The organism is Shewanella zhangzhouensis (assembly GCF_019457615.1).
GTDB lineage: Bacteria > Pseudomonadota > Gammaproteobacteria > Enterobacterales > Shewanellaceae > Shewanella > Shewanella zhangzhouensis.
The window spans coordinates 2,277,990-2,334,724 of the sequence record NZ_CP080414.1 but is presented as its reverse complement, the minus strand read 5'-3'; the positions used below and the strand labels follow the sequence as shown (position 1 = coordinate 2,334,724).

Genomic DNA, 56,735 nt, shown 5'->3' with positions numbered 1-56,735 from the left:
CGCTTTGGCCAGATCACGGGCATAGTTGAGGTCCGCACCGCTGCGAGGGAAGGACACAGCAAGGTAATCAACGTTAATGCGGGCTGCAGTGATGATATCGGCTTTGTCTTTTTCGGTCAGAGCCGCGGCAGACAAGCCACCACCTTTCTTGTTGATGCCTTTGTTGTTGGACAATGGACCGGCAACAGTCACAGTGGTAAATACCTTGCGACCTTCAACGCGCTCAACTTTAAGTTGAACACGACCGTCATCAAGCATCAGGATATCGCCGATGCTAACGTCATCCGGCAGCTCTTTATAGTCGATACCTACCTGGGTTTCATCACCTTCGCCCTTGGCCAATTCCGCATCCAGGATAAATTCCTGACCTAAGGCCAACTGTACTTTACGGTTGTCTTTGAAGGTGGATACACGGATTTTTGGACCCTGAAGGTCGCCGAGGATAGCAACATGCACGCCGAGCTCTTTGGCGATGGCACGGGTACGAGTTGCGCGCTCGAGATGATCTTCTGGTGAACCATGGGAAAAGTTAAGTCTGACTACGTTAGCACCAGCCGCGATGATGCGGCGCAGGTTATCGTCACGGTCTGTGGCTGGGCCAAGGGTAGTAACGATTTTGGTTCTGCGGAACATGAGTTACTCCGTTAAGTTTCAAGTTAATCTGAAGACTATATTAACAGACATTGGCGCATTATGTAGGAAAGTTACAAACAAAATGATCTATCTCAAGCTTTTTATTTTTGTGAGAAACCGCCGGTTTTAGGCGGGTAAATGGTAGCCAGCGCTGTGTCTGACCACCAAATTTGGGTTGGAATCAACTTACAGGATCGGGTCTTTATTGATCCGGGATTCTTTCAATGCTTCTTTTACGCGCTTCAGGCTGTCCCTGAATCTTGGACCGCGTCTTAAGGTAAATCCAGTCGCGAGCACATCAATTACGACCAATTGTGCAAGGCGTGAAGCCATTGGCAGGTACATATCGGTATCTTCCGGCACTTCCATGGTGACCGACAAAGTACACTCAACTGATAGGGGTGAGTTTCTGGCGGTAATGCCTATCACAGCAGCACCATTCTCGCGAGCAAGTCTTGCTATATCAATCAGTGACTTGGTGCGTCCGGTGTGGGAGATAAGCACTACCACGTCACCTTCGTTACTGTTGATGCAACTCATGCGCTGCATCAACACATCATCGAAACAAATGACAGGTACATTGAAACGGAAAAATTTGTTTTGGGCATCGTGGGCCACAGCAGCCGACGCGCCGAGGCCGAAGAACGAAATGGTTTTGGCCTGTGTCAGAATATCTACTGCTTTATTGATGGCCTGCATATCGAGGCTTTGACGAGCAGTATCAAGGGAAGCCATTGAAGATTCGAAGATTTTAGTGGTGTAAGACTCGGGCGAGTCATCCTCTTCCACGTGTCTGCTGACATAGGGTGTGCCGTTGGCAAGACTTTGCGCCAGATGTAACTTAAAATCAGGAAAGCCCTTGGTATCAAGGCGACGGCAGAAACGGTTGACCGTAGGCTCACTCACATCGGCCATTTTGGCCAGGGTAGCGATACTTGAGTGAATCGCTGTTTGGGGAGAGGCCAGAATCACTTCGGCAACTTTGCGTTCTGACTTGCTGAATTGGTTTAGACTTTTCTGGACCTTTTCTAGGGTATTCATACGCGTACGTCCGCTATTGATGAAGGTGTTATTTTTTTATTTTCTGATCACAGCGTTTCAATTTGCTGCCTGGATCACAAAGTGGTTTGCCGCTTACAGTTTTCGCGGTGATTTCACACCAACTTATTACTGCCAACAGTAATTTAAGCACAAAAATAATAACAGAATTCATGTTTCACTGCCTAGTAAGACGGTGTAGACGATTTTGCAAAATATGGATGCATAAATCAGATTCTGTTGTTATATTACAACAAAAGGGCTTCTGGCCGTCCAGCATACGGCGAAGCCGATTACAAAGGAGAGCTTGCAGCAATGGGCAATACAACATCAGGGGCAAAGGCTTGTGATTTTGTCCTTTTCGGTACCAAAGGTGACTTGGCGAGGCGCAAACTGCTTCCCTCTTTATACCAATTGGATAAGGCAACACTGCTTCACAACGACACCAAGATCATCGGTGTTGCCAAAGATGCATTCTCTACTGAAGAATTTCGCGAGCTGGTTAAGACAGCACTGACCACCTTCGTTAAAGATCCCCTCTGCGAAACGACCATCGAAAGATTCGTCAGCCGTTGCCATTATGTCGGTACCAACTTCACCGAGTCAGAAGGTTACAGCGCCTTCCATGAGCTGCTTGAACCTGAAAAGCGGGTCATGGTGAACTACTTTGCCACTCCTCCTGCTATTTTCGGTGATATTTGCCGCTGTCTGCACGAACAAAACCTGATTTTCCCCGATACCCGCGTTGTCCTTGAAAAGCCCATCGGTTCCGATCTCGAATCTTCCCGCGTTATCAATAACCAGGTATCTCAATACTTCAATGAGAACCAGGTTTATCGCATCGACCATTATCTGGGTAAAGAAACGGTACAAAACCTGATTGCACTGCGTTTTGCAAACTCACTCTTCGCGTCCAAATGGGATAACCGCACAATCGATCATGTGCAGATTACAGTTGCAGAAGAAGTGGGTATTGAAGGTCGCTGGGGCTATTTTGACAAAGCCGGCCAGATGCGGGACATGATCCAAAACCACCTGTTACAGGTGCTCACACTGGTTGCCATGGACCCACCGGTAAACCTGGATGCCGATTCTATCCGTGATGAAAAGGTAAAGGTGCTTAAGTCACTGCGCCCAATCAACATGGATAACGTCAACGAAAACACAGTGCGTGGCCAATACTCTGCGGGCTTCCTGAAAGGCAGCCCAGTGCCGGGGTACCTTGAGGAAGAAGGCGCGAACGTTAATTCCAATACCGAGACCTTTGTAGCCTTGCGTGTGGATATCGACAACTGGCGCTGGGCCGGTGTGCCATTCTATCTTCGCAGTGGCAAACGTATGCCGTTCAAGAGTTCAGAAATTGTGGTGCATTTTAAAAACCCACCGCACAACCTGTATCGCTCCAGTTACCGCAATCTGCCACCGAACAAATTGACCATTCGTCTGCAACCACATGAAGGTGTGGAAATTCAGATGATGAACAAGGTGCCGGGCCTTGAACAAAAGACCCGTCTGCAAACCACCAAACTGGATCTCAGCTTCTCTGACACCTTTAAAAACGAGCGCATTGCCGATGCATACGAGCGTCTGTTGCTTGAAGCCATGCTCGGTAACCAGGCGCTGTTCGTTCGCCGCGACGAAGTTGAGCAGGCCTGGACCTGGGTTGATGGCATCATTCAGGCATGGGAAGCGGGTAACGAAAGACCCAAAGCCTATCCTGCCGGTACCTGGGGACCCGTGGCCTCGGTAGCACTCATTACCAAAGACGGGCGTTCCTGGGATGAATAAGGAGGCCAAGGTGCTCAAAGAAGCTGTATTTAAATCATTTGATAACACAGATTCGTTGGAAACTCAGTTGGCAGACCGCATCGCGCGCCAACTGCAGGATGCCGTGGATGCCCGTGGCAAGGCGAGTCTGGTGGTGAGTGGCGGCTCTACGCCGCTCAAACTGTTCAAGGCCTTGTCCCTTAAAGCCATCGACTGGAACGAAGTTTTTGTCACGCTCGCAGATGAGCGCTGGGTCGACAATGAGCATAAGGACTCCAACGAGCGTCTGGTCCGTGAAAATTTGCTGCAAAACCGTGCCGCATCAGCCAAATTTCGCGGTCTCAAGAATATGTTTGCCAGCGCAGAAGAGGGCGCAGCCATGACGTCTGAACATCTGGCTAACGTGCCACGCCCGTTCGATGTGGTTGTATTGGGGATGGGTAACGATGGACACACCTGTTCCTGGTTCCCTTGCTCTGAGGACCTGATGCGGGCACTTGATAGTGACGCTATGTGTGAAGCTGTGATACCAGCAACGGCTCCCCATGAGCGGATAACTCTGACCAAAAAAGCAATTCTCAACAGCCGCCAAATCTATTTGCATCTGGTGGGTGAACAAAAGCTCAGCGTCTACCGTCAGGCGCTCGAAAGCGACGATATTAAAGCGATGCCAATTCGAGTGGTATTGGGTCAACACAAAACCCCGGTCGACGTGTATTGGAGCGCTTAAGGAGGCAAGTTATGCACCCCGTAGTCAAATCGGTGACCGACAGGATCATCGAACGCAGTAAAGAAAGTCGCAGTGCTTATCTGGCCGCGCTGCAGGAAGCCCGTAGTGCCAAGGTTCATCGCTCCGCATTGAGTTGCGGTAACCTGGCACATGGTTTCGCCGCCTGTGGTGCAGAAGATAAACAGTCTCTGCGCCAACTCAACAAGGTCAACATTGGCATTGTGACTGCGTTTAACGACATGTTGTCTGCCCATCAGCCTTATGAACATTATCCGGAGCTGCTTAAAGCCGCCTGTAATGAAGTGGGCAGTGTTGCCCAGGTGGCCGGTGGCGTTCCTGCCATGTGTGACGGAGTAACTCAGGGCCAACCCGGGATGGAGCTGTCGCTGCTGTCCCGTGAGGTGATTGCCATGGCTACCGCCGTAGGCTTATCCCACAACATGTTTGATGGTGCGCTGCTGCTTGGGGTGTGTGACAAAATCGTGCCCGGATTGCTGATTGGTGCAATGAGTTTTGGCCACCTGCCAATGCTGTTTGTTCCTGCGGGGCCCATGCGCTCAGGCATTCCCAATAAAGAAAAGGCCCGTGTGCGGCAAAAATTCGCTGAAGGCAAGGTCGATCGTGAAGCCCTGCTCGAAGCCGAGGCAAGCTCTTATCACAGCGCCGGTACCTGTACCTTCTATGGTACCGCCAACTCCAATCAGCTGGTGCTTGAGGTGATGGGGCTGCAATTGCCTGGCTCGTCCTTTGTTAACCCGGACGACCCGCTGCGCACCGAGCTCAGCAAAATGGCCGCCAAGCAGGTGTGTCGCCTGACTGAAAACGGGCTGCAGTATTCACCCATAGGTGAGATAGTCAATGAAAAATCCGTGGTTAACGGCATAGTTGCACTGCTTGCCACGGGTGGTTCCACCAACCTAACCATGCACATAGTGGCAGCGGCCAGAGCCGCCGGTATCATCATCAACTGGGATGATTTCTCCGAGCTATCCGATGCCGTACCTCTGCTGGCACGGGTCTATCCCAATGGCCATGCGGATATCAATCACTTCCATGCGGCAGGCGGTATGGCATTCCTGATGAAAGAACTGCTGGATGCAGGTCTTATCCACGATGATGTCAATACAGTGGCGGGCTTCGGCCTGCGCCGTTACACCCAGGAGCCCAGACTGATAGCTGGTCAGCTCACCTGGGTTGATGGTCCTGTTACCAGTCTGGACCAAGAGGTACTGCGTGGTGTAGCAGAGCCATTCCAATCAAATGGCGGCCTTAAACTGATGAAAGGCAACCTTGGTCGTGCCGTTATCAAGGTCTCGGCAGTACAGGAGCAGCATCGTATCGTTGAAGCCCCAGCTGTGGTGATTGATGACCAGAACAAACTGGACGCGCTCTTTAAAGCCGGTGAGCTCGATAGAGATTGCGTGGTGGTGGTTAAAGGCCAGGGGCCTAAAGCCAATGGCATGCCTGAGCTGCACAAACTAACACCAATCCTGGGTACCTTGCAGGACCGAGGCTTTAAGGTTGCGCTGATGACCGATGGCCGTATGTCCGGCGCATCAGGTAAAGTGCCTGCGGCAATCCACCTCACGCCAGAAGCCCTGGATGGAGGCCTTATCGCCAAAGTTCAGGACGGCGACCTTATCCGTATCAATGCCATTACCGGTGAACTGTCCTTGCTGGTATCGGCGCCTGAGCTTGAAAGCCGCACTGCCGCACCGGTGGAATTAAGAAAGTCCCGTTTCGGCATGGGCAGGGAACTTTTCGGCGCGCTCAGACAAAATCTCAGCAGTCCCGAAACCGGTGCCCGCTGCACCGAAGCAATCGATGAACTTTATTGAGCCTGAAAGGATACAACCGATGTCTGAGAATAACTGGTCTTTACAACCACAAGATATTTTTAAGCGCAGTCCGATTGTGCCTGTCATGGTGATCAATAAGCTGGAGCATGCGGTACCGCTTGCGAAAGCACTGGTAGCCGGTGGTATAAGTGTGCTCGAAGTGACGCTGCGCACGTCCTGTGCACTGGAAGCTATCAGTAAAATCGCTGCTGAAGTGCCAGAAGCCCTCGTGGGTGCAGGAACCATACTAAACGAAGAGCAACTTCGCCAGGCCGTTGAAGCCGGCGCGCAGTTTATCATTACCCCGGGTGCGTATCCCGAACTGCTGAAAACTGCCATGCAGGGCACTGTGCCGCTTATTCCTGGTGTTGCCAGCATTTCTGAAGTGATGGCCGGGATGGCCCTTGGGTATCGCCACTTTAAGTTTTTCCCGGCTGAAGCCTCAGGTGGCGTTAATGCTCTCAAAGCTTTCCAGGGACCGCTGGCCGACATTCGCTTCTGCCCAACCGGCGGTATCACGCCGTCAAGCTACCGCGACTATCTGGCATTGAACAACGTGGATTGTATCGGTGGCAGCTGGATTGCCCCCACTGATGCGATGGAAGCAGGGGACTGGGGGCGGATCACCAGCCTGTGTAAAGAAGCGCTGGCCGGCCTTAACTAAGGTAAGCCACTCCAATAAAAAAGCCTCGCTTTTGCGGGGCTTTTTTTATCTGCCAATAGGGCGCCTGTAACTTAAAAACGATGACTGCACCAGAATGTACAATGCGGATAGGGAAGGGGAAGCAGGTGACCCATAACATCGTGAAATTTGCCTCCTTCAAGGTCATAAGTTGCCTGAGTGCACGCTAGGCCCACCTTCAGCAAGGCATCATTTAGGCCTCCATGGAATAAATTGTCGGAGGCTTTACGGCTGACGGCGTTACATGCATCAAGATATTCTGAAAACGTCGATAACAGGCTAATCGATGAGTTTACGGATAGCAGACAGTAAATAAACCACCTTCTGAAGAAGGTGGTTTAGGGCTAAAAACAAAAAAGGCCCCTAAGGGCCTTTTTTATTACCAGAGCGTCTTATTTGGCGTTCATCAGTGCAACGGCGTTGTCCAGCATACGGTTGCTGAAGCCCCACTCGTTGTCGTACCAAGCCATCACTTTCACCAGACGACCACTTACGCGGGTTTGGGTTGCATCAAAGTTGGAAGAGTAGGCGTTGTGGTTGAAGTCGATAGATACCAGCGGCTCTTTATTCACCGCCAAAACCTGGCTGAGTACTTCATCGGCCGCCAGGGCTTTTTCGATGATGTCATTTACTTCCGCTACAGTGGTGTCGCGCGAAGCAATGAATGACAGGTCAACCAGAGACACGTTAACGGTTGGCACGCGTACTGCAAGACCGTCGAACTTGCCTTGCAGTTCAGGAACTACCAGGCCGACAGCTGCCGCAGCACCTGTCTTGGTCGGGATCATGGACATGGCAGCAGCACGGGCGCGGCGCAGGTCGCTGTGATACACATCAGACAGACGCTGATCGTTGGTGTAGGCATGGATGGTGGTCATCAGGCCTGACTCAATACCGATGGCATCGTTAAGCGGCTTGGCAAAAGGTGCCAGGCAGTTGGTAGTACATGACGCGTTTGAGATAACAGTCATGTCACTGGTCAAGACCTGCTGGTTCACACCGTATACCACGGTGGCGTCCACGTTCTTGCCGGGGGCAGAGATAATGACTTTCTTGGCACCAGCATTCAGGTGTGGCTGTACGGCTTCTTTGGAAGTGAAGATACCGGTACATTCAAACACCACGTCAACCTTGAGATCGGCCCATGGCAGCTTGGCAGGGTCACGCTCGGAGAAGGTGAGGATTTTGTCGCCGTTGACGTAAATGGCTTCTGCATCGTTTTCAACTTTGGCGTTGAAACGACCGTGTACAGAGTCGTATTTAGTCAGGTGAGCGTTGATAGAAGCGTCGCCGAGATCGTTGATGGCAACGATTTCGATTGGGTAATCTTTGTCGCTTTCGTACAGTGCACGCAGTACATTGCGACCGATACGGCCATAGCCGTTAATTGCTACGCGGATAGTCATTTCATATCCCTCAGTGATTATAAACGATATCTGGTAGTAAAATTACCAAATTGTTCGATTTCGTCAAGTTAAATCCCAGTTTTAACCCGTTTTTCACCTCAAGAATCGTTATATTTTTACATTGGTCTCGCTTTTTGAAAAATCAAGACCACTAATCTTGTGCAGAAGGGGCGACTGGCTCGATTTTTGCCCGTTCTGTGTCTGTCTCGGCCCTCAGGCGTTTCTCAATCGCACTGCCGGCAAAGTTTCCTGAGCTCACCGCCTTGGCCAATTGCTCAGCCTCGCTATCCAGCATGGCTGCCTTGGTCTTATCGCCTGTCAACAACGCCAGCATTTGCGCTTCATTGACGCTCTGTTTGGTCAGCACTATGTTGGCCCTGGAATAAAGGTAACTGCCGTCTAAGTCGCCGAGGGTACGTGAGGCGGTGGCAAGCCCAAGTAACCAGTCCGGGTCAAGATGGTCTGAATCGACCATGCCCAGCACATCAAGGTACAGCTTTTTGGCTCTGGCGGCGTCAGTCTTCAGGTAGTAAATCGCCAGCTTGGATAAAAGCTCCGGATCAGAAATCTGCCCATCTTTTTCGGCTTTAATGAGCACGGCAAGACTTTTCGCGTCGTCGAGTCGGGACCAGTGGTAGTAAGCGAGGTAGGGGTCTTGGCTGCCCTTGGTCGATTCCTGTAATTCCTCCAGGTTCTGCACGCTGATACCAAAGGCGCGTAATCTGTCATTGGTGCGCTGAACGTTAACTTTGTGTTGTACCCCAGAGGCCAACTCAATGCATTTTGAATACACCTCAAGAAATCTGAGCTGGTCGTAGATTTGTTTACCTGTGGGGTTTGGGGTGGTTTTCAGGACGAAACGCTGCCGAATAAGGTCTCCTTTCTCATATCGGCACCAACTGTCTTTATGCAAATCTTCGCAAAGTTCAGGATTATTTTTACAGATCATGTCTGAGTTTCGGTCATTATCACAGCCAAAAAGCGCAAAAGCACCGGTAACAAATGCAAATGATGTAAACATTACAAAAAAAGGTCGCTGTTTATGACTTTTCACTGTGCTTTCTCTAATAAAATTACAAACTTAGCGAAAATATCTTTCTGGCAAGGCGGTGGAAGTTTCATTACAATAGCGCCGACCTGAAATGGGACCTGGGTCCCGGATAAAACTGATTATGGTCGTTTCTGTTTGTTACTCAAACCTTTCTGTAAATAAATATAGAAAAGTGAGATAAAGGACCTGTACATGAGTGCTGATAAACACCTGCAAAGCTGGCAAGAAAGATTTGAACTGGCCGAGGCTATGCAACCTCTGCTGGGTAAACTGTATCGCAACCAAGGTGTAGAAGTTGTTGTCTATGGCAAGCCTCTGCTGAACGCCTCTACCATTGATATCATCAAGGCTCACCGTCTGGTGCGTCGCCACGTGGGTGATAAACTGCGTCTGCGTGAAAGCTTCCCCTTTATTGAGGTGCTGAGCAAGCTGGCAGTGAAGCAGTGTAAAGTTGATATCGGCAAACTCGCCGTCAATTACTGGCGTAACCACAGCGACGCCAGCGAAATCGAAGCCTATATGGCCTCTGAACTTGCCAGCGCCATTGACCACGCTGACGAAGTAGAACCAAGAGATGTGGTTCTTTACGGTTTCGGTCGCATCGGCCGCCTGTTGGCCCGTCTGCTGATTGAACGTACAGGCCGCAGCAACAAACTGCGTCTGCGTGCCATCGTTATCCGTGGTGGCCGTGCCGGCGACCTTGAGAAGCGCGCCAGCCTGCTGCGCCGTGATTCAGTTCATGGTCCTTTCAACGGCTCTGTTGAAATCGATGAAGAAAACAACGCCTTGATTGCCAACGGTACCTACATCCAAATCATCTATGCCAATGGCCCGGAAGAAGTGGATTATACCAAGTACGGTATTAAAGATGCGTTGGTTGTTGATAACACTGGCGTGTGGAAAGACGAAGCTGGTCTGGGTCTGCACCTGAAGAGCCCCGGTGCTGCCAAGGTTCTGCTCACGGCACCCGCCAAAGGCAACATCAAGAACATCGTATTCGGTGTGAATGATAACGATATTCTCGATGAAGACACTATCGTTTCTGCCGCATCTTGCACCACCAATGCCATCACCCCGGTGCTCAAGGCCATCAACGACAAGTACGGTATTGAAAACGGTCATGTGGAAACCATCCACTCGTACACCAACGACCAGAATCTTATCGATAACTACCATAAGGCCGATCGCCGTGGTCGCAGCGCACCGCTGAACATGGTTATCACTGAAACCGGCGCTGCCAAGGCCGTTGCCAAGGCGCTGCCTGTTCTGGCTGGTCGCTTGACCGGTAACGCTATCCGTGTTCCGACGCCAAACGTGTCCATGGCTATTCTGAGCCTGAACCTTAACAGCGAAACCAGCAAAGACGATATCAATGACTATTTGCTGGACGTCGCGTTGCATTCACCACTGCAAAACCAGATTGACTTCACCAACTCCACTGAAATTGTGTCCAGTGACCTGGTGGGTTCTCGTTACGCCGGTGTAGTGGACTCTCAGGCCACTATCGCCGATGGTAAGCGCGCCATCCTGTACGTTTGGTATGACAACGAGTTCGGTTATAGCTGCCAGGTAGTGGGCGTGATGCAGAAAATGCTTGGTCTGAATCACCAGTCTCTGCCGCTGTCTGAATAACGACAAAGCGCAGTAAAAGCCCGGCAATGCCGGGCTTTTTTATGGTTCGCACAATAATGCAGCATACGGACTTCCAATAGTAAAAAAGCCATTGACTGAGAGGGGTAAAAAGGTAGAATGCAACTCGCTGACGGGAACACCGTCACCCCAAGAGACGCGACATTAGCTCAGTTGGTAGAGCGATACCTTGCCAAGGTATAGGTCATCGGTTCGAACCCGATATGTCGCTCCAGCTTCTCAAGGGACCAGTTTAGGCGCGATGGCAGAATGGCTATGCTGCGGATTGCAAATCCGTCGATCTCGGTTCGACTCCGGGTCGCGCCTCCACTTTTAATCTCCAAAAACCTCTTTTTCGCCAATCCGGTATCATCACACTTTTATCGCATTTTTTGATGAATGTTCATCTATTAAAGATTTTCATCGAGAATCTTTAGCCAGCGCTACATTACGATTTGCAGCAATGCTATAAATATGCGGTTTTCATTACTTCCATTCTAAAGGATAGATCCCATGATATTTTCCCAGGTTGTACCCGCACCCGCCGATCCGATTTTAGGTCTGACCGATGCCTTCAAGGCCGATCCTCGGACCGATAAAGTCAATCTTGGGGTTGGGATCTATAAAGACGAGGCAGGGCAGACCCCGGTACTGAAGTCGGTGAAGCAGGCCGAAGCTATCCTTTTGGCTGAAGAAAGCACCAAAAACTATCTGGGGATTGAGGGCGTAACTTTGTACAACAAGGTTGTGCAGGAGCTGCTGTTTGGTGCAACCCACACAGTCACCACAAAAGAACGGGCGGTGACGGCACAGGCTCCGGGTGGTACGGGCGCGCTGCGTGTTGCCGCAGAGTTTGTGGTACGAAACACCCCAAGCCGGGTGATCTGGGTGAGCAATCCAACCTGGGCAAACCATCAAAACATTTTTGAAACTGCAGGCCTCACCGTAAAAGAATACGGCTATTACGATGCAGCCAACCATGACATCGACTTTGATGCCATGCTTAACTCACTGGATGCAGCCAAGCAGGGTGATCTGGTCTTATTTCACGGCTGCTGTCACAACCCAACCGGAATTGATTTGACACTCACGCAGTGGCAAAAGGTAGGTGAGCTTTGTGCTGCAAAAGGTTTGGTTCCGCTGTTTGATTTTGCCTATCAGGGCTTCGGTCGTGGCATAGAAGAAGATGCTGAAGGTCTGCGTTTGGTCGCGTCTATGGTTCCAGAACTGGTTATCGCCAATTCCTTCTCCAAAAACTTTGGTCTCTACAACGAGCGCATTGGTGCCGTGACCCTGGTTGCCGCTACGGCAGAGGAAGCCAAGGTGGCATTCAGTCAGGTCAAACGTACTATTCGTGCGAACTATTCAAATCCACCGGCTCACGGTGCGCTGATTGTGAGTACGATTTTAAGTCGTCCAGAACTGAAAGCCGCCTGGGAGCAGGAACTGGCAGAAATGCGCGAACGTATTGCCGAAATGCGTACTTTGTTCGTCGAGAGTCTGGCAGCTGCCGGTGTAACACAGGACTTTTCATTTATCAGCTGTCAGATGGGGATGTTCAGCTTCTCCGGCCTGAATAAGGCGCAGGTGGAAGCCCTCAGAGCTGAACATGGTGTGTACATTGTTGGTTCAGGCAGAATAAGCGTTGCCGGCATGACCAAAACCAATATGCCGGTTATTTGCCGTGCCATTGCCGCAGTGCTCTAATTTCACAAAAAATTGATGTGAAAACAGAAAAGGCTGCCAAGTGCAGCCTTTTTTAATCCAGTGGCAGTCCGTGCTAGGCTATCAAACGTTTGCGGCCTAAAGGCGCCATAATGGCTTTTGCAAGCGCCTGAGTATCGTGCAAACCTTGATGATGCTTACTGCGAAGGGGCTGGTAATGACAGATGCCCTCGGTGTATTCGTGTTCAGCGTGACACAAAACCCGCTCAATAACCGGCTTACCTATCAATTGATGGCACCATTGGATACGCTCGTTGAGCGTTAAATGGTTTGCGGCAGAGGAAACCTCTGCCGTAAGGTTATCAATCAAAATCACTTTGGCTTTTGCACGGCGAATAGATGCTGCGACTTTGGGAAGGAGCAGTGCCGGTAGGGTAGACGTTAAAAAGCTTCCCGGGCCAAGCACTATCAAATCCGCTTCTTCGATGGCAAGGCACGCCTCGTGGGTAGGTTCAACCATGGGTTCAAGGGAAAGGGCTATCGGATGGCTCTCAAGCCTGTCCACATCCAATTCACCAAACACCTTATTGCCACAGGCCTCCAGCGCGACCAGGTGCGTCGGTTGTTCGGACATGGGAATAAGTTTGCATTCGATTTTCAGCATGCCCCGGATGAGATTCACAGCATCCAACGGACGAACACACAGCTCATCCAGGGCATAGAGAATCAGATTGCCGAGGTTATGGCCACCCAGCTCCGACTCACCTTCGAATCGATATTCAAAGAGCAGAGAGCCAACAGAGGGTCTATCAGCCAGCTGAGACAGGCAGTTACGAAGGTCGCCCCAGGCAATGCAGTCGTGCTGCGCCCGCAGGCGACCTGTGGAACCACCGTTATCAGTGGTCGCCACAATGCCTGTCAGTCTGGGACCAAGAAATGAAAGACTGGAAAGCACGCGTCCAAGGCCGTGTCCACCGCCGATTGCGACGACCTTACGATATTCATTGAATTGCAATATATCCATATCAGCTTCCTTGATGCACTTACAACACCGACACCCCTTGTCGGTTACATACGCCAACCAGTTTAGGCAAATCGTTCAGATTATACAGTCATAAATTTTGCGATGGGAACAGGATCACATATAATTTTGTCCGCGAACCGCTACTCGCTGCCACAATGAGAGTAACTATTTGAAAACCGGTAAAATATCAACACTTATTCTTGCCTTCGCGCTCTGCTTCATGGTGATTCTGCTTCTGAGAGTCAGCCTGATCCCGGACCTCGAAGAAAAAGGTAAGTCTTTGAGAGTATTACCAATGCTCTCACAGACGACGCGTTTGCCTGATTTCGACACCTACGCCGACGTGGGTGAGAAAAAGAGTGCATTTTTTGAATTTTTACGTCCGATAGTGCAGGACATCAATCGCGCTACGTTAAAGAAAAGGCGTTTTGTCAGTGAAATACTGCTGAAACTCGAGGCTGGAAAGCCCCTGTCCGCCAAGGATCAGCAACGTTTAGCTACGTTGGGTGTTGAGTACGGCGTGCTTGAATCAGAGCACGCATCTGAGTGGAACACCACTCAGACCAAACAACTGGTACAGAGCCTACTAAAACGCATCGATATCATTCCTGAGTCCTTGGTGCTGGTGCAGGCCGCGAATGAGAGCGGATGGGGCAGTTCGCGTTTTGCCCGTGAAGGGCTGAATCTTTTCGGTCAGTGGTGCTACACCAAGGGCTGCGGCATGGTGCCTTCGGCCAGAGCCCAGGACATGAGTCACGAAGTGACTGTGTTTAACACAGTGGAAGATGCCATTGCCTCTTATATCAATAACCTGAATACACATTCGGCTTATAAACTTTTCCGTGCCATTCGTGCAGAGCAGCGAGCCAAGGGCATCGAACCTGCGGCAGATGCACTGGTGTATGGCCTGGTCAATTATTCCGAGCGACGTGAAGCCTACGTCGATGAATTGCTGCAGATGCTGCGGCACAATAAAGCCTACCTGGAATCTCAAGATGAATCCGAGAATCAAACTCTGTCTGCTGTCCAGTCTGATGCTGTCGGTACCTGCATTTGCCACTACCGTTTCGCTGGAGTACAGCGGATTTCATGACAGATTGAAACTGGTTAAAAAGGGCGATTTCCCAAGAACCGAACTGACCTTTTCAGTACCCATGAAAGCGGGCTGCAAGATAGTAAAAGGCGAAATCACCACTGAGTCAAAACGCTTCCCCCTGACCATTACCGATGACCAGCGGTTGTTTGTGCCCTTCGACGATGATTTAAAGCTGGCAAGGGCGCTGGTTAACATAGAAACAGATGGAGATGCGTCAACCTGTGGCTTAAGCCTTCAAGTAAGAGAACGGGTTCCTCAAACCCAGTATTCCGGCGACACGCTGGCCGAACTTAAATCGGAAATGGACAGCTTACAGGCCTCTTTACAGGGCTTCCCAATGAAGTACTTTGCCCGCCCGTCAGACGGAATTCGGTTTGAGTTTACCCAGGAGGGACGGTTTGCCACGGTTGATGGCAGCGAAAAGAGACTGTCAAAAGAGTTGATACTGACAAGTGAAGAGCTGGACGGTATTTCTCAACTGAGTTTCTCAGACGCACCACAGATAGTCAGCCCTTGGTACGCGCAAACCAAATAGCGCCAATAGATTTTGCGAATGAAGGCCCATGAAAAAGCCCGCTTTAAGCGGGCTTTGTTATTTTTATCGCTCACATGTCCCGGTCTCCTTGGCCGGGATGTGAGCCATCAGGGCGTAAAGGTCGATACTACATCGATACGTGTGCCTTGACGTTTGCTGGCGTCGTCCAGATTAATGTGGCCACTGTTTGCTGTGTCCATAAAGTCAAACGCAGGCAAGTCCGCCTCTGCTACATCACCGCGAAACTCGGCGTTGGGATCCTGCTTAAGCGAGACGAAGTCGAACTGCTCGCGGTCGACGCCCTGGGAAGGCGCGGTGTTTTGCATGGCGGTAAAGATGGTTTCAATACGGCCAGGATGCTGGCGATCCCACTGCTTAAGCATGTCTTTTACTGCGGCACGCTTGAGGTTTTCCTGAGAGCCACAGAGGTTGCAGGGAATAATGGGGAACTGCTTCAGCTCGGCATATTCGGCAATGTCTTTTTCACGGCAATAGGCGAGGGGGCGGATAACCACGTTGGCACCGTCGTCGGACAAAAGCTTGGGCGGCATGGCTTTCATTTTGCCGCCATAGAACATGTTAAGGAACAATGTCTCAATAATGTCATCCCTGTGGTGACCCAGTGCGATTTTGGTGGCACCAATCCGCTGGGCAAATCCATACAGAGTGCCGCGACGCAGGCGTGAACACAAAGAACAGGTGGTTTTGCCTTCCGGGATCTTGTCTTTAACGATGGAGTAGGTGTCTTTCTCAAGAATATGAAAAGGTACCCCCAGGGTCTCAAGGTAAGCAGGCAGCACATGCTCCGGGAAGCCAGGCTGCTTTTGGTCCAGGTTAACGGCAACAATTTCAAACGAAACGGGGGCACGTTGCTGCAAATTGATAAGAATATCCAGCATGGCATAGCTGTCTTTGCCACCGGACAGGCAGCACATGACCCGGTCGCCTTCTTCAATCATGTTGTAGTCGGCGATAGCGCTGCCAACTTCACGACGCAGCCGCTTTTGCAGCTTGTTGAGGCGAGTGATCTGTTTTTTGGAAAGTTCGTCTTGCTGGATTTCAGACATTACAACGTCAGACATAAAAAAGCGCCCGGTAACCTAGGTTTCAGGGCGCGTATTATTCCAGCTTAGTGGCTTAGGGTAAAGCGTTAGCCTTCCTGAAGCGGTGATTTATATCCATCGGGTTTGATGGCGAGCAGGTCACAGTTAAGGCTGTCGATGACGTGTTCGGCGGTATTGCCAATAAGCGCAGCAGAAAGACCGGTGCGCCCTACGGTACCCAAAATCACCAGCTCTGCATCGAGATCCACGGCAAGCTCGGGGATAACATCTTCTGGCAAGCCCTCTTTGACATGGCAGGCTTCGACGGGAATGCCATAGCTCGTTGCCAGATATTGCACACGCTGCTCATGCTGCATGCGAATGGACTCGTTATAGCTGTGTGCGTCAAAGTCCGGCAATTCGATGGCGAGGTTGACCGGTGTACCTGGGTAACCGTTGACCAAATGTACTTTGGCATCAAACTGGGCTGCCAGGTTTTGCGCGTACTCAATGACTTTGCCGTTAAGGGCCTGGTGTTCTGGATCTTCGGTAGCGACGTTTACGGCGCAAAGGATTTTGCCCCCGACCGGCCAGTCGTGCTCTTTCACCAACAATACAGGAACCGGTGCTTTACGCATCAGGTGCCAGTCGGTAGGGGTGAAGATAACGGCTTTGAGCTTATCGTGTTCGTGAGTACCTTTCACAATCAGGTCAAAACCACCTTCAATGGCATAATTGATGATGCTTTCAAACGGGCGGTTGTGCCACACAACCTGGGTTTGAATATGAATGCCATCCTGAGTAAAGGGGGCAATCAAGTCACCCAGCCAGGCAACACGCTGATCGATAACACCTTTGCGCATGGCTTCACGCTCGTGAGCCGACAAAATGGATGTCATCTCGTAAGAAAAATCGAAAATGGACAGAAAAACGGTAATAGAGGCCTGGTTCTTTTCGGCAAGCGCAACGGCGCGCTCCAGAGCAGGTTGCTTATCTTTAGTAGGGTCAACAACGACCAGTAACTTTTTATATTCCTTCATGGCGGCCTCCTGATTAGCTGTCATTCATCTACCATAATGAACCGGACAGGCTATGCTGCATTGTTTTAGATCAATGACTTGCTTTTATCTTGCGATACGGGCGTTGCCTGCCAGCGTATTCAAGCCAGCGAAGTCAATGATGGTGATGTACTTGCCTTTGACTTCGATAAGTTCAGATTTTTGGAAACGCCCCAACAAACGGCTGATGGTTTCTACCGTCAAGCCCAGATAATTACCTATATCGCCGCGGGTCATGGTTAAACGGAACTCACGCTGTGAAAACCCACGGTTACCATAGCGTGTAGCAAGATTTGCAATAAATGCCGCCAGCCGCTCTTCTGCGTTCTTTTTACTGAGCAACAGGATCATTTCCTGATCCGACATAATCTCATTGCTCATCAATCGCATGATCTGTTGGCGAAGCTTGGGCATGGAGCCTGAAAGTTCATCCAGGGTATTGAAGGGGATTTCACACACCATTGAGGTTTCGAGCGCCTGGGCAAAACTCTGATGGGTGTTGGCATGAATACCGTCGAAACCGATAACATCACCGGCAAGGTGGAAGCCGGTTATCTGCTCGTCACCCTGTTCAGTGATGGTATAGCTTTTAATGGTGCCGGAACGAATGGCATAGAGAGATTTGAGAGAGTCGCCGGATTTGAAAATTTGCTCGCCTTTCTGGATAGGCTTTTTACGCTCAATAATATTATCCAATTGATCCAATTCGTTGGCGTTGAGCGTGAACGGAATACACAGGGTTCCCATACTGCAATCATGGCAATGGATGGTGCAACCGGTGGCGGCGGGGCGGCGATGTTTATTTTGATCGATTGGCATTATTCGTTCCCAAACCTGTTGATTAACTACATGTTAACTCAATTGCACCCGCCGGGCTAGCCAAGCTGGGCGACACCAATATATAAGGTTTGAACGCCAAAGGCCATGAGCAGTGCACCCGATAACCAACGAACAGCACGGCGTTGTAACCACCCCATCAGCGACTTCGCTGCCACGCCCACACTCAGAAGTGCAGGCAAGGTGCCCAGACCGAAAAACAGCATGATAAGGGCACCATCGAGTGGATTGGCACTGGCGACAGACCAGGTCAGGGTGGAGTACACCAGACCACAGGGCAACCAGCCCCATACACTGCCTGCTAGAATGGCTTTGGCACGGGTGTCTATGGGCAGCAAGCGCTTTCCAAATGGCTGAATGACGCGCCATAGTCCTTTGCCAAGGGTTTCGATGAAGACAACACCAGACCAGATTTTGGCAACGTAAAGTCCAAGCAGAATCATCATGATCCCGGCCAGAAAACGCAGAAACAGCGTAAGATGGCCCGCATCAAACAGCAGGCTTAAGCCGCCTGTGGCGCCTCCGGCGATGGCGCCGGCGAGAGTGTAGCTGGCGATACGGCCGCCATTGTAAGACAGGAGGAACCCGAGTCGATGGGCGAGGGGATTGTCATGACGTGCCGGCGCTGGGATTTGGCTTGAAAAGGCCCCTAACAGGCCGCCACACATGCCAAAGCAGTGAACTCCGCCCATCAAGCCGACCAAAAAGGCTCCGGAAAGGCTGTAGTCCATCAGCGCTTGTCCGCCTCAATGTTGTTTGAGGCGGACACGTGAGCGTCTGGTGCCTTGGGTGTTTCTTCTTCAAACAGGATAGACGCTCCCTGTCGGTCGAGATCGTCAAATTGTTCGGTTCGAACAGCCCAAAAAAAGACCCCGACTGCAATCAACACAAACAGCATGGCAATGGGAATGAGGATGTAGATGATACTCATGGTTTTAACCTCAGTAGCCTCAGGCTGTTACCCACCACAATCAGGGAGCTGGCAGACATGCCGATGGCCGCGATATAGGGTACAACATGGCCGGTGACGGCAAGGGGTAAGATGAACACATTGTACCCCAATGCCCAGGCAAGATTCTGCCTGATTATTTGATTGGTTTTCCCTGCAATATTCATGGCTTCAACAAATCGGTGCAGGTGGTCACCGAGTAAAATCAGATCGGCACTGTTTTTGGCGATGGCGCTGCCACTGCCCATGGCTACTGACAGATCGGCGCCAGCGAGCACGGGCGCATCATTAATACCATCACCGAACATCGCGACCAGCGTATTGTTGCTCCGTAGGGACTCGACCAGCTCAAGCTTGCCTTTTGGTTTGAGCCCGCCATTTACCTCGGCGATACCCAGTGTTGATGCCACCTGCTGCAGATGAGCCGAGGTATCACCGCTGGCTATCTGCAGTTTGATGTTTTTGGCTTTTAAGGCGGCAATGGTCTCTTTGGCATCGTCTCTGAGCCTATCCTGGATCTCAAAAGCCGCCAGTAAGTTGCTGTCAGTACCGAGATACACCCATTGCCCTGGAAAAACCAATGCTGATGGCACCTTCAGGTATTCGGCACTGCCAATCAGGTAACGGGTACCTTCGATGATGCCCTCAACGCCAGCCCCAACCAGATGATGCTGTTTGGTGACTTCAAGCGTTGTCGGTATCCTGGCAAACAATCTTGCAATGGGATGAAGCGACCCCTGCTCCAACGCAGAAGCGATAGCGAGTGCACGGGCTTTATCGACACCCTCATACAGCTGGATATCGCCAAAACTGAAGCTGCCACAGGTGAGGGTACCTGTCTTATCAAATACCACCGTGTTTATTTTTGGGAGTTTTTCAAAAACACTGCCATTACGGGAAATAATCCCCAATCGGGTAAAGAGCCCGGTTGCGCAGGTCACGGCGGTGGGTGTGGCCAGAGCTAAAGCGCAAGGGCAGGTCGCAACCAAAACTGAGAGGGTTACCCAAAAGGCATCTTCGGGGGCAAACTGACGCCATACCAGATAGGTAATGGCGGCAATTGTTAGGATAGTGGCGGAGAAATAACGCGCAAGCTTATCTGCCGTCAGGGCGATAGCCGGTTTTGCATTGGAGGCGAGCTCCTGCAGTCGGATAATTTCTGCAACCAGCTGGTCCTGGCCTATGGCGGTCACTTTCACCCTGATGGGTTGTTCCAGATTGATGGTACCCGCAAATACCTCGGCTCCCGGCGCCTTGGATATCGGCAGCTGCTCCCCGGTAAGCATGGATTCATTAATGCCGGAAGTGCCTTCCACTATCTTGCCATCGGCCGCTACAACGTCACCCGGGCTGACCAAAATGATGTTGCCGACCTGAAGCTTCTTGGCGGGCACTTCTTCTATTCCTTGCTCTGTCACCAGTGACGCAGTGAGTGGCACCAACTTATGCAGGTTGCTGGAGCTGACGGAGGCCTTTTGACGGGCATTCTGCTCGAAATAGCGACCCAAAAGCAGGAAGAAGGTAAACATGGATACGGATTCGAAATAGACCTCGCCCGTGCCCTGAATGGTGGCGACACAGCTGGCAATATAGGCACCACAAATCGCAATGGAAACGGACACATCCATGTTGAGCTTACCACTCAGGATGGCGCGTATGGCGCTGAAATAGAATGGCTGCGCCGAGTAGAACACCACCGGAGCCGCAAATATCATGCTGACCCAGCGGAAATAATCACGAAACTCGGTTTCCAAATCGGTAAAGTAGCCGGCATAAAGTGCCAGGGCGAACATCATCACCTGCATGGTGGCGAACCCAGCAAGCCCAAGCCGCAGCAAAAAGCGGCGGCTGTTGCGCTTGCTGATCACTTCCTGATCGTCCAACTGAAATGGTGCGGCGTTATAGCCGATGCTGCCGATGGCAGACAGGATCTCGCTTAACTTCACCAAAGAGGGTTGCCAGCGAATAAACGCGCGCTGGGTAGTGGAGTTCACTTGAATACGGTCGACGCCGTCAAGCTTTTGCAGCTTATGTTCAATGAGCCAGGCACAGGCAGCGCAGGTAATGCCGTCAATGCTGAGAGTCACTTCTTCCCGACCATCTCGCTCCTGAACGAAATCCTGCTGTACTTCAGGCAAATCGTAGGCGCTGAAATGATTGAGGCTTTCGGGGACCAGTGCCGTTTGGCGGCTGCCTGGCTCGGTTCGGTACTTGTAATAGGAAAGCAGGCCAGCATCAACAATGGCCTGGGAAACCGCCTGACATCCCGGGCAGCACATCACCTGATCGACGCCATCGATTCGGGTGATGAAATTGCTGCCGGTCAGGACAGGTTCGTTACAGTGAAAACAGGGTTTCTGGGACATATCTGACTCAGTTCAGCCAGTGCTCTTTGCCCTCAGCAAGTTCCAGACGCTGTTGCAGACGCCACTTGCCATCGAAACTCTCAATGCGAACTTCCCAGAACCCTGAAATGGGTTGTGAAGGAATAATGCGATAAAGCTTGGTTGCATCCTGGGTAAGCAGACCCGCAAAATCACGATCGGCAAGGGTAGGGTGATAAAAGCTGGTATTGAGCGCGGCGTCATAGGCCGGGCCGCCATGCTGCTCGAGGGTGATGGCGCCGTCTTTAACCGAGACCAAAAACTGCATACCAATCTGGCGTGCATATTGGATTTTGGACAGGTCCATATTGATGGCCTTGCCCTTTTTGTAATATTCCTCGGCTACCAACGAATCAGAGTTATCCATGGCAATTTTAAGGGTGGCAAAACTTGCGATGACGGCGCACATGGGAAGGATAATTAAAAACCAGGGCCAGAACTGCTTATACCAGGCTTGCTGCTCATTCATTGTGTAATACCAAAGGTCAATTCGTTAGCGATATTCTATCGTTTAATGTCTGAGTTATCACTTAAAAAAAGGCCCCGATTTTATCTCGGGGCCTTGATTTTACTGACGTTAATTACTTGTTAGACAAGCTGTAAACGTAGGCAGTGATGACGTGGACTTTTTCTTCGCCCAGAACGTCTTTCCATGCTGGCATCACACCGGCGCGGCCGAACTTGATTGATTCTTCAATCTTGCCGCGGCTGCTGCCGTAGAGCCACACGTTGTCTGTCAGGTTAGGCGCGCCCATGAACTTGTTGCCTTTGGCATCCATACCGTGACAGGCGAAACAGCCCTTCATGAAAGAACCCTGACCTTGAGCTGCCAGAGCAGCGTCATGCTCACCACCGGACAGGCTGACAACATACTCAGCCAAGCCTGGGATTTCACTGTCATCGATAGGCAAGCCACCCTTTGGAGGCATCATGCCACGACGACCATTCATGATGCTGGCCTTAATGGTAGCCAGGTCGCCACCGTACAGCCAATCGGCATCGGTAAGGTTGGGGAAGCCAGTGCTGCCGCGGGCGTCAGAGCCGTGACACTGGGCACAGTTTTGCAGGAACAGACGACCACCCACTTTCAGAGCTTCTGGATTTTTCACCAGTTCTTCCAGTGGCGTTGCCGCGTATTCTTTGAAAATGTGTCCGTATTTGTCGTCAGCGCCTTTCACTTCAACATCGTACTGAACCCAGCGACCTTCTTTAGCCGCACTTTCAATGGCGGCTTTAGAGTCGGCCTTAATACCTTGCTCAGTACCAATGCTCTGGTTAGAGCTACTCCAACCCAGGAAACCTTTGAAGTTACCCAGACCTGGATACAGCGCCAGATAAATCACACCAAACACGATAGTGATGTAGAACATGTAGCTCCACCACTTAGGCAGTGGGTTGTTCAGCTCTTCGATACCGTCGAAGCTGTGACCCATTGACTCGCCTTCTTTAATATCAGGCGTCGTGTTCTTGGAACAGATCCTCAGCAGCACGAAGCAGCCTACGATCACCAGGATAGTGAGTATGCTAATCCACATACTCCAGAAGTTACTCATCAACATTATTTTTGCTCTCCTGAGTCCTTCATTGCCTTGGTTTCCTCATCGGAGAACACAAGGTTAGCCGCCTCGTCGAAACTCTTTTTACGACGGGAGCTATATGCCCAAGCAAATATACCGACGAAGGTCAGCATTACAACTATGGTTACAATCCCGTGTAATGTGCCGTAATCCATATAGTTGCCTCCTTATTTGAGTGCGTGTCCCAGAGACTGCAAGTACGCGATGATGGCTTCCATCTCAGTTTTGCCTTCTACGGCTTTCTGAGCGTTGGCAATGTCAGCATCGGTGTAGGGAACGCCAAATCCACGGAAGACTTCCATTTTCTGTGCAGTCAACTTGCCATCCAGCTTGTTGTCTGCCAGCCATGGGAAGCCAGGCATATTTGACTGAGGAACTACAGCGCGAGGATCAATCAGGTGAACTTCGTGCCATTTGTCACTGTAACGACCGCCTACACGGGCCAAATCCGGACCAGTACGCTTGGAACCCCACTGGAATGGGTGATCCCATACAGATTCGCCGGCTACAGAGTAGTGACCGTAACGTTCAGTTTCAGCACGCAGGGGACGGATCATCTGGCTGTGACAGTTGTAGCAACCTTCACGGATATAAATGTCGCGACCTTCAAGCTCGAGTGCAGTGTAAGGACGCAGGCCTTTCACTGGCTCGGTGGTATCTTTCTGGAACAGCAGTGGTGTGATTTGCACCAGACCACCGATGCTGATCACCAGCACGGTGAAGATACCGAGCAAACCGATGTTTTTCTCAATTAATTCATGGTTGAATTTCATCGTGTCTACTCCTTATGCAGCTTTGGCTTCAGACAGTGCAGGCAGTGAATCTTTAGGTGCCTTCACAGTGCGGAATACGTTGTAAGCCATAATCAGCATACCGGTTACGAAGAAACAGCCGCCCAGGAAGCGTACGAAGTAGAACGGATAAGAGGCTTCCAGACTTTCTACAAAGCTGTAGGTCAGGGTGCCATCTGAGTTCACTGCACGCCACATCAGACCCTGCATTACACCGGAGATCCACATGGCAACGATGTACAGCACAGTGCCAATAGTCGCCAGCCAGAAGTGTACGTTTACCAGAGAGGTAGAGTACATGCGGCCATGACCGAAAAGGTTAGGGATCAGGTGATACAGAGAGCCGATAGACACCATCGCTACCCAACCCAGAGCACCAGAGTGTACGTGACCCACGGTCCAGTCAGTGTAGTGTGACAGGGCGTTTACAGTCTTGATGGCCATCATAGGACCTTCGAAGGTAGACATACCGTAGAAGGACAGAGATACCACCAGGAAGCGCAGCACTGGGTCAGTGCGCAGTTTGTGCCAGGCGCCTGACAGGGTCATGATGCCGTTGATCATACCGCCCCATGAAGGTGCGAACAGGATCAGTGACATCACCATACCCAGAGACTGAGTCCAGTCGGGCAGGGCAGTGTAGTGCAGGTGGTGAGGACCGGCCCAGATGTAAAGCGCGATCAGCGCCCAGAAGTGCACGATGGACAAACGGTAGGAGTATACCGGACGACCGGCTTGCTTAGGCACGAAGTAGTACATCATACCCAGGAAGCCAGCGGTCAGCAGGAAGCCTACGGCGTTGTGGCCGTACCACCATTGCACCATGGCATCTACCGCACCGGCGTAAATGGAGTAAGACTTCCACAGGCTAACAGGCACAGCCATGGAGTTTACGATGTGCAGAACAGCTACCGTGATGATGAAGGCACCGAAGAACCAGTTCGCCACATAGATGTGGGAAGTCTTTCGCTTAACGATAGTACCGAAGAACACAATCGCATAGCTGACCCACACAACGGCGATAGCGATGTCGATTGGCCATTCCAGCTCGGCATATTCTTTGCCGCTGGTGATACCCAGTGGCAGAGTGATGGCGGCAGCCAGAATGATTGCTTGCCAACCCCAGAAGGTGAATGACGCCAAAGCTGGCGCAAACAGACGGGTTTGACAAGTACGTTGAACAACATAATAGGAGGTGGCGAAAAGCGCTGAGGTACCGAACGCGAAGATCACCGCATTGGTGTGTAATGGCCGCAAGCGGCTGTAGGTTAACCAAGGGGTATCGAAGTTCAGCTGAGGCCAGATTAACTGAGCCGCAATCAGTACACCGACGGACATACCAACAATGCCCCACAGAACTGTGGTTAAAGCGAATTGGCGCACGACAGTGTAATTGTAATCAGCGCCGTGTGGCTGGGAATGGTTCATCATAGTGCTTCCACTGCTTATTACTTTTACTTGTAATGTGAGTAAAGACGAGCTCTACCGGTTTTTTTTAAATGACATTCAGCGCGTTCCCTATCGGGCTCAACACTGGCTGTCAATGCCTGTGCCTGCGGAATTGTTACCAACCGCAAGGCTTTGCAATGATACTTGAGCTGTGTCAAAAAAGATACCTGGATGGCCGTGGGTTTGTTGATCTGGATCAATCGGAACAATAGAATGTTAACATCTTGCAGCATAAGGTGATTTATTGTGCTAGGCGTACGTAATCTCGCGTTGGCGAGCATGCTTTTCAGCCTGATTTTCCTGTCGGGATGTGATCAGAATCAAATTTCCCCCAAAAGGGCGGTGAAAGAACCTGGATTATGTGATTTTCATGCCGGGGAATGCCAGCATTCTCTTGGCGAAAATATCATCACGCTAAGTTTGGCTCCTGCTAACGCGCCCAGTGAAAAGCCACTGAAATTCCAGTTAAAAAGTGCCAATAAACTTGTCATTACCAGTAGCCGGATTGAAGGCCGAGACATGTTTATGGGCGTCATCCCATTAAAGTGGCAACAAACGGATGAAAACACCTTTAATGCCACCGCAGTGTACGGCAGTTGTTCCAGTGATTATATGGTGTGGCGACTCTGGCTCAGCGTGACAAACGAAGCCGGGATGTCGCAGCAGATTTGGTTTGATTTTCTTGCCGATAACGACTGATATCACTCGCCGCTGTCTTTCCAGCACTCTTTAATGGCGACAAAGGTCTGAACGTTGTCGATAAAGAGTTGCAGCAATACAGGATCGAAGTGGGTTCCTGAGCAATTTTTCATTTCCTCCAAAACCTTGTCCAGTGGCCAGGCTTCTTTGTAGCATCGGGCATGGGACAGGGCATCAAACACGTCAGCAATGGCAACGATGCGCGCATAGATATGAATATCGTCTCCTCTGAGGCCTCCAGGATAACCACTGCCGTCAAATTTTTCGTGATGCTGCAACGAGATAGTCGCGGCAGCGTTAAGAATAGGCCGCTCTGAATTGGCAAGAATCTGATGTCCGATCACCGGGTGCTGCCGCATGATTTGCCACTCGTCATTGTCAAGCTTCCCGGGTTTCAAAAGCACCGCGTCAGGAATGGCTATCTTGCCGATATCGTGCATTGGCGCCGCACGTTTCAACAAGTCAGCTTCATGATCGGCAAGGCCCGCCAGCAGGGCCAGCTCATGGCAGTATGCAGCCATGCGTTTGACGTGGTTCGCCGCTTCCTTCGACCGGCTTTCTACCACGTCACCCAAACGTAAAATGAGTTCTGATTGGGTGTCTTCAACCTCCTGGTTAAGCAGCAGGTTTTCAAAAGCCACTCCGACATTAATAGCAAAAATATCAATCAGTTGTTTGTCGAGATCACTAATCCTGTCGATGCCGTCCATGTACAGCAGATTGATTAATCCGCTCTTGGTGGGGAAGTATCCGACGAAGCAATTCTGCTCATAGAGGCATCGTTTCTGTGAAAGGGCTTCTTTCAGCAACGCCAGGATATTGGGGGCCAGAGCTCGGTCATGGTGTGCAGCAAATTGGCCTGTGCCGGCGAGGATTTCGAGGTCATGGGCACCGATTTTACCACTGATGGCATCCATGGCATTGCAGGAAAGAAGCAGGGTCTCAGTATCAAGATTCAACAGGCTTGCCACCTGGGTAAGCAACCCGTCGGCAAACTTGTGCAAAGTTCGGAGTTCGAACAAACCTGAAGTGGCCTCCAGCACCCGTTCGAGTCCTTTACGGTGCTTGAACTGGACTTGCCGTGACTGTTCGATTTCCATAATGTCGCGGTAGGAGCGCAGTGAAGAATACACACTGGTGACGAGTTTGCGAGAGTCGAGTTCGGCTTTGGCTTTGTAATCATTGATGTCGTAATTGACAATAACGTCTTCTTCGGGTGCCTGACCGGGTTGGCCAGTCCTGAGTACTATACGCATGGTGCGGTTTTTAAGTTCTTCGCGTATCCAGCGTACCAATTCCAGGCCAGCGTGGTCGCTTTCCATGACTACATCGATAAAGGCAACGGCAACGTCGGTTTCGTTGTTGAGGATCTCCTTGGCTTGCTCGCCACTGTAGGCATTAATGAAAGCGAGGGAACGACCTTCCAATTTAAATCTGGACAGGGCGAGTTTGGTCACTGTGTGGACATCGGGCTCATCGTCAACAACCAGAATCTTCCATGCTGGTCCCGAATCCTCTGATTCAACCTTTTTTTTGCCCGAAAACAAGGGACTTTTCTTTGCCATATCAATGAGCATTCGTAGGCCTCAAGCTAGAAACACGGCTAGGTTTATTCAATTTGAGTGTAGATCAAGTATTTCATCGCAGTGGATTTTTTACATTAACAGCAAGCCAAATTGAGTTTATGATAACTATTCTCATTTAAGTTCTGTGGTGTAAAAAGGGGGAGGTCATGAAATACGTTAATCTCAGCATTCCAGCGTCTGTACTGGCAAAACTTATTTATGAAGGTCAGCTGTGCGCTGCTGACTTCCAGTGTCTGGATTCAGAGAGCAAACGCGAGCTCTGGCAGTTGTGCCTTTGGGCCTGTAAAAAACGAGTAGGTTGTAAAAAGACAGCGCAGTTAATTGCCACAACGAACATCATCGGAAATCCAGACGCAGACATCAGAACATTGCCCGAAATAAATGGTTGTTTTGATGGAGACCATGATAAAGATGATGCGGCAATGCCGGATGAATGCGCGGCTTGTGCGTTTGATTGCAATAAACCGAGTGAATAGACGCTGTGACGGATAACCAACATTGTACGTACAGGATCGAGGCTTTAAATAACGTCGGCTGAGTGGAGACAATTTCCCTTGGATGATTTACCAGGTGTGACGTCAGCGTTGGAAACAGAGAGACTAGTTATGTGAACAGAGCTTACTTTCGATTTAGGTTAGGACTTCGAGGTCATCCCGTTAACGCCGTAGCTTCAACAACAGATGCTTGCAGCTGGCGATTTCGAAGGCTTAGAGAGCGGTTAATCCTGACCAGAACGGGTTAGCGCATCAACAGCAGGATAACCGAGCCCAACACCAAAGCACACAAACAGCCTCACACCTAAATGCGCACAATGTATATTATGTTAAATGACATATATTAAGACGCCACCCTTTAGAATGTGTTTCGTCCATAGTCACACTCATCCGTACAATTCTGGCACCTCAGGAAGTTCTACTAATATGTTCATCAAACATCACAGCGCCCTTTCGGCTTCCTATCCACTGGTGCTTCAATCTTGCTGCCTCAATCGCAAAAGATTAACCTTTACTTCAAGTTTAAGTTGGTCAGCCCTCAGGAGTGCCGCTAATGAAAATCGGTGAGTTATCTGAACGTACAGGCCTTGCCCCATCCCGAATTCGATTTTACGAACGTATTGGCCTGTTAAAAACAGTTAGTCGTAAGGCAAATGGCTATCGTGATTATCCGGTAGAAGCTGAGACTCTGCTTAAATTGATTGTTACTGCACAACAGGCCGGCTTCTCACTTGATGAATTAACCACCTTGTTGCCTGCGGATATGTCCAATTGGAGCCACAGCTCGTTGCTTGAATCTCTTCGCCAGAAAATTCGTGATATAGACACTATCCAGAAGCGGCTAGCGGAGAGCAAAGCCCAACTGGTTGAGCTGTTAACTGAAATCGAGGCCAAACCTGTCGATATGAACTGTGCCGACAATGCAAAGCGTGTGCTGTCGCAGTTTGGACTGAGTAAATCCTAAGCTGCTAAGCACAACCTCTATGCTAAACACCCGGTGCCCGGATGAATAGACCGGGCGTAAAAAGCGGTAGTCACCTTTGGCACGTCGGGGAACATCGCTTATCAGGCACTAAACCTACCGCACTTATTATTTGCCGGTTTTTTCGACTAACCTTAGCCAGCAAGTTTTCTCAATATCAATTCAGTGGATTGGTGTCTGGTACAATTCAGCCAACGGCTTGGGTGCATAGAGGGCGCTTTGGAAGCTGGGTACATAGTCGTACCTTAACATTTCTCCTAACTGCAGAGACTTTAAGTATTTTGAAAAGCTCCCATTGCCCAGAGTCAGTTTGACGGCATCATCATCCAAAGTGGAGCCATAAAGCATGTGCCTGAAGATGGCATAGCCGTATGTTAACTCGCCCTTCTGGTCAATATTTATAAAGCTATTATTCACCAATGTCGGTTCCTCATCCAAATCCGTCAGCCTGACTGTCTCGAGGGTAAAGTCCACCTCGCCAGTGTCTGCGTCTGCAATATCGAATACCAGTGAGGCGGATTTTTCTTTGTATTGGATAGTCGTCAGCCACTTTGGCAGATTGTAACCGACCACTCCCCGCACACGAGCAAGCTCTGTATCTACGGGAAGTTTAAGCACATAACCCCAATAATCTTTGTCCGAAGTCTGGTTAATCAGACTCACTGGACCCAGGTTAAGGCTTCCCGGTTTACTGGTAACGATCGCCAATGAAATTTCGTTATAACTGTCATTGTCACAATAGTGATATGCGTATGCTGTTAAAGCGACTAACCCCCTCCCCGGCCAGATTTGGAGCGGCTGCACTTGCTGACTGACAATGTCAGGAAGCAATTCTCTAAGGCGGTGAATATCCGCCGTGTAGATGACAGTCACCTTGGTGTTTTCGTAGTAAAAATTTGGTGAATAGGATTCAAACCCCATATCCACCCTGGTTTTATCTAAGGTATTGAACCAGGTGAGATCTGTTGCAGGAGACTCCTTAGCTATCTCAGAAAGAGGCGGGTTAGATCTGTATCTGTCATAAAGACCGTCTTTAACGATAGGCACCCGATGTCCTGCAAGATCAATCCATCGTTCGCTTTCAGGCCCATTGTCGGCAGCTCCGACGCCCCAGACTGCCGGTGTAAGTGCTAAGACAATCAAACCTGAAACTATGGAAATATAACTATTTTTCATAAGATTAAGCCTCTGATGGTGAACTCCGATAGATAGGTATACTTGGATAAAAACCGGGACTGCGGATATCACAATAAGATTTAACTTAGCTTTAAGGTCAAGTGACAAATTAACGATTGACCTTAAACAATGATTCAAGGTTAGAGTTGGCTCATCAACCAAGCGAGGTAACAGCCAATGACACTTTTTACTCCTCTGACTCTGCCGAATGGTTCCTCCATTCCAAACCGAATTGCCAAAGCGGCGATGGAAGAAAACATGGCAGACGTTGATTTTGCCCCTTCTGATAAACTACTGACGCTTTACAAAGCGTGGGCAGAGGGTGGTGCAGGCTTGCTGATAACCGGCAATGTCATGGTAGACACGCGCGCAATGACAGGACCCGGTGGTGTTGTGCTTGAACAGGCTTCACAATTGGATAAGTTCAAGGCCTGGGCCAAGGCGGGTCGTGCAAATGGAGCGCAATTCTGGATGCAGATTAATCATCCGGGCAGGCAAATGCCACAAAGCTTGGGCCAAACAACATGGGCTCCCTCCCCGGTTGCTGTAGAGCTTGGTGCTTTATCGAAGCATTTTAAGCCGCCGCAGGAATTGACAGAAGCCCGGATTCTTGAGGTTATAGAGCGCTTTGTTCGTACAGCTAAATTAGCTGAAGAAGCTGGTTTTACCGGCGTAGAAGTGCATGCAGCCCATGGATATCTCTTGAGCCAATTTCTTTCCCCCCTTACCAATAAGCGCCAGGATAAATGGGGTGGTGCGCTTGCTAACCGTGCACGGATCCTTACCCACATCATCAAAGGTATTCGAGAGGTAGTGTCTCAGGATTTTGCCGTCGCTGTTAAGCTCAACTCAGCAGACTTTCAACGGGGTGGTTTCAGCGTCAGCGATGCACAGGAAGTGGTCATTATGCTAAACGAGCTCGGCGTTGATCTCGTTGAGTTGTCGGGGGGCAGTTATGAAGCTCCTGCTATGCACGGCAAAACGCGCGATGGCAGCACGCTCTCCCGCGAAGCGTATTTTTTAACATTCGCCAAGGAGATCCAAACGGTCGCCCGGATGCCAATCATGGTCACAGGGGGTATTCGGCGTCTGCCCATTGCTGAGAAGGTCATTGAAAGTGGTATTGATATGGTCGGCATGGCGACTGCACTTGCCATTGACCCCACGCTACCTAAAGATTGGCTTGCAGGTAAACCAAGCACGGCACAAATGCGCCCTATCACCTGGCGCAACAAGCCACTCGCCTCACTCGCTTACATGGCTGTTGTAAAATATCATTTGCTTAAACTCAGCCTTGCGCAGTCGGCAAAAGTCAACGTTTCACCTTTGTGGGCCTTAATCGTGAATCAAATTGACGGTGCGGTTCGAACTCGCAAGTATCGGAAAAAGCTTGCAGCGCTGGACGAGTAAAGTGGACGAAGCTTTCGGAAAACGATAAAGGCTTCGATTGCGCCCCAGCGTTCGGCTTACGGGTGTCTTTCACGTTACAACGTAAAAAGAAAAGCACAGCCATCGCTGTGCTTTTCTATGTAAGGCAACCGGGTGAACATAAACCAATCTTCTTGGTGTAAGGCCAATGTGTCAGGCATCGTCATTTACGCTTTGGTATATGTGACACCTTCAATACCCGCCACACGGCGGCCGACGTGGTATTACTCTTAACTTTCAATCACTGTCGAGATACTGACTGTTATCTGTGTTGATGGGCTTGGTGGACACATCATTACATTCGTCTTTTTCCGCACGCCCTATCCCAACCCGTGAAGGGTCAGGGAAACACCAACTGCTTCGCCATATAGCCCGGTTCATCCGCCACCATGCCAGCATTACGATGGCTGCACACATAAGAATGCCAGCACCGATAGCCTTCTCAAACCAATGGGCAATCATAGCCACAGCGGCGGAGGCAATAAATGCCATCCCCAGTTGAATAAAGTTCTGCCAGCCTGCCGCCTTGGTGGCATTGCTGGAAAATGGTGCCAGCGCATCAGTAACCAGCAAGGGATAAACAGCACCATTAATAGCCGCTAAAGCTGCAAATACCCAGAGCACGGCCTGAATACCCGAACCGAGTTGCGTTAAAAGAAAGAGCACCAGGGATAACACCACAAAGCCGGTGATAAGCATGTTCTTGATAACTTGTGGACTGTAGGAGTTCAGTGCCTTCTTGCAGGCAAATCCGCCCAGCATAAATGCCAGGGTTTGAGGAATAAAACTCAGCCCAATTTCTGCGGCTGCATAGCCATGGTGTTGCATCACGGCCGGCCACAACGTCAGGTAGCAAAAGAATGCGGCGCTACAGGCACCAAATATGGCCACGTTGTTTTGAAATGCGCTATTTTTGAGGATTTTCCCAACCGGAACGGGCTCCGCTTGTTTGCGAACTCTGGATTCCTTTGCCAATACCGGTGTTACCGCTGCCAGCAACAATCCAACAATGGCCAGGATAATAAAAATGGCCCGCCAGCCATACTGTTCACTTACCCAGGCTCCCATGAGCGGCGCCAAGGCGGGCGACAGAGCTACCAAGGGCATAATTGATGAAAATACCCTCCTCGCTTCGCCTTCATCAAACCTTTCCATCACCAGCGCCTGCCAAATAACGGCTGCGCTGCAGGCGCCAAAAGCTTGAATTACCCGGAGCATAAAAAAGGCACTGATATTTTCGGTAAAGCCCAGCAATACACTACTCAAGGCAAACAGTCCAAGCCCCGCCATCAGGGTATTTCGTTTACCGAAGCGGTCGCATAAACTGCCATAAGCCAGTTGCCCAATGGCGAGCCCACCCAGAAAGCACGTCAGTGTCATGGCCACCAAACTGGCAGACGTATTTAAACTAGATTCAATCTGATTGAATGCAGGAAGATACATGTCGGTCGCCAAAAAACCGAGCATGCTGAGCAATGCCAAGTAAGGGAAAAATACTAAACTTCTTCGTTTAGTCAGATAATTGGAAATCAAACTTACCTCCACGTTTTTAATTCATCTTAGCGGCGTGGAGTCTAATAACTTGTTTTGCGGCTGTGAAACGGTTAATTTTGCATGCTGCAACCAAAATATTTCACGGCAAAGTGCCCTACTCGGATCAGGAAATTCACCATGCTATCGGAACAATCGCTGGAGTTGGTCGATATTGTTGCTCAGGTTGGCAGTTTTACGGCGGCCGCGGCAAAGCTACACAAGGTGCCTTCTGCGGTCAGCTACGCAATCAAGCAAATTGAAGACGAATTGGGTGTGGTGCTGTTTAATCGCCACCACCGTAATGTGAGCCTGACGGTAGCCGGTGAGCACTTTGTCCGTGAAGCCCGCTCCATGCTGTCGCAAATGGACGAACTCAAGCGGGGAACGCAGCGTATTGCCAATGGCTGGCAACCCACCCTATCCATTGCACTGGACAACATAGTCCGGGCAGACAAGATTAGTGTGTTAATTGCTGATTTTTATCGGCATTTTCAGGATGTCGAGTTAATCATACGCATCGAAGTATTTAATGGTGTATGGGAAGCCCTGGCCACAGGGCGCAGTCATATTGCCATTGGCGCGACCACCGCTATACCTGTAGGTGGCGTGTTTCAATATCGGGACATGGGGGTTATCGACTGGGCGTTCCTGGTGTCGAAAAACCATCCGCTGGCGTCCATCGAAGCGCCCTTAAGCGATGATATGCTAAGGCCATTTCCCTCAATCTGTCTTGAAGATACATCCCGGGAAATCCCCAAACGCACCACCTGGCTTTTGGACAACCAGCGTCGCCTGGTGGTGCCGGATTGGATCCGGGCCATTAACTGTTTCACCAACGGTTTAGGTATCGGCTACATGCCAAGACACTTGGCGGCGCCCTTTATTCAGGCCGGATTGTTGATGGAAAAAACACTGGAGCAGCCAAAGGCACCCAGCCCTTGCTGCCTTGCCTGGAACGGTGATGCGCCCTCGCCCGCCCTTAGCTGGGTACTCGACTACCTGGGCGACAGCGAAAAGCTGCACCGCGAATGGTTGGCATAAATGTGGTTTCCGCGGGGAATTCAGTTATGATAGCCAGGTTAGTCACACATTAAGGAGACATTGAAATGTCACAGGAAATTCTGGTTTCCAAGCAGTCGACACTGGAAGTCAACAAGCTCATTAAGAACACCTACATGCTGCTCTCCATGACGCTTGCATTTTCAGCGCTCTGTGCCTGGATTGCCACGGCGATGGGCATTTCGCCTTTGATGTCATTGGGTTTTGCCATTGGCGGATTTATTTTGCTGTTTGTCACCCTGCGTAAAGCCGACACCGCCGCCGGTCTCTTTTGGGTATTCGCCTTTACCGGTATGGAAGGTGCCTCTCTCGGTTTTATCCTGAACCACTATGCCGGTATGGCCAATGGCCCGGAGCTTATCATGCAGGCTTTCGGCCTGACTTCAGCCATTTTTATCGGCTTGTCGATGTACGCCCTCACCACCAAGAAAGACTTCTCTTTTATGGGCGGCTTTTTGTTCGCCGGTTTGATTGTGATTGTGATTGGTGGCCTGATTAATCTGTTCGTTGGCAACAGCACGGCTTATATGCTGCTTTCATGGGCGACCGCGCTGGTGTTTACCGGTCTTATCCTGTTTGATACCAGCCGAATCGTAAACGGCGGCGAGACCAACTATATCCGCGCCACAGTGTCGCTGTATCTGGACTTCCTCAACCTGTTCCTCGCCATTTTGCGTATTCTGGGCATGAACAACGACGATTAAACATTTCCGAGGAAATTAAGGTAAAATGGCCCACTTCCAGGGCCATTTTTTTATTATGAGCACATTTATTCTTCAGGTATCAGGTAAAGCCTATGGCAGCGCTGCACCGGTGCACGCGCTCAGGTTTGCCAAGGCCGCAATCGACGACGGCCATCAGATCCTTCGGGTATTTTTCTATCAGGATGGTGTGTTTAACGCATCCAGCTTAGGCTCGCCAGCATCCGATGAATTCAACGTCTATCAGGGATGGCAACAACTGGCCAAACTGCACAATGTCGAACTGGTTAATTGCGTGTCTGCGGCACTGAGACGCGGCATGGTGGCCAAGGAGGAAGCGGAAACTCAGGGGCTCAGCCATTGGAATGTGGATGACCACTTCCATAACGGCGGCCTGGGCGAGTTGGTAAGCGGCATCGCCAAGGCCGACAGACTTATCTGTTTTTAAGGAGCGCCAGTGAAAAAACTTTGTGTTGTGTTTTCAACGTCGCCCCATGGTAATGCCGCTGGCCGCGAAGCGCTGGATTTTGCCATGCTGGCAGCAAGTTATGATTTGGAAACCAGTATACTGTTTACCGATGAAGGTGTACTGCACCTGATGGCCAATCAAAATCCGGAATCTATTGGTTGTCGCGACTATATCGCCACCTTTGGTGCGCTGGAGTTTTACGATATCGAAAACTTATACGTCTGCAAGGACAGCCAGAAGGAATTCGGTATTGAGTCAGATTCTCTTCCCCTGGATGTTCAGGTGCTGACAAGCGAGGCTATCCGTGAACATTTCGCCTCGGTCAATGAAGTGGTGGTTTACTGATGATTTTGCATCATATTCAAAGCTCTACCGCACAAAGCGCCGGTCTTCGCCTCGCCCTACGTTATGCTGGTGATCGGGATGCACTGATAATCAGTGGTGATGCCGCAGGCTCAGTACTTCAGGCCAGTTGGCAGACCAAACTGGCCGGCAAGAGGGTGTATTTTTTAGATGAAGATGTCCATGCGCGGGGGCTGACAGCCATGATTTCAGCCCGTTACCCAGATGCAACCTTGGTGGATTACAGCGGCTGGGTAAAGCTCTCTTTAACGTTCGACAAGGTGATCACGTGGTAGATTCGATTGAATTTAATGGTCAGCAGATTGAAGTTGATAAAAATGGGTATTTGCTGTCGGTTGACGACTGGAGCCCCGAGCTTGCGCTGCTGCTGGCCGAATCTGAGTCCATCGTCATGACAGATGCCCACTGGGAAGTGGTTAACTTTGTTCGGGATTTTTATTTGGAGTATAAAACCAGCCCTGCTATCCGCGCGCTGGTCAAAGCCATGGGGCAGAAATTTGGCCCGGATAAAGGCAATTCCAAATACCTCTACACCCTGTTCCCGATTGGTCCGGCGAAACAAGCCACCAAGATTGCCGGCCTGCCCAAACCCGCCAAATGTATTTAACAGGCGCTGATTAGACTGAATACAAAAAGCCCCGCTGTCGCGGGGCTTTTTACTGTTGGACGTTTATTGTCAGACGTTGTCTAACACAATCAAGAAGGCCTTCCCCAAGGTAGCAAACATGATACCGACAAATACCGCTATCACTGCCACGTATGAAAGCCAACGTAAGTAGCGTTGACCGTTATCCATATACCCTTGAAAAATAGTGTCTTGTAATTAACCGAGTTGCTCAATACCACCCATATAAGGGCGCAGTGCTTCAGGCACGGTAACAGTGCCATCGGCATTCTGATAGTTTTCCAGAATCGCCACCAGAGTGCGGCCAACTGCCAGACCTGAACCGTTCAGGGTGTGAACCAGTGCCGGCTTGTTGTCTTCTTTGTTGCGATAGCGCGCCTGCATACGGCGGGCCTGGAAATCCTTCACGTTGGAGCAGGAAGAGATCTCACGATAGGTGTTTTGTGCTGGCAACCATACTTCGATGTCGTAGGTTTTGGCAGCACCAAAGCCCATGTCGCCGGTACAGAGCACCACAGTGCGGTGTGGCAGCCCCAGCTTTTTCAGTACGTTTTCGGCATGGCCAACCATGTCTTCCAGCGCGTCCATAGACTGCTCTGGTTTGACGATTTGTACCATTTCAACCTTGTCGAACTGGTGCTGACGGATAAGACCACGGGTGTCTTTACCGTATGAACCGGCTTCAGAGCGGAAGCACGCAGTATGGGCGGTAATCTTGATGGGCAGGTCGGCCTCATCGATGATGGTGTCGCGCACCAGGTTGGTTACCGGCACTTCTGCGGTCGGAATAAGGCTTAATGCCTGGCCTTCCTCAGTAGCGGGCTTGAGGTTAAACAAATCCTCACTGAACTTGGGCAGCTGACCTGTACCCAGTAAGCTGTCGGTGTTCACCAGCAAAGGCACGTAGGCTTCAGTGTAACCGTGCTCTATGGTATGCAGGTCGAGCATAAACTGCGCCAGTGCGCGGTGCATGCGGGCAATCTGGCCTTTCATGACGATAAAGCGAGAGCCAGTGATCTTCACCGCACTCTTAAAATCCAAACCGCCCAGGGTTTCGCCCAGATCTACGTGATCTTTAACGGGAAAATCAAAGCTGCGTGGCTCGCCCCAACGGCGAATTTCCACGTTTTCACTTTCGTCCCTGCCTACAGGCACAGACTCGTCAGGCAGGTTGGGCACTGACATGGCAATGGCGTTGATTTCTTCCAGCAGCGCTGCCAGTTCGACCTTTTTGGCTTCAAGCTCGGCACCGAGGTTACCTACCTGAGCCATGATGGGCGCGACGTCTTCACCACGGGACTTTGCCTGACCGATGGATTTGGAAATGGCGTTGCGACTGGCCTGCAGCTCTTCGGTGGCTACCTGCAGCGACTTGCGCTTTTCTTCCAGCGCTTTGAGATGGTCGATATCGAGCGCAAAACCGCGGGCGGCCAGACGCTCTTTGGTGAATTCCAGTTCATTACGGAGATATTTGGTATCTAACATACTTGTTGTCTTATAAGTTAAACGCGGGAATAAATCAGCTGCTGCCCAAGATACACCACGGTCAGGCAAAGTATCAGGTTCAGAAGCACATTCAGGCTCGCCTTCACAAGTTCACCCTGCTGCAACAGTAGCAAGGTTTCGTTTGAGAAGGTGGAAAACGTCGTTAAGGCGCCCAGAAAGCCAACACCAATCAGCGCTTTCCACTCAGGACCGATATGGCTGAGCTCCGCCAGGGCGTATATGCATCCCATTAAAAAGGATCCCGCCACGTTGACGATGAGTGTACCAAAAGGAAAACCGGTGCCAAAGAGTTGTAACGCAAGAATCGAGATGGAATAGCGCAAAACTGCACCTATAGCACCTCCTGCAGCAATATAGAGCACGTTATTCATAGCGTTTTCGCCCACTTTGTTGATTCAGAGCATCGAGATTAGCAAGTTTGTCTCGAATGCGTTTCTCAAAACCGCGCTCGGTGGGATGGTAAAAGCGGCTGTGCTGCAGTGCTTCAGGAAAATAATTTTCCCCCGCGGCGAAGGCCCCATCCTCATCATGGGCATAACGATAACCCTCACCGACACCAAGTTCATTCATAAGTTTGGTGGGCGCATTACGCAGGTGATTGGGTACAGGCGCATTGCCGGTTTCTCTGGCAAGTACCCGTGCGGCCTTGAAGGCTGTGTAAACCGCATTGCTCTTGGGCGCACTGGCAAGGTAAATCACTGCCTGAGCGATGGCGCGCTCACCTTCTGCCGGGCCTACCCGGTGGAAACAATCCCAGGCGTTCAGGGCTACCGTCATGGCATTGGGGTCGGCGTTGCCGATATCTTCTGAGGCAATGGCAAGCAGGCGCCTTGCCACATAAAGGGGATCGCCGCCCCCTTCAAGAATGCGGCAAAACCAATAAAGCGCTGCATCCGGCGCAGAGCCACGAATGGATTTATGCACTGCACTGATGAGGTCGTAATACTGGTCGCCGTTTTTATCGTAACCCGCCGCCTGATGGCCGGCGACCTCCGATAAAAGTTCAAGATTGTACTCACCGCCATCTGGCAGCAAGTCAGACATGAGCTCCAGTAAATTGAGCGCCTTACGCGCATCGCCGTCGCATAGCCGGGCGATGGCAGACTTGAGTTCTGCCTTTAGCATAAGGGCGCGTTTGCCAAGTCCCCTCGCCTCATCGCTGTTGGCCTGCTCCAGGATTTGACCAATAGCATCGTCCTCAAGCCGTTTAATGAGATATACGCGGCAACGTGACAGCAGCGCGTTATTGACTTCAAAGGACGGGTTTTCTGTGGTGGCGCCGATAAAAATCACTGTACCGTCTTCGATAAACGGCAGAAAGGCGTCCTGCTGACTCTTGTTAAAACGGTGGACCTCGTCCACAAACAGCAAGGTACGCTGTCCGCGTGACTGGGCCACATTTTTCGCCTGCTCAATAGCAGCCCTGATTTCCTTTACCCCGGACGTTACTGCAGAGATACGCTCAACATGGGCATTGGCGTAACGTGCGACGAGCTCGGCCAATGTGGTTTTGCCTGTACCCGGAGGCCCCCAAAGCAGCATCGAGTGCACCTTACCGGCAAGCAGTGCCTGACGCAGCGGCTTACCCTCACCAAGGAGGTGTGACTGCCCTATATACTCCTCAACACTGGCCGGGCGCATACGGGCAGCCAGTGGGTTGAAGTCGGGGCTGAAATCAAAACTCAATGACACAGCGCATCCTTTTACTGACGACGCTGATCGTCAATGCTGACGCCATCAGGGATCTGAAACTGAAACAGTCTCTCGTCTGCATCGGTCACTGGCGCCTGCTCAGAAAGCGCAAAGTGGCTGGTGCTGCCCTGGGCATCGGTCAGGCGAATATCAGACAGCGCATTATTTGCAAAACAGACAGAGACAGTATCGACCGCGCTTTCAACGCCCTGACGTGGAGTAATGTCAAAGCAACTGCCGTTTTTATCAATCTGATATTCATTCCAGCGCTTTTCATCACGATGCACCAACAGCGCCATGGGTGAAGCCTTAAGAATATCCTCCATATCCAGGATACTGACTTCTTCGGCAAAGGGGTTATACACCCACACACTGTTGTCTTTGGCCACTATCAGGGATTCATCGGGGGCTGTGAGGTGCCAGTAAAAGGCGTCGGGTTGATGCATGGCAATCACACCGCTGCCCTCCTGGATGAGTTTGCCATTCTGATCTGTTACTTTCTGGCTGAAGTTGGCCTTGATGCCCTGCATCACATCCAATTTGGATACCAGTTCACTGGCATCATCTGCAAAGACCGCAAAAGGCAGCACGGCCGAAAAGAGCACTACAATCGACTTTTTCAAATACTAACCTCATCACTATTCATAAAATCCAGAGCCGCATAATTCAGACCCTAACGCACCGGGCCAGGTAATGTCGTCGCTGAGTTAATTTCTGGGGGGCGGCGGTGCCAACACTTCACGGTTGCCGTTGTGGCCCTGGGCACTGACAACCCCGGCCATTTCCATCTGTTCGATAATGCGGGCTGCCCGGTTGTAGCCGATTTTAAACTTGCGCTGCACACTTGAGATGGAACCGCGACGGGACTCAGTAACGAAGGCGACGGCTTCGTCGTATAGCGGATCGTAATCTTCATCGCCCTCCTCAGACGCTTCGCCTGGCAGCAATACCTGCTCGCCATCGCTGGAGCCCTGGAGGATCTCATCAATGTATTGTGGCTTGCCGCGGGCATGCCAATCGGCCACTACCCTGTGTACTTCATGGTCGTCAATAAAGGCGCCGTGTACGCGGATTGGCACGCCTGTGCCCGGCGGCAGATACAACATGTCACCCATACCTAGCAGTGTTTCAGCACCTTGCTGGTCCAAAATGGTTCGGGAATCGATACGTGACGATACCTGGAAGGCCATACGTGTGGGGATGTTGGCTTTAATCAAACCGGTTATCACATCCACGGATGGGCGCTGAGTCGCCAAAATCAGGTGAATACCGGCTGCCCGGGCTTTTTGAGCGATACGGGCGATAAGCTCTTCAACTTTTTTACCCACAATCATCATCATGTCGGCAAATTCGTCGACCACCACCACAATAGACGGCAGTTTATCCAGCTCAGGGGCTTCTTCATCAAAGCTTTCGCTGGATTTCCACAGTGGATCCACAATAGGTTCGCCGCTGGCTTTGGCGTCAGCAATCTTGGCGTTATAGCCTTTAAGATTACGCACACCCAGCGCAGACATAAGCTTATAGCGGCGCTCCATTTCACCAACGCACCAACGCAGCGCATTGGATGCTTCTTTCATGTCGGTGACCACTTCACACAACAGATGTGGAATGCCTTCATACACAGAAAGTTCCAACATCTTGGGGTCAATCATAATAAAGCGGACATCATCAGGGCCTGACTTGTACAGCAGACTGGTGATCATCACGTTCACACCGACCGATTTACCCGATCCCGTGGTACCGGCAACCAGCAAGTGTGGCATTTTACCCAAATCCACCACAACAGGCTCACCGGCGATATCCTGACCCAGCACCATCGCAAGCGTGCTTGGATTTTGCTTGAACTTGTCGGAGTCGAGCACATCACGCATGTACACGGTTTCGCGAAACTTATTTGGCAGTTCCAGTCCCACATAGGCCTTACCTGGGATCACTTCCACCACCCTCACCCGCTCTGCCAGCAAGGAGCGGGCAAGGTCGCTGGCGAGATTGGAGATTTTGGATGCCTTAACGCCGGGCGCGAGCTCCAACTCAAACCGGGTGATAACCGGGCCCGGATAAACCCCAACCACGTTGGCGGTAATGTTAAAGTCGGCCAGTTTTGCTTCGACCAAACGCGCTACCTGATCCAGCTCTTCTTCACTGATAGGATTTTCCTTGCGGTTGGGCACATTCAAAAGCTCAATACTTGGCAATGGCGCCATGGGCTTGGCTGGCGTGTTATCCTGGCCTGGCAACACCACTATGCCATCAACAATTTTTGCGCCTTCCACTTTTTTGGGCTGAGGCTTGGGTGCCTTGGCAAGGGCGCCGTCTGAAGTGGCCTCATCAAAACCCATGTCTTCCCAGGGAGCAAGCTCGTCAGATGGATGACCATATCCGTTATTGTCGAATGTATCTGTGGATGCACTTGGTGACGAGAAGGCCTTATTTGAAGTTGAACCACCCAGGTGACTGTCATCTGCCTCGATGGCACCATGGTGTGGTGAGACATCGGAAAACGCAGGCTCAACCCTGGTAAACCGGGATTTTGATTCTTTAGCAGCAGCCGTACCTGACACTGAGTATTCATCATCAGTATTTGCGCTAACTGCCATGAGGTTTTCAGGCTCGTCCGGCGCATCAAAAGTCGAGGGCGCTACATCAACATCTGATTCTGTTTTACTGCGGCTGAAAATGGAAAAGAGCTTACGTCTTTCTTTTTGGCCCGACTCAGTGTTTTCTGCTGTCGAGCCCCCTAATTGAGTACCAGCTGACGCGATAATGTCTGATTCAGTTAAATCGTCTTCATTAACGCCAGCAAGCAGTGGTTCCTTCTGCTTGCGTTTAAAGCCTGCGGCGATGGACATAAACCCCTGGGTGTCTTCCGTGTCACGAGAGTTAGCAATTCTGGAAGGCAGTTGATATATGCCCTGAAACGCTCCGATGGTTGCTCTGCCGGTGAGCTCCACCAGAGCAATCAGGCTAATACCTGTAAGCAGGGTAAAGCCTGTGGCTATACTGCACAGCAGCAGTAGCGTCGTCCCAAGGGAATTGAAATAGGGCAACATGGCATTGGCTATGACGTCACCTGTTACGCCGCCGGCCGAAAATTCATAAATATCATTGCCATTCATGCTGGCGAGTGTAGACACGCCAAACACAATAAGGATAAATCCCAGTAAGCGCATTGAGACTGAAAAATAATCAATTTCAAGTAACCGGTGGGACTGCTTGAACAACAGCCAACCGGTACCGGCAATCACAAATGGCGTAAGAAATGCGCTGTAACCAAAGAAGTACAGCAGTACATCGGCAATCCAGGCCCCCACTGCCCCACCGAGATTCTCAATCTGTCCCTGATAGTTACTCTGGCTCCAACCTGGGTCCGATGCACTGAAACTGCTCAGTGCCAGCAACACATAGATGGCCAGCATGGAACAAATAATAAGGCCACCTTCGAGTAGCCGTTGCAGTCCGCTTAGCGAATGAACGCGATTTCCCTGAGACAAACGAAAGGATCCATAGCAACATTAAAAACAGGTGAAATTAAGATACCAGAATCCTGTTGAAAGTGGAGCTAAATTGGGGGTTTTATGGGCAGTCGCACCCTTTTGTGAGCAAAAATTCATGCGACGGTTAATTAAGCCAACAAAAAAGGGAGCCTAGGCTCCCTTTTTATATCGCTGACAGAGACTTAGTTACTTGTCAGAGATGTTGTTTACCGCGACCTTATTGGTCTGCTTGACCTCTTCCATCACGACGTAGGTACGGGTGTCGGACACAGAAGGTAATTTCAGCAGGGTTTCACCCAAGAGCTTACGGTAGGCAGACATGTCGGAAACGCGGGTTTTGAGCAGATAGTCGAAATCACCGGAAACCAGGTGACATTCCTGAATATCATCCAGCAACTGCACGGCACGATTGAAGCGATCAAACACCTCTGGGGTGTCCCTGTTCAGGGTGATCTCAACAAAAACCAGCAGCGAGGCGCCCAAGTAATGTGGGTTTACCAAGGCAGTATAACCATTGATATACCCTTGCTTTTCCAAGCGTTTAACCCTTTCCAAACAAGGAGTTGGACTCAGCCCTACTCGTTTGGACAGCTCAACATTTGAAATTCTTCCATCAATTTGCAGTTCATTAAGGATATTGCGATCGATGCGATCCAGGTCTTTAACCGGATTCTTTTTATTATATGCCATATTTTTGACCTTGTTTTATTACTAAAACAACATTTAATTTTACGTATGTCGAAAGTTCAGCAGCATAAACTGCAGAGGCAATACTATACTAGATATCCCTGAAATAATCACGTTCAGGTCACGACAAAATAACAAATTTGCCTGCGAAAAGCGGGTATTTATGCAATTGAGGCTCGAAGATGATAATTGGTGTACCAAAGGAAATCAAAAACCATGAATATCGCGTTGGTATGGTGCCCTCCAGCGTGCGTGAACTGACCCTGCGTGGCCATCAGGTATTCGTAGAAGCGACTGCCGGTGGTGGTATTGGCTTTACAGATCAAGACTATATCGATGCCGGTGCCACTATTCTGGGCACAGCAGAAGAAGTCTTTGCCAAAGCCGATATGATTGTGAAAGTGAAAGAGCCTCAGGCCGTTGAGCGCGCTATGCTGCGTCACGACCAAATCCTCTTCACCTATCTGCACCTTGCTCCGGATCTGCCTCAAACTGAAGAGCTGGTAAGCTCTGGCGCCGTATGTATTGCTTATGAAACAGTGACTGACGACCGCGGTGGTCTACCTCTGCTGGCGCCAATGTCTGAAGTAGCCGGTCGCATGTCTATTCAAGCCGGTGCCATGGCTCTGGAGAAGTCTGCCGGTGGCCGCGGTATGCTGCTGGGTGGCGTACCAGGTGTTGAGCCAGCCAAAGTGGTTATCATCGGTGGCGGTATGGTAGGCACCAACGCCGCTCAAATGGCAGTGGGTATGGGCGCCGATGTCGTAGTTCTGGACCGCTCTATCGATGCACTGCGTCGTTTGAACGTACAGTTCGGCTCATCTGTTAAAGCCGTATACTCCACTGCCGATGCCATCGAGCGTCACGTACTGGAAGCTGATCTGGTTATCGGCGGCGTACTGATCCCAGGTGCTGCTGCGCCCAAGCTGGTTACTGCTGACATGATCAAGCGCATGAAAGCCGGTGCCGCTATTGTTGACGTAGCAATCGACCAGGGCGGTTGTGTTGAAACGTCTCATGCAACCACGCACCAGGACCCAACCTACATTGTTGATGACGTGGTTCACTACTGCGTAGCCAACATGCCAGGCGCCGTTGCCCGCACCTCTACCTTTGCGTTGAACAACGCTACCCTGCCCTACATCATTAAGCTGGCTGACAAGGGTTACAAGGCTGCACTGCTGGCCGACAAGCACCTGCTGAACGGTCTGAACGTGATGCACGGCAAGATCACCTGTAAAGAAGTGGCCGAAGCGCACAACCTGTCTTACGTTTCAGCGTCTGAATTGCTGTAATTAACGCAGACAAGGGTTAATGAAAGGGGAGCTTGGCTCCCCTTTTTCGTATCCCGGGCGGGGCAGTGGAAACCCTGATAGACAAGATAGATTAGGATCATCTAAGTCTTCACTCGTTACGGCCTTTACCCTTACACGTAAATTCCCTACAATCCCAGCAATTTGCCAAGGCACGGAGAATAAAATGAGCCAAGCCAAACACAGCCAGCTGCTGATCCTCGGATCCGGTCCAGCCGGCTACACTGCCGCCGTCTATGCTGCACGTGCAAACCTGAACCCAGTGATGATCACCGGTCTTCAGCAAGGTGGTCAGCTGACCACCACCACCGAAGTTGAAAACTGGCCAGGTGATGCCGAAGGTTTGACAGGTCCAGGCCTGATGGCCCGTATGCAGGAGCATGCCGAAAAGTTCAACACCGAAATCATTTTCGACCATATCAACGAAGTGACGCTCTCTGAGCGTCCTTTCCGTTTGAAAGGTGATAATGGCGAGTACACCTGTGATGCACTCATCATTGCCACCGGTGCATCGGCTAAGTACCTGGGTCTGCCTTCTGAAGATGCCTTTAAAGGCCGCGGCGTATCAGCCTGTGCTACCTGTGACGGTTTCTTCTATCGCAATCAGAAAGTCGCCGTGATTGGTGGTGGTAACACAGCTGTTGAAGAAGCCCTGTATCTCTCAAACATTGCTTCTGAAGTTCACCTCATTCACCGTCGTGACAGCTTCCGCTCAGAGAAGATTCTGATTGACCGTCTGATGGATAAAGTTGCCAACGGTAACATTATTCTTCACTTGGATAAGACCCTGGATGAAGTGGTTGGCGACAACATGGGTGTAACCGGTGTTAAGCTGAAATCTACCAAAGACGACTCGACTGAAGCATTCGATGTGGCAGGTGTTTTTGTGGCCATTGGTCACAGCCCCAATACCGGCATCTTCGAAGGTCAGTTGGAGATGAACAACGGTTACATCAAAGTGCAAAGCGGTCTGAACGGTAATGCAACCCAAACCAGCATTGAAGGCGTATTTGCTGCCGGTGACGTGATGGACCAACACTATCGCCAGGCCATTACCTCAGCCGGTACCGGCTGTATGGCAGCACTGGATGCTGAGCGTTATTTGGACGCCAAGCATTGATAGGTTCCTTAAAATAAAAAAGCCGGCTAAGTGCCGGCTTTTTTATTGCGGGTGTCAATAATGTTTGGCTACACAAATGAGACCCACAAAAAAAGGGACCCTAAGGTCCCCTTCTATTTGCTCAGAACAATTACTTGGTCAGAGCTTCTTTTGCTTTTTCAACGAGAGTTGCAAATACAACTTTGTCGAATACAGCGATGTCGGCCAGGATCTTACGATCGATCTCGATAGAAGCCTTCTTCAGACCGTTGATGAAACGGCTGTAAGACAGACCATTCTGACGAGAAGCGGCGTTGATACGTGCAATCCACAGTTGACGGAATTGACGTTTCTTCTGACGACGGTCACGGTAAGCATACTGACCGGCTTTGATCACAGCCTGTACCGCTACGCGGTAAGTACGTGAACGGGCACCGTAGTAGCCTTTGGCGAGTTTCAGAATCTTCTTGTGACGGGCACGAGCGGTTACACCACGCTTAACTCTTGGCATTGTTCAATCTCCTCAATTAAGCGTATGGCAGTTGACGCGCGATTGCTGGAACGTCGACCTTGGCAACCAGACATTTAGCGCGCAGATGACGCTTACGCTTGGTGCTCTTCTTGGTCAGGATGTGACGCAGGTGGGCTTGCTTGCGCTTGAAACCATTGGCGGTTTTCTTAAAACGCTTCGCAACGCCACGGTCAGTTTTCATTTTTGGCATTACTTCTAACTCCGCATTGGGGGTTTATTAAAAAACGTAAGGCGAACGGCCGCTCTTTGCAGGGCGGCCGTTACTTTCAAAAGCCCTACTATTTCTTTTTGGGTGCCAGCACCATAATTGCTTGACGACCTTCCATTTTCGGGAAGGATTCGACAACCGCATACTCTTCCAAATCAGCCTTGATACGGTTCATCAGATCCATACCCAGGTTTTGGTGTGCCATTTCGCGACCCCGGAAACGCAGCGTAACTTTCGCTTTGTCACCGTCTTCAAGGAAACGAATCAGGTTGCGTAGTTTTACCTGATAGTCGTTTTCATCAGTTCCAGGACGGAATTTGATTTCCTTAACCTGAACCTGTTTTTGCTTTTTCTTCTGTTCTTTCTGGGCTTTAGCCTTGTCGAACAGGAATTTACCGTAGTCCATTATACGACATACGGGAGGCTCGGCATTGGGGCTGATCTCTACGAGATCAACGCCGGCTTCATCGGCCAACTCCTGAGCTTCACGGATACTGACAATACCGATGGATTCTCCATCCAATCCGGTTAAACGTACCTGTGGAACACCGGTGATTTCATCGTTGATACGGTTTGGGGCCGGCTGACGCCCTGCTTTTTTGATCTTTATGACCTATTCCTCCAACAGTTTTAGACTACGGTGCGAAATTTGTTCTTTTACGCTCGCGACGAAAGCATCGATGGACATCTTGCCCAAGTCTTTACCGTCACGGGTACGCACCGCGATTTCCCTGTTCTCCATTTCCTGGTCTCCCACGACCAATAGATAAGGGACACGCCTTAAGGTGTGCTCGCGTATTTTAAAGCCAATTTTCTCATTCCTCAAGTCTTGAGAAGCGCGAATACCTTGTTCTTTGAAGAATTTGACTAATTCTTCAACATAATCAGCTTGTTTGTCGGTGATGTTCATCACGACTGCTTGCACTGGAGCCAGCCATGCGGGGAAGCGTCCTGCATATTCTTCAATAAGAATACCGATAAAACGTTCCAAAGAGCCCAAAATGGCACGGTGGATCATCACCGGGGTCTGACGGGCGTTATCTTCGGCAACGTAAGTTGCACCCAGACGGCCTGGCAAGGCGTAGTCGAGCTGCACAGTACCACACTGCCATGCACGGTCGAGACAGTCATGCAAGGTGAACTCAATTTTTGGACCGTAGAAGGCACCTTCGCCCGGCAGAATTTCAAAGGCAATGCCGTTGGCATTAAGGGCTTCAATCAGCGCTGATTCGGCGCGGTCCCACATGGCATCGTCGCCGATACGCTTTTCAGGACGGGTAGACAGCTTCACCACGATGTTTTCGAAACCGAAAGTCGAGTAAGTGTCATACACCATTCTGATACAGGCACTCACCTCTTCCTGCACCTGTTCCTCGGTACAGAAGATATGGGCATCGTCCTGGGTAAAGCCGCGTACGCGCATCAGACCATGGAGCGAACCGGATGGTTCATTACGATGGCAGCAACCGAATTCGGCCATACGCAGTGGCAGATCGCGATAGGACTTGAGCCCCTGATTGAAGATTTGCACGTGGCCCGGGCAGTTCATCGGCTTGATGGCATACTCGCGGTTTTCACTGGCGGTGGTGAACATGGCTTCTGAGTACTTGTCCCAGTGGCCAGAGCGCTCCCACAGCACGCGGTCCATCATGAAAGGACCTTTCACTTCCTGATAATCGTACTCAGACAATTTGTGGCGGATAAAGGTTTCCAGCTCACGGAAAATGCTCCAGCCGTCGTTGTGCCAGAACACCATTCCAGGGGCTTCTTCCTGCATATGATACAGGTCGAGTTGCTTGCCAATTTTACGGTGGTCACGCTTGGCGGCTTCTTCGAGACGCGCCAGGTGAGTGTTCAGGGCTTTCTTATCACCCCAGGCAGTACCGTAAATGCGCTGCAGCATCTTGTTGTTGGAATCACCTCGCCAGTAGGCACCGGCAACACTCATCAGTTTGAAGTGATGGCAAAAACGCATGTTGGGCACGTGTGGGCCACGGCACATGTCAGTGTATTCTTCGTGATGATACAGAGCAGGCGTCGCGTCCTTGGCAATGTTTTCATCGAGAATCGCCATCTTGTAGCTTTCACCGCGACCTTCAAAGGTATCGCGGGCTTCCTGCCAGCTCACAACGCGTTTCACTACGTCATAATCGGTCTTGGCCAGCTCAAGCATGCGCTTTTCCAGCGCAGCTATGTCGTCGGCGGTCAGCTTGTGCTCGAGATCCACATCATAGTAGAAACCGTTGTCGATAACCGGACCAATGGCCATCTTGGTTTGTGGCCACAGCTGCTTGATGGCATGACCAAGCAAGTGGGCACAGGAGTGACGCAGAATCTCCAAACCTTCTTCATCACGGGCGGTGATGATAGACAGGCTGGCGTCGTCGTGGATGAGATCGCAGGCATCTTTCAGCTCGCCGTTCACACGGCCAGCGATACAGGCCTTGGCAAGGCCCGGGCCGATATCGGCAGCGACATCCATCGTGGAGACGGGGTTGGCAAACACACGTTGGCTGCCGTCAGGAAGCGTAATTACAGGCATGATATTTCCTTATCCAGTGGTGACCCACACCAAGGGCCACTTGGCATCAATAAAAAGAAACGCGCGGAGGGTAAGACAGTACAGGAGCCTTGAGCCTCATCCAGCGCGGCCAAATAGTGTATGCCATTGAGGTTTTTGATACAAGAAAGCGCCTTTTGCTTTGCCCGGTGAATTTGCCGGGCTACCCTAGTGCGAAAGAGGCTTGAAGAGACAGGGAATGACGAAATCTCACACTGACATGCCCCCACGCTGGGCACTTATCACTGGTGCAGCAAAACGTATCGGTGCCGCCATCGCAACGCAACTTCATCAGGATGGCTGGAATGTCTTTATCCACTGTCACCGCTCTGTTGATGACGCACAGCAACTTGCCGATTCGTTATGTCAAACCCGCGCGGGCTCGGCTAAAGTCATCTGTGCTGACCTTGCACAAGCTGGCAGCACAGAACATATAAAGCATCAGATAGTGCAATGCGGCGCCTCACTTGCACTGCTGGTAAATAATGCGTCCCGGTTTGACAAAGACCCTGCAACCCCAACCCTTGCCAACGCGCAAACTCTGATGGGCGTAAACTGCCTGCAACCCTATCTGCTGGCTATTTCCCTGGCGCCACTTTTGGCCTCAGCGCGGGGCAGTGTTATTAACCTTTGTGATATCCACGGGGAGCGGCCTCTTCGCCAGCATGGATTATACTCAATATCAAAGGCAGCACTTGCCATGGCAACATTGTCATTGGCACAGGAATTGGCACCCGCAGTGCGGGTCAATGGCATAGCCCCGGGTGCCATCCTCTGGCCCGAAACTGAGGGGGCCGAGCCACACAGGGTTCTTGCCCAAATCCCCCTCGCCCGTGCCGGTGCACCTTCGGATATCGCCAACCTGGTCAGCTATCTAGCCAATGCTGACTACATCAGCGGTCAGATTATCGCTGTTGACGGAGGGCGTAGTGCGACCGGCTATCTGGGAGCAGGCTGATGAAACTCAAGATACAAACCATTTGTTGCCCACATTGCGGACATCATCAACGCATCGAACTGGATGCGTCCGGTGGCGATCAGGAGTTCTATGATGATTGCCGTGTATGTTGCAACCCCATCCACATGCGGCTGCATGTGGATGATGCCAACCGTAAAATTGAGCTGTGGGTAGATGGGGATGACGAACAGCTTTACTGACGTGCGGCCAGTACCCGCTCAACGGTATCCACTATGGTTTGTGTCTGACTGTCTATTTCAATATTCAGCCGAGTGCCAGTGACTGCGTCTTTGAGGTTGGTGAGCCTAAGGGTTTCCGGAATAAGGTGCAGCATAAAGCCATCTTCAAACACCTCTCCCACAGTCAGACTGCATCCATTCACGGCGACGAACCCCTTGTAGAGGATGTACTTCATCCATTCTTTCGGCACACGCAAGCACAAATCTCTCTGCTCACCCACGTCTGTTACTCGCGCCACTACCGCCTGACAATGCACATGCCCCGACAGCAGATGACCACCGATTTCCTTACCAAAGGTTAAAGAGCGCTCAATATTAATCTGGTTACCCGGCGTTATCGTACCCAGGTTGGTTAATGTCAGGGTTTCTTCCATTACATCAAAAAAGACCCTATCATCCTCGACTCGGGTAACTGTCAAACAAACGCCATTGTTCGCGACACTTGCCCCCAGGGTGAGCCCTTCTCTTAATTCAGCTGGCAGACTCACCGCCAGGGTGTGCATTCCCTGGCGCTTTTCCAGTGCCACCAACTCGCAGGTGGCTTGCACGATACCAGTAAACATTCATTTTTCCTTTAAGGCGTTTTTTATGCTCAACGTGGGCTTTCAAGCCAAAAAACTCATTCAATTGGCCTTGCCGGTGCTGATAGCACAGGTTACCCAAACCATGATGGGATTTATTGATACCCTGATGGCCGGTCGTGTCAGCGCCGTTGATATGGCCGCTGTGGCGGTGGGCACCAGTCTGTGGTTGCCAGCCTTACTGTTTGTGCAGGGGCTATTGATGGCCTTTACGCCGGTTTTTTCTCAGCTTCATGGTGCTGATGACGAAGCCTCTATACGACCACTGGCATACCAGGCTGCATATATTGCCATAATTGGCGCTCTGGCTGTGATGCTGTTTCTCGGACTTTCGTCAGAAATCCTGACCCGGATGGATCTTGAACCCGACCTGCGCCGACTGTCTGAAGGATATCTCTTTGGTTTTCTCTGGGGGGTACCCGCCTTTGTGATATACCAGGTGCTCAGGGGCATGAGCGAAGGTATTTCCTATACCTTACCCACCATGGTCATTGGCTTTGTCGGGTTGGCGGTGAATATTCCGGCCAACTACATCTTCATCTACGGCCATTTCGGCATGCCAGCAATGGGCGGCGCAGGCTGTGGCGTGGCAACCGCCTTGGTATTTTGGGCCATGTTGATAGCTATGCTCATTTATATGGCATTTCACAAAAAGTTTGCCCTTGTTTCGCCCTTTAAGGCATTTGAGCGGCCCAAGGCATCGACCATGTGGCGCATGACCAAGCTGGGCTTCCCCATCGCCATGGCGCTGTTTTTTGAAGTGAGCCTGTTTGCCATCATCGCCCTGCTGCTCGCACCATTAGGGGCGAACGTGGTGGCCGGTCATCAAATAGCGCTCAATTTTTCATCCATCGTGTTTATGCTGCCGCTTTCTATCGGATTGGCTGTGTCAATTCGCATTGGTTACTATCTTGGCCGGGAGAAAGCCGACGTAGCAGCACTGGTGGCTAAGGTTGGCCTCGGCCTGGCGCTGTTTTTAGCGTCTATCACTGCGGTTATTACCGTGGTGTTCAGGGTTGAGATTGCCAAGCTCTACAATACCGACCCCAATGTGGTCGCACTGGCCTCCAGTTTGATGCTGATGGCGGCGCTCTATCAATTGTCTGACTCGGTACAGGTGGTGGCCGCCGGTGCCCTGCGTGGTTATAAAGATACCCGCAGCGCGTTTTACATTACCCTGGTTTCCTATTGGGCCATTGGTATGACGCTTGGCTATACCCTCGCCTACACCGATTTGTTGGTACCGGCCATGGGGGCACATGGGTTCTGGACCGGACTCATCGCCGGGCTAACCACCGCCGCGGCACTCTTTGCCATCCGATTGAGATACATTCAAAAAGCAGCGCCAAGTTTTCATTTTGTCCAATAAGCTTCTCATCAAGCCAACTCCTCCCTCGGTTTTCGGGAGGAGTTGCGCAGCAAATCGCCATTTGAGGTGGATAGCGGATATTTTTGCTTGCAAGTCAGTATTGGCCGAACTTAATATAGCGCTCGTTCGCTGCAATGCGACAATGCACCCGTAGCTCAGTTGGTTAGAGCACTACCTTGACATGGTAGGGGTCGGTGGTTCGAGTCCACTCGGGTGTACCACTCTATTCACAGAGTCTAAAAAGTGAAATTCAAACAATACACCCGTAGCTCAGCTGGTTAGAGCACTACCTTGACATGGTAGGGGTCGGTGGTTCGAGTCCACTCGGGTGTACCATTTTTTTCGCTATCCATCTGTTTACAAAGCAAATCTTCACTTAGATCACAAATACACTTCAGCTCCAGTCGTGCCACTTTATGCTGTTTTGGTGACAAATTCCGTTTTATACATCCTGAACGGAAGAACTCAAACAGAAGGCGATAAGTATCCGCTTTATCGACACGAAAAACCATCAATCGCGTGGTTTTTCACCTTTGTGCCAAATCGGTGCCAAACAAACTGTCACCGACTCAAACTTTTCTGGCTCAGAGTGACCCCTACCCGAGGGAGTCTGCGATTAAGTACTCCGCTTATCCTTAAAGATGCCCCAATGCATTTTTATTTACGGTGGTTAATTTACGGCGTGATGACTAAGCTCTGGCTTTGACAACGACAACAGGCCAAGGCATTCAACTTCACCATACCGAGGCCTTCTGAAGTTGAATAACGCCGCCAATATGGTGTTGACTATCAAAGCCCCGTAAGGCGTTGCTTACAACGGTATCTGCTGCAATACAGCCCTTGCAAAAGAATAAGGCCATTCGTTGCAAACCGTGCTTTGCATCTATCCGTTGTAAACTCACGCAGAGCAAGCACAAGACTTATTCGCACATTCCCTAAGGTCGCTGTTGAAAAGGAGTGATGTGAGATTATTTGGCTCAATAACTCTCAAAATTAGAAGTTTATCTCAGTATATTTCGCAAGTTTGAATTTTAGTTCATCAAGATATTCATGTTCAGGATAGCGCTCAACAAACTGCTCATAAACCGTTTTGGCTTGTCGTAGCAGGCCTTGCTCCAGTGACTGCATAATAAGCTGCACGTCATACTCCGGGTGCGAGAAATGCTTACTGATGGTATGCATAATCGCCAACTCACGGGCTTTATCTGCATCATCTGCCAAACGGTAAGCGTAAAAGCCATATAACGCCAGATAGTTGATATCGATGTTGTGATCGCTGCTTTGCAACGCGAGGTCAATCACTACAGGACCATTCTGGCGTGCTTGTGACAATAGTTGCATCGTGTTTTCATCGGTAAATGGATGCCTAGCTTTAACTGGTAAACCAAGCGCAAGTACCATCGCCTCTGCCGCTTTCGCCACTGAGCCGGGGTTTTGTGCCGTGATTAGATTGCCGTCAACGGCAACATACGGCAGCATCGGCGCATTCTGGACAAACTGAGCACCGTTCTTTACTAATCGATCTTGCAGTAGAAACGGAAACATCGCGATATGTTCACTGCTAAAAGCCTGCTCTTCAATATTAGTGAAACCATTTACCCATTTACCCGCCACAAAGTAGCGTCCATCCGGCAGTTTAATATCAGCAATTGCCGCCGGGCCATGACATACAGCCGTTATCACTTTATCGCTATATACGGCGTTTGTTAGTAGCTGCTGTGTCGCCGGATGGCTTGGCAAATCCAACATCGCGCCCGAGCCACCAACGATAAACACGCCATCATAGGGCTTAATATCAGCTTCAAATGTCGCCATTGTTTCTGCTAATTGCTCAGACGCCAGCGCTTTAAAACGCTGAATATAATCCAGAGAATCTTTATTGTTTTTGACTAGTACGGCACCGCCTTTCGGGCTGGCGATATCCAGCTTTACGCCGTTGTCATGCAGCACCAGATATGACTGTGCCAGCTCTTCCAAATCGTAACTAAGTTCGGGGTTTGCTTCTGTAGCGTAACTGGAAATCAGCATAAGCACGCGTTTCTCATCAGCCAGTGCCGCCTGACTAATAAGTAAAGCTGTACTGAATAGATAGGTTAACCATTTCATCGTATCACTCCTGTTAATTGACAGGCGCAGCTTAACTAAATGAACGTCGCAATATCGTGAAGGCTAACATGCCGAGTCAGTTCGACTTTACACCAATGATAATATTTGCGAATAACAGCCTCTTTGCAATGTTCAACGATAAATACACCCAGGTAAACTATAGGCAGCTGCGTTTGTGGATGAATGCCTTTTTGCGTGCTGTCCGCACAGGATAACAACTACTGATTGATTAAATGTGAACACATCCACTAAAGTTGCTGACAATGAATGAAATACCTTTACGGATCAGTTAATCGAGAATCATCCGTGACCCAAGGCAAGTACCTGTGCCCCACGTCATCCATTAACAAAGCCAGGTCATTCTCCAATTCTTGAGCTGTAGCAGCTATCAAACCCCGTAGGGAGTGGGTTACAGCAGTATCTGCTGCGTTACAGCTCTTAAAAAGGACTAAAGCCGTTCTCTGCTCTCTGTGCCTCGCTTCTATCCGTTGTAAACCAACGGAGGCCAAGCACGAGACTTATTCACACCTTCCTTAGATTAATTTGAAATTGTCAGACGAATTAAAGAGTTAATACTAAAAACTCCAGCAAACTTAATCCCCAACGGCTGAATTCCGCCTTCCAGATACACTTTGTGTTGGCGTGAAACCGCATCATCAACCAGGCCTTTGCCTTCTGGGTGATAAGCTCGTGAACGCCTTGTTAAGGTGTGAACAACGTAATATAAAGACGAGTGGCACTGAGCCGTAAACACTAAACGCAACGCATGGTAAAATGCCATGTGTTGCGAATCACTACTAAACAATCTGTCATGTTTCATTGTTCAAAACAACAAAACCATTTAGGTAGTTTTTATTATCATGCTTAAAACTTATTTCTAGTCTTACTTTACCTGTCTCAATTTTGCTCACTCGGTAACTACCTTTTGATATTACTAGGTTATCTGACGGAGGAGTGTGGATGGTAATATTTTCGGTTCCATTCATATTCCCACCAACACCATTAAGGTTTAGTTTGGAAATTATTAATTTTGGGCGCTTACAGGTACCGCTGTATTCTGTATCACACTCCTCTGGATGTAACGATATGCTTGTACTTATTTTGTCCCCCCAGTCTATGACTCGATAGTCAATTTTCTTAACACGCCATTCTTGACCATCAATTTCACCGGAAAGCTCCATTCTTTCAAAGTCATAGCAGTACTTTCTAACGGGCTCATTTTGGGATTTAAGCACTTCAAACAAGTTTTTAATCGTTGCTTTTGAATCTACTTTTTTAACACCATCGATATCAACAATCGAGGTCATTACTTTAAATTCTGGATAACAATAGCGCTTTATATTAACCAAAACACCGCCATCATCCTTACCTGCAATGGCAAAGCTTTCTATGTCAAGCTTTAAGTGTTTAAATATGTTTATTTGCTCAGGTTCTGCTAGCGTGGTTACTAGAGCGGTAAGATTATAACCTTGTTGAGACTCCCAATATTTTGTGGCCACTAAAACATCTTCAGTTGCTTTAGAACAACCAAATAAAGAAGCCAGCATAAAAAAATAGATTATTTCTTTCATAAAGTTCCTTTTAAATATTTTTATTAACTCAGAAATTCGAATAAGAAACATAACAATCGCAACATTCTCCATAACGATGCGGCTAAGTATATGTACATGCAGAAGCCGTTTTGAGAACTGCTTAGTATTCTTTGCCTGTTATTGATTATTCTTTGCTAAGCGTTGACGTAGCGATAGTACATGCAATAGCCATCATTAAACTAACACTTAATAAAAATGCACTAGCTCCGAGACGAGGCGGATAGTCTACCTTGGCTGACTTAAATTTTTGTCTTTATTAGCTTTCTAAAAAAAATATTTGTCAGCAGGCAAAGCAGTGTCAAGATAAGAAAAGCACTACTAAGCAGGCTATGAAAGTACAACTCATCCCAACGTTTTATTCTAGCTTGATGCGGGTTTTGTTCGGAAAAATATACGTCTACCACTTCGCCCAGCTGCCAACGCGGATAGCCAAGTGCCCGACCTTTTACCCTGTAGCTGGTACCCGCATACTGAAACTCGGCTACCGGCTGTAAATCAG

At 50.2% G+C, this 56,735-nt stretch carries 56 protein-coding genes and 4 tRNA genes (2 of these 60 cut by a window edge); 27 read left to right on the top strand and 33 right to left on the bottom strand.

The features are described 5' to 3' along the window. A protein-coding gene (gene pyk, locus K0H63_RS10130; RefSeq protein ID WP_220064575.1) for a pyruvate kinase crosses the window boundary here: on the bottom strand, positions 1-633 show its 5' portion. It extends 807 nt beyond the left edge of the window; 633 of the gene's 1,440 nt are visible here — the first part of the coding sequence; its start codon is at positions 631-633; its stop codon lies off the left edge, out of view. Positions 634-819: 186 nt separating this feature from the next. Next, the gene (locus K0H63_RS10125; RefSeq protein WP_011759926.1) at positions 820-1,674 is read right to left on the bottom strand and encodes a MurR/RpiR family transcriptional regulator; all 855 of its coding nucleotides are present in this window, start codon (positions 1,672-1,674) and stop codon (positions 820-822) included. Between the two features lie 312 nt (positions 1,675-1,986). Between K0H63_RS10125 and zwf the strand changes: the two genes are divergently transcribed. From zwf to K0H63_RS10105, 4 genes are read left to right on the top strand one after another with little or no spacing between them, the layout of a single operon-like run. Next, positions 1,987-3,459, top strand: coding sequence for a glucose-6-phosphate dehydrogenase (zwf, locus tag K0H63_RS10120; protein ID WP_011759925.1), 1,473 nt, complete (start codon positions 1,987-1,989; stop codon positions 3,457-3,459). A 10-nt stretch (positions 3,460-3,469) separates the two neighbouring features. Next, complete coding sequence (pgl, locus tag K0H63_RS10115) at positions 3,470-4,168, top strand: 6-phosphogluconolactonase (protein ID WP_220067879.1); 699 nt, start codon at positions 3,470-3,472, stop codon at positions 4,166-4,168. A gap of 11 nt (positions 4,169-4,179) precedes the next feature. After that, complete coding sequence (gene edd / locus K0H63_RS10110) at positions 4,180-6,006, top strand: phosphogluconate dehydratase (RefSeq protein WP_220064574.1); 1,827 nt, start codon at positions 4,180-4,182, stop codon at positions 6,004-6,006. A gap of 19 nt (positions 6,007-6,025) precedes the next feature. Further along, entirely contained in the window at positions 6,026-6,670 is a 645-nt protein-coding gene (locus K0H63_RS10105; protein WP_220064573.1) for a bifunctional 4-hydroxy-2-oxoglutarate aldolase/2-dehydro-3-deoxy-phosphogluconate aldolase, read from the top strand. Between the two features lie 410 nt (positions 6,671-7,080). Here K0H63_RS10105 and gap read toward each other — a convergent pair whose 3' ends face one another. Then, a complete protein-coding gene (gene gap / locus K0H63_RS10100; protein WP_011759921.1) occupies positions 7,081-8,094 on the bottom strand; it encodes a type I glyceraldehyde-3-phosphate dehydrogenase in 1,014 nt (337 codons plus the stop codon). Positions 8,095-8,245: 151 nt separating this feature from the next. Then, entirely contained in the window at positions 8,246-9,043 is a 798-nt protein-coding gene (locus tag K0H63_RS10095; RefSeq protein ID WP_309304488.1) for a DUF2989 domain-containing protein, read from the bottom strand. 294 nt (positions 9,044-9,337) lie between these two features. Here K0H63_RS10095 and K0H63_RS10090 point away from each other — a divergent pair, with 294 nt between their 5' ends. The 4 genes from K0H63_RS10090 (at position 9,338) to K0H63_RS10075 (ending at position 12,481) form a co-directional block, all read left to right on the top strand. Continuing rightward, a complete protein-coding gene (locus K0H63_RS10090) occupies positions 9,338-10,777 on the top strand; it encodes a glyceraldehyde-3-phosphate dehydrogenase (protein ID WP_011759919.1) in 1,440 nt (479 codons plus the stop codon). Between the two features lie 156 nt (positions 10,778-10,933). After that, positions 10,934-11,009 (top strand) — tRNA-Gly (locus K0H63_RS10085). Between the two features lie 21 nt (positions 11,010-11,030). After that, a tRNA-Cys gene (locus K0H63_RS10080) sits at positions 11,031-11,104 on the top strand. 183 nt (positions 11,105-11,287) lie between these two features. Further along, the gene (locus K0H63_RS10075) at positions 11,288-12,481 is read left to right on the top strand and encodes an amino acid aminotransferase (RefSeq protein ID WP_220064571.1); all 1,194 of its coding nucleotides are present in this window, start codon (positions 11,288-11,290) and stop codon (positions 12,479-12,481) included. Positions 12,482-12,554: 73 nt separating this feature from the next. Here the strand turns inward: K0H63_RS10075 and yvcK are convergent, their stop codons facing one another. Next, a complete protein-coding gene (yvcK, locus tag K0H63_RS10070; protein WP_220064570.1) occupies positions 12,555-13,463 on the bottom strand; it encodes a uridine diphosphate-N-acetylglucosamine-binding protein YvcK in 909 nt (302 codons plus the stop codon). A 295-nt stretch (positions 13,464-13,758) separates the two neighbouring features. Here yvcK and K0H63_RS10065 point away from each other — a divergent pair, with 295 nt between their 5' ends. Both K0H63_RS10065 and K0H63_RS10060 read left to right on the top strand, forming a co-directional pair. Continuing rightward, positions 13,759-14,556 carry a glucosaminidase domain-containing protein gene (locus tag K0H63_RS10065; protein ID WP_258405564.1) on the top strand — a complete coding sequence of 266 codons (798 nt, stop codon included), beginning with the start codon at positions 13,759-13,761 and terminating at the stop codon, positions 14,554-14,556. Further along, complete coding sequence (locus K0H63_RS10060) at positions 14,459-15,094, top strand: DUF2987 domain-containing protein (RefSeq protein WP_220064568.1); 636 nt, start codon at positions 14,459-14,461, stop codon at positions 15,092-15,094. The genes K0H63_RS10065 and K0H63_RS10060 overlap by 98 nt, the downstream gene beginning before the upstream one ends. 107 nt (positions 15,095-15,201) lie before the next feature. Here the strand turns inward: K0H63_RS10060 and ttcA are convergent, their stop codons facing one another. The 11 genes from ttcA to ccoN form a co-directional block, all read right to left on the bottom strand. Then, a complete protein-coding gene (ttcA, locus tag K0H63_RS10055; RefSeq protein ID WP_220067878.1) occupies positions 15,202-16,161 on the bottom strand; it encodes a tRNA 2-thiocytidine(32) synthetase TtcA in 960 nt (319 codons plus the stop codon). Between the two features lie 83 nt (positions 16,162-16,244). Beyond that, a complete protein-coding gene (uspE, locus tag K0H63_RS10050) occupies positions 16,245-17,177 on the bottom strand; it encodes a universal stress protein UspE (protein WP_220064567.1) in 933 nt (310 codons plus the stop codon). A gap of 84 nt (positions 17,178-17,261) precedes the next feature. Then, positions 17,262-18,014: an FNR family transcription factor gene (etrA, locus tag K0H63_RS10045; protein WP_220064566.1), complete on the bottom strand. Its 753-nt coding sequence runs from the start codon at positions 18,012-18,014 to the stop codon at positions 17,262-17,264. Between the two features lie 56 nt (positions 18,015-18,070). Beyond that, a complete protein-coding gene (locus K0H63_RS10040; protein WP_220067877.1) occupies positions 18,071-18,766 on the bottom strand; it encodes a sulfite exporter TauE/SafE family protein in 696 nt (231 codons plus the stop codon). Beyond that, entirely contained in the window at positions 18,763-18,963 is a 201-nt protein-coding gene (gene ccoS / locus K0H63_RS10035; RefSeq protein WP_220064565.1) for a cbb3-type cytochrome oxidase assembly protein CcoS, read from the bottom strand. Before ccoS ends, K0H63_RS10040 begins: the two co-directional genes overlap by 4 nt. Continuing rightward, complete coding sequence (locus tag K0H63_RS10030) at positions 18,960-21,347, bottom strand: heavy metal translocating P-type ATPase (RefSeq protein ID WP_220064564.1); 2,388 nt, start codon at positions 21,345-21,347, stop codon at positions 18,960-18,962. The genes ccoS and K0H63_RS10030 overlap by 4 nt, the downstream gene beginning before the upstream one ends. A gap of 7 nt (positions 21,348-21,354) precedes the next feature. Beyond that, complete coding sequence (locus K0H63_RS10025) at positions 21,355-21,834, bottom strand: FixH family protein (RefSeq protein ID WP_220064563.1); 480 nt, start codon at positions 21,832-21,834, stop codon at positions 21,355-21,357. Between the two features lie 112 nt (positions 21,835-21,946). After that, positions 21,947-22,918: a cytochrome-c oxidase, cbb3-type subunit III gene (gene ccoP, locus K0H63_RS10020; RefSeq protein ID WP_220067876.1), complete on the bottom strand. Its 972-nt coding sequence runs from the start codon at positions 22,916-22,918 to the stop codon at positions 21,947-21,949. A 5-nt stretch (positions 22,919-22,923) separates the two neighbouring features. Continuing rightward, on the bottom strand, positions 22,924-23,097 hold the full coding sequence (locus K0H63_RS10015; RefSeq protein WP_011759906.1) for a CcoQ/FixQ family Cbb3-type cytochrome c oxidase assembly chaperone: 174 nt from the start codon (positions 23,095-23,097) through the stop codon (positions 22,924-22,926). 12 nt (positions 23,098-23,109) lie between these two features. Beyond that, entirely contained in the window at positions 23,110-23,715 is a 606-nt protein-coding gene (gene ccoO / locus K0H63_RS10010; protein WP_011759905.1) for a cytochrome-c oxidase, cbb3-type subunit II, read from the bottom strand. 12 nt (positions 23,716-23,727) lie between these two features. After that, on the bottom strand, positions 23,728-25,164 hold the full coding sequence (gene ccoN, locus K0H63_RS10005) for a cytochrome-c oxidase, cbb3-type subunit I (protein ID WP_011759904.1): 1,437 nt from the start codon (positions 25,162-25,164) through the stop codon (positions 23,728-23,730). A gap of 264 nt (positions 25,165-25,428) precedes the next feature. Between ccoN and K0H63_RS10000 the strand changes: the two genes are divergently transcribed. After that, complete coding sequence (locus K0H63_RS10000; protein ID WP_220064562.1) at positions 25,429-25,881, top strand: hypothetical protein; 453 nt, start codon at positions 25,429-25,431, stop codon at positions 25,879-25,881. A 2-nt stretch (positions 25,882-25,883) separates the two neighbouring features. Here the strand turns inward: K0H63_RS10000 and K0H63_RS09995 are convergent, their stop codons facing one another. After that, a complete protein-coding gene (locus tag K0H63_RS09995) occupies positions 25,884-27,458 on the bottom strand; it encodes a DUF3369 domain-containing protein (protein WP_220064561.1) in 1,575 nt (524 codons plus the stop codon). A 155-nt stretch (positions 27,459-27,613) separates the two neighbouring features. Between K0H63_RS09995 and K0H63_RS09990 the strand changes: the two genes are divergently transcribed. Then, positions 27,614-27,943 carry a hypothetical protein gene (locus K0H63_RS09990; RefSeq protein WP_220067959.1) on the top strand — a complete coding sequence of 110 codons (330 nt, stop codon included), beginning with the start codon at positions 27,614-27,616 and terminating at the stop codon, positions 27,941-27,943. A 571-nt stretch (positions 27,944-28,514) separates the two neighbouring features. After that, on the top strand, positions 28,515-28,925 hold the full coding sequence (locus K0H63_RS09985; RefSeq protein WP_220064560.1) for a MerR family transcriptional regulator: 411 nt from the start codon (positions 28,515-28,517) through the stop codon (positions 28,923-28,925). Between the two features lie 180 nt (positions 28,926-29,105). On the opposite strand, the gene K0H63_RS09980 is transcribed toward K0H63_RS09985, so the two are convergent. Then, complete coding sequence (locus K0H63_RS09980) at positions 29,106-30,119, bottom strand: hypothetical protein (protein WP_258405563.1); 1,014 nt, start codon at positions 30,117-30,119, stop codon at positions 29,106-29,108. Positions 30,120-30,296: 177 nt separating this feature from the next. Between K0H63_RS09980 and K0H63_RS09975 the strand changes: the two genes are divergently transcribed. Next, positions 30,297-31,529 (top strand): NADH:flavin oxidoreductase/NADH oxidase family protein, encoded by a 1,233-nt coding sequence (locus tag K0H63_RS09975; RefSeq protein WP_220064559.1) that lies wholly within the window; start codon positions 30,297-30,299, stop codon positions 31,527-31,529. A gap of 255 nt (positions 31,530-31,784) precedes the next feature. On the opposite strand, the gene punC is transcribed toward K0H63_RS09975, so the two are convergent. Beyond that, complete coding sequence (gene punC / locus K0H63_RS09970) at positions 31,785-33,080, bottom strand: purine nucleoside transporter PunC (RefSeq protein ID WP_258405562.1); 1,296 nt, start codon at positions 33,078-33,080, stop codon at positions 31,785-31,787. 138 nt (positions 33,081-33,218) lie between these two features. Here punC and punR point away from each other — a divergent pair, with 138 nt between their 5' ends. The 6 genes from punR (at position 33,219) to K0H63_RS09940 (ending at position 36,279) form a co-directional block, all read left to right on the top strand. Further along, a complete protein-coding gene (gene punR, locus K0H63_RS09965) occupies positions 33,219-34,121 on the top strand; it encodes a DNA-binding transcriptional activator PunR (protein WP_220064558.1) in 903 nt (300 codons plus the stop codon). Between the two features lie 65 nt (positions 34,122-34,186). Then, the gene (locus tag K0H63_RS09960) at positions 34,187-34,843 is read left to right on the top strand and encodes a Bax inhibitor-1/YccA family protein (RefSeq protein WP_011759895.1); all 657 of its coding nucleotides are present in this window, start codon (positions 34,187-34,189) and stop codon (positions 34,841-34,843) included. Between the two features lie 55 nt (positions 34,844-34,898). Then, positions 34,899-35,288 carry a sulfurtransferase complex subunit TusD gene (gene tusD / locus K0H63_RS09955; protein WP_220064557.1) on the top strand — a complete coding sequence of 130 codons (390 nt, stop codon included), beginning with the start codon at positions 34,899-34,901 and terminating at the stop codon, positions 35,286-35,288. A gap of 9 nt (positions 35,289-35,297) precedes the next feature. Continuing rightward, positions 35,298-35,654 carry a sulfurtransferase complex subunit TusC gene (gene tusC, locus K0H63_RS09950; RefSeq protein ID WP_220064556.1) on the top strand — a complete coding sequence of 119 codons (357 nt, stop codon included), beginning with the start codon at positions 35,298-35,300 and terminating at the stop codon, positions 35,652-35,654. After that, a complete protein-coding gene (tusB, locus tag K0H63_RS09945) occupies positions 35,654-35,947 on the top strand; it encodes a sulfurtransferase complex subunit TusB (RefSeq protein WP_220064555.1) in 294 nt (97 codons plus the stop codon). The genes tusC and tusB overlap by 1 nt, the downstream gene beginning before the upstream one ends. After that, positions 35,941-36,279 (top strand): TusE/DsrC/DsvC family sulfur relay protein, encoded by a 339-nt coding sequence (locus K0H63_RS09940; protein ID WP_220064554.1) that lies wholly within the window; start codon positions 35,941-35,943, stop codon positions 36,277-36,279. Before tusB ends, K0H63_RS09940 begins: the two co-directional genes overlap by 7 nt. A 216-nt stretch (positions 36,280-36,495) precedes the next feature. On the opposite strand, the gene serS is transcribed toward K0H63_RS09940, so the two are convergent. The 6 genes from serS to lrp form a co-directional block, all read right to left on the bottom strand. Further along, positions 36,496-37,782, bottom strand: coding sequence for a serine--tRNA ligase (serS, locus tag K0H63_RS09935; RefSeq protein WP_220064553.1), 1,287 nt, complete (start codon positions 37,780-37,782; stop codon positions 36,496-36,498). Between the two features lie 17 nt (positions 37,783-37,799). Continuing rightward, the gene (gene crcB / locus K0H63_RS09930; RefSeq protein WP_220064552.1) at positions 37,800-38,174 is read right to left on the bottom strand and encodes a fluoride efflux transporter CrcB; all 375 of its coding nucleotides are present in this window, start codon (positions 38,172-38,174) and stop codon (positions 37,800-37,802) included. Continuing rightward, a complete protein-coding gene (locus tag K0H63_RS09925; protein ID WP_220067873.1) occupies positions 38,167-39,444 on the bottom strand; it encodes a replication-associated recombination protein A in 1,278 nt (425 codons plus the stop codon). The genes crcB and K0H63_RS09925 overlap by 8 nt, the downstream gene beginning before the upstream one ends. Positions 39,445-39,506: 62 nt before the next feature. Next, the gene (lolA, locus tag K0H63_RS09920; protein WP_220064551.1) at positions 39,507-40,118 is read right to left on the bottom strand and encodes an outer membrane lipoprotein periplasmic chaperone LolA; all 612 of its coding nucleotides are present in this window, start codon (positions 40,116-40,118) and stop codon (positions 39,507-39,509) included. Positions 40,119-40,202: 84 nt separating this feature from the next. Beyond that, on the bottom strand, positions 40,203-42,989 hold the full coding sequence (locus K0H63_RS09915) for a DNA translocase FtsK (protein ID WP_220064550.1): 2,787 nt from the start codon (positions 42,987-42,989) through the stop codon (positions 40,203-40,205). Between the two features lie 189 nt (positions 42,990-43,178). Then, positions 43,179-43,682 (bottom strand): leucine-responsive transcriptional regulator Lrp, encoded by a 504-nt coding sequence (gene lrp / locus K0H63_RS09910; protein ID WP_011759884.1) that lies wholly within the window; start codon positions 43,680-43,682, stop codon positions 43,179-43,181. Between the two features lie 179 nt (positions 43,683-43,861). On the opposite strand from lrp, the gene ald reads away from it, so the two are divergent. Then, complete coding sequence (gene ald / locus K0H63_RS09905; RefSeq protein ID WP_220064549.1) at positions 43,862-44,974, top strand: alanine dehydrogenase; 1,113 nt, start codon at positions 43,862-43,864, stop codon at positions 44,972-44,974. Between the two features lie 184 nt (positions 44,975-45,158). Next, positions 45,159-46,112 (top strand): thioredoxin-disulfide reductase, encoded by a 954-nt coding sequence (trxB, locus tag K0H63_RS09900; protein WP_220064548.1) that lies wholly within the window; start codon positions 45,159-45,161, stop codon positions 46,110-46,112. 130 nt (positions 46,113-46,242) lie between these two features. On the opposite strand, the gene rplT is transcribed toward trxB, so the two are convergent. The 4 genes from rplT to thrS form a co-directional block, all read right to left on the bottom strand. Continuing rightward, positions 46,243-46,602, bottom strand: a complete 360-nt coding sequence (rplT, locus tag K0H63_RS09895) for a 50S ribosomal protein L20 (protein WP_011759881.1) — start codon at positions 46,600-46,602, stop codon at positions 46,243-46,245. A gap of 16 nt (positions 46,603-46,618) precedes the next feature. Next, positions 46,619-46,813 carry a 50S ribosomal protein L35 gene (gene rpmI, locus K0H63_RS09890; RefSeq protein WP_011759880.1) on the bottom strand — a complete coding sequence of 65 codons (195 nt, stop codon included), beginning with the start codon at positions 46,811-46,813 and terminating at the stop codon, positions 46,619-46,621. Between the two features lie 88 nt (positions 46,814-46,901). Next, positions 46,902-47,441, bottom strand: coding sequence for a translation initiation factor IF-3 (gene infC / locus K0H63_RS09885; protein WP_041409771.1), 540 nt, complete (start codon positions 47,439-47,441; stop codon positions 46,902-46,904). A gap of 3 nt (positions 47,442-47,444) precedes the next feature. Next, positions 47,445-49,373 (bottom strand): threonine--tRNA ligase, encoded by a 1,929-nt coding sequence (gene thrS, locus K0H63_RS09880; protein WP_220064547.1) that lies wholly within the window; start codon positions 49,371-49,373, stop codon positions 47,445-47,447. Positions 49,374-49,590: 217 nt separating this feature from the next. On the opposite strand from thrS, the gene K0H63_RS09875 reads away from it, so the two are divergent. Together K0H63_RS09875 and K0H63_RS09870 are read left to right on the top strand one after the other, a co-directional pair. After that, positions 49,591-50,349, top strand: a complete 759-nt coding sequence (locus K0H63_RS09875; RefSeq protein ID WP_220064546.1) for an SDR family oxidoreductase — start codon at positions 49,591-49,593, stop codon at positions 50,347-50,349. Further along, the gene (locus tag K0H63_RS09870; protein ID WP_220064545.1) at positions 50,349-50,549 is read left to right on the top strand and encodes a CPXCG motif-containing cysteine-rich protein; all 201 of its coding nucleotides are present in this window, start codon (positions 50,349-50,351) and stop codon (positions 50,547-50,549) included. The genes K0H63_RS09875 and K0H63_RS09870 overlap by 1 nt, the downstream gene beginning before the upstream one ends. Here the strand turns inward: K0H63_RS09870 and K0H63_RS09865 are convergent. Then, positions 50,543-51,151, bottom strand: coding sequence for a riboflavin synthase subunit alpha (locus tag K0H63_RS09865; RefSeq protein ID WP_220064544.1), 609 nt, complete (start codon positions 51,149-51,151; stop codon positions 50,543-50,545). The two genes, K0H63_RS09870 and K0H63_RS09865, sit on opposite strands and share 7 nt — an antisense overlap. Positions 51,152-51,176: 25 nt before the next feature. Here K0H63_RS09865 and K0H63_RS09860 point away from each other — a divergent pair, with 25 nt between their 5' ends. The 3 genes from K0H63_RS09860 (at position 51,177) to K0H63_RS09850 (ending at position 52,874) form a co-directional block, all read left to right on the top strand. Further along, positions 51,177-52,538, top strand: a complete 1,362-nt coding sequence (locus tag K0H63_RS09860; RefSeq protein ID WP_220064543.1) for an MATE family efflux transporter — start codon at positions 51,177-51,179, stop codon at positions 52,536-52,538. 144 nt (positions 52,539-52,682) lie between these two features. Continuing rightward, positions 52,683-52,759 (top strand) — tRNA-Val (locus K0H63_RS09855). 38 nt (positions 52,760-52,797) lie between these two features. Then, positions 52,798-52,874, top strand: a tRNA-Val gene (locus K0H63_RS09850). 657 nt (positions 52,875-53,531) lie between these two features. Here K0H63_RS09850 and K0H63_RS09845 read toward each other — a convergent pair. The 3 genes from K0H63_RS09845 to K0H63_RS09835 all read right to left on the bottom strand — a co-directional run. Beyond that, positions 53,532-54,644, bottom strand: coding sequence for a type 1 glutamine amidotransferase domain-containing protein (locus K0H63_RS09845; protein ID WP_220064542.1), 1,113 nt, complete (start codon positions 54,642-54,644; stop codon positions 53,532-53,534). A gap of 809 nt (positions 54,645-55,453) precedes the next feature. Next, positions 55,454-56,215, bottom strand: coding sequence for a hypothetical protein (locus K0H63_RS09840; RefSeq protein WP_220064541.1), 762 nt, complete (start codon positions 56,213-56,215; stop codon positions 55,454-55,456). 260 nt (positions 56,216-56,475) lie between these two features. Beyond that, positions 56,476-56,735, bottom strand: partial view of a DUF3592 domain-containing protein gene (locus K0H63_RS09835; RefSeq protein WP_220064540.1) — the 3' portion only. 178 nt of this gene lie beyond the right edge of the window; 260 of the gene's 438 nt are visible here — the last part of the coding sequence; the start codon falls outside the window, past its right edge; it ends in the stop codon at positions 56,476-56,478.

What these genes read in the sequence shown, in the direction of transcription:
- K0H63_RS10125 (WP_011759926.1), bottom strand. Translation starts at nt 1,674, where the DNA reads ATGAATACCCTAGAAAAGGTCCAGAAAAGTCTAAACCAATTCAGCAAG.
- zwf (WP_011759925.1), top strand. Translation starts at nt 1,987, where the DNA reads ATGGGCAATACAACATCAGGGGCAAAGGCTTGTGATTTTGTCCTTTTC.
- edd (WP_220064574.1), top strand. Translation starts at nt 4,180, where the DNA reads ATGCACCCCGTAGTCAAATCGGTGACCGACAGGATCATCGAACGCAGT.
- K0H63_RS10105 (WP_220064573.1), top strand. Translation starts at nt 6,026, where the DNA reads ATGTCTGAGAATAACTGGTCTTTACAACCACAAGATATTTTTAAGCGC.
- gap (WP_011759921.1), bottom strand. Translation starts at nt 8,094, where the DNA reads ATGACTATCCGCGTAGCAATTAACGGCTATGGCCGTATCGGTCGCAAT.
- K0H63_RS10095 (WP_309304488.1), bottom strand. Translation starts at nt 9,043, where the DNA reads ATGATCTGTAAAAATAATCCTGAACTTTGCGAAGATTTGCATAAAGAC.
- K0H63_RS10090 (WP_011759919.1), top strand. Translation starts at nt 9,338, where the DNA reads ATGAGTGCTGATAAACACCTGCAAAGCTGGCAAGAAAGATTTGAACTG.
- K0H63_RS10075 (WP_220064571.1), top strand. Translation starts at nt 11,288, where the DNA reads ATGATATTTTCCCAGGTTGTACCCGCACCCGCCGATCCGATTTTAGGT.
- yvcK (WP_220064570.1), bottom strand. Translation starts at nt 13,463, where the DNA reads ATGGATATATTGCAATTCAATGAATATCGTAAGGTCGTCGCAATCGGC.
- K0H63_RS10065 (WP_258405564.1), top strand. Translation starts at nt 13,759, where the DNA reads ATGCTCTCACAGACGACGCGTTTGCCTGATTTCGACACCTACGCCGAC.
- K0H63_RS10060 (WP_220064568.1), top strand. Translation starts at nt 14,459, where the DNA reads ATGAATCCGAGAATCAAACTCTGTCTGCTGTCCAGTCTGATGCTGTCG.
- ttcA (WP_220067878.1), bottom strand. Translation starts at nt 16,161, where the DNA reads ATGTCTGAAATCCAGCAAGACGAACTTTCCAAAAAACAGATCACTCGC.
- uspE (WP_220064567.1), bottom strand. Translation starts at nt 17,177, where the DNA reads ATGAAGGAATATAAAAAGTTACTGGTCGTTGTTGACCCTACTAAAGAT.
- etrA (WP_220064566.1), bottom strand. Translation starts at nt 18,014, where the DNA reads ATGCCAATCGATCAAAATAAACATCGCCGCCCCGCCGCCACCGGTTGC.
- ccoS (WP_220064565.1), bottom strand. Translation starts at nt 18,963, where the DNA reads ATGAGTATCATCTACATCCTCATTCCCATTGCCATGCTGTTTGTGTTG.
- K0H63_RS10030 (WP_220064564.1), bottom strand. Translation starts at nt 21,347, where the DNA reads ATGTCCCAGAAACCCTGTTTTCACTGTAACGAACCTGTCCTGACCGGC.
- K0H63_RS10025 (WP_220064563.1), bottom strand. Translation starts at nt 21,834, where the DNA reads ATGAATGAGCAGCAAGCCTGGTATAAGCAGTTCTGGCCCTGGTTTTTA.
- ccoP (WP_220067876.1), bottom strand. Translation starts at nt 22,918, where the DNA reads ATGAGTAACTTCTGGAGTATGTGGATTAGCATACTCACTATCCTGGTG.
- K0H63_RS10015 (WP_011759906.1), bottom strand. Translation starts at nt 23,097, where the DNA reads ATGGATTACGGCACATTACACGGGATTGTAACCATAGTTGTAATGCTG.
- ccoO (WP_011759905.1), bottom strand. Translation starts at nt 23,715, where the DNA reads ATGAAATTCAACCATGAATTAATTGAGAAAAACATCGGTTTGCTCGGT.
- ccoN (WP_011759904.1), bottom strand. Translation starts at nt 25,164, where the DNA reads ATGATGAACCATTCCCAGCCACACGGCGCTGATTACAATTACACTGTC.
- K0H63_RS09995 (WP_220064561.1), bottom strand. Translation starts at nt 27,458, where the DNA reads ATGCTCATTGATATGGCAAAGAAAAGTCCCTTGTTTTCGGGCAAAAAA.
- K0H63_RS09990 (WP_220067959.1), top strand. Translation starts at nt 27,614, where the DNA reads ATGAAATACGTTAATCTCAGCATTCCAGCGTCTGTACTGGCAAAACTT.
- K0H63_RS09985 (WP_220064560.1), top strand. Translation starts at nt 28,515, where the DNA reads ATGAAAATCGGTGAGTTATCTGAACGTACAGGCCTTGCCCCATCCCGA.
- K0H63_RS09980 (WP_258405563.1), bottom strand. Translation starts at nt 30,119, where the DNA reads ATGAAAAATAGTTATATTTCCATAGTTTCAGGTTTGATTGTCTTAGCA.
- K0H63_RS09975 (WP_220064559.1), top strand. Translation starts at nt 30,297, where the DNA reads ATGACACTTTTTACTCCTCTGACTCTGCCGAATGGTTCCTCCATTCCA.
- punR (WP_220064558.1), top strand. Translation starts at nt 33,219, where the DNA reads ATGCTATCGGAACAATCGCTGGAGTTGGTCGATATTGTTGCTCAGGTT.
- K0H63_RS09960 (WP_011759895.1), top strand. Translation starts at nt 34,187, where the DNA reads ATGTCACAGGAAATTCTGGTTTCCAAGCAGTCGACACTGGAAGTCAAC.
- tusD (WP_220064557.1), top strand. Translation starts at nt 34,899, where the DNA reads ATGAGCACATTTATTCTTCAGGTATCAGGTAAAGCCTATGGCAGCGCT.
- tusB (WP_220064555.1), top strand. Translation starts at nt 35,654, where the DNA reads ATGATTTTGCATCATATTCAAAGCTCTACCGCACAAAGCGCCGGTCTT.
- serS (WP_220064553.1), bottom strand. Translation starts at nt 37,782, where the DNA reads ATGTTAGATACCAAATATCTCCGTAATGAACTGGAATTCACCAAAGAG.
- crcB (WP_220064552.1), bottom strand. Translation starts at nt 38,174, where the DNA reads ATGAATAACGTGCTCTATATTGCTGCAGGAGGTGCTATAGGTGCAGTT.
- K0H63_RS09925 (WP_220067873.1), bottom strand. Translation starts at nt 39,444, where the DNA reads ATGCGCCCGGCCAGTGTTGAGGAGTATATAGGGCAGTCACACCTCCTT.
- lrp (WP_011759884.1), bottom strand. Translation starts at nt 43,682, where the DNA reads ATGGCATATAATAAAAAGAATCCGGTTAAAGACCTGGATCGCATCGAT.
- ald (WP_220064549.1), top strand. Translation starts at nt 43,862, where the DNA reads ATGATAATTGGTGTACCAAAGGAAATCAAAAACCATGAATATCGCGTT.
- trxB (WP_220064548.1), top strand. Translation starts at nt 45,159, where the DNA reads ATGAGCCAAGCCAAACACAGCCAGCTGCTGATCCTCGGATCCGGTCCA.
- rplT (WP_011759881.1), bottom strand. Translation starts at nt 46,602, where the DNA reads ATGCCAAGAGTTAAGCGTGGTGTAACCGCTCGTGCCCGTCACAAGAAG.
- rpmI (WP_011759880.1), bottom strand. Translation starts at nt 46,813, where the DNA reads ATGCCAAAAATGAAAACTGACCGTGGCGTTGCGAAGCGTTTTAAGAAA.
- thrS (WP_220064547.1), bottom strand. Translation starts at nt 49,373, where the DNA reads ATGCCTGTAATTACGCTTCCTGACGGCAGCCAACGTGTGTTTGCCAAC.
- K0H63_RS09875 (WP_220064546.1), top strand. Translation starts at nt 49,591, where the DNA reads ATGACGAAATCTCACACTGACATGCCCCCACGCTGGGCACTTATCACT.
- K0H63_RS09870 (WP_220064545.1), top strand. Translation starts at nt 50,349, where the DNA reads ATGAAACTCAAGATACAAACCATTTGTTGCCCACATTGCGGACATCAT.
- K0H63_RS09865 (WP_220064544.1), bottom strand. Translation starts at nt 51,151, where the DNA reads ATGTTTACTGGTATCGTGCAAGCCACCTGCGAGTTGGTGGCACTGGAA.
- K0H63_RS09860 (WP_220064543.1), top strand. Translation starts at nt 51,177, where the DNA reads ATGCTCAACGTGGGCTTTCAAGCCAAAAAACTCATTCAATTGGCCTTG.
- K0H63_RS09845 (WP_220064542.1), bottom strand. Translation starts at nt 54,644, where the DNA reads ATGAAATGGTTAACCTATCTATTCAGTACAGCTTTACTTATTAGTCAG.
- K0H63_RS09840 (WP_220064541.1), bottom strand. Translation starts at nt 56,215, where the DNA reads ATGAAAGAAATAATCTATTTTTTTATGCTGGCTTCTTTATTTGGTTGT.